Below are 44,873 nucleotides of genomic sequence, written 5' to 3'. Positions count from 1 at the left end.
TACCAACCCCGTGACGCCCCGTGCCGTCCCCGCGCGGCCGTGCCCGCCCCCTGTCGTTCCGCCTCAGCGGCGGCGGGCGCCCGCCTGCGGGCCACGAGTGTCCACGCCAGGAGCACGAGAACCAACAGAGTCCCCGTGCCGATGCCGCCCGCCGCGACGACGGTCATGGCCAGCCGCCGGTCTCCGCTGCCCGAGGAGTTTCCAGAGCCCTCCCCGTCGCCGGAACTCCCCACGCCCTCACCGTCGCCGCCGCCACCCGAGCCACCCTCCAGCGTGTCCCCCGTGATGCCGGTCTCAGCGGCCTCCCGGTCCCCCTCGGTGACCTCGAAGACCCCACGCGGCTCGGAGGCCCCCAGGTATCCCGGCCCGGCCCCGGCCTCGCCCTCCAGCCGCACCCGCAGCGTCAACCCGACCGGCTCGTCACCGAACCGGTCGGCGACGGATGTCCCGAGGTGCAGTGCCAGGTAGTACCAGCCGGCGAACCGCATCCCGCCCACCTCGTCGTCGGGGGAGAAACGGTTCTCATACGCGACGGGCGGGAGGGGGTCCAGGGCGACGGAACGTTGGTCGCCCCCGTAGTTGGCTGTCCTGTCGTCCACCGAGCCGCGTACGGGGTTGTAGAGCGACATGACGAACGCGTTGCCGACATAGCCGTCGCCCTTGGTCGTGCTGCTCAGTTCGGCGGTGGTCTGGAGTTGTTGCCCCCAGCCGACGGGGACCTTGTAGAAAAGGGTCTCCCCGGCTCTGATGCCGACCTGTTCCTGCCAGACGCCCTGTGTCACGGGGCTTGCCGTGGCGAAGCCGCTCCCGCCACGACGGGGCTCGGGGTCACCGGACACGGCGTCGGGGGAGGCGGAGTTCCAGTTCTGGGGGGCGCTCGTCGGACCGCCCTTCACCACAGCGGGCTCCGAAACGAAACCGAGCTCCAGCCCCCACTTCTCCGACCCGCCCTTCGAAGGTGAGCCCGTCACCGAGCCGGAAGCCGAGCCGGAAGCCGAATCGGAGGCCGAATCGGAGGCCGAGCCCGCAGTCGCCCCCGGACCGGTTCCGGTGGCCGAACCGACCCGTTCGACGACGACGTAGTACACCCCGGCCCCCTGGCACATGTACTCGTCGCTGCCGACCTCCCGCGAGGCCGAGGCGGTGACGGGGTGCGCGCTGCGAGTCGGTCCGAAGCGGGCGGTCTCGTAGGAGCAGCGATGTGCGTCGGCGTCCTGAACGGACACCCTGACACCGTCCGCGGAGCCGACCGCCGATCCCGCCTCGGGTACGGCCGTGGCCGAGACGTACGCGTTGGCGGCGGCACCTAGATCGAGTCGGTAGTACAGCTTGCCGCCCGGCCCGAGAGAGCTCCGGTAGGTCTTGCCGGCCTCCAGTCGTACGGCTCCCGCGCTGCTCGTGGCCCCTTCGACCGTCCTCGCGTCCTCGGCGTAGGAGTACGGGGTGGGTGGTGCGTCGGCCGCCACGGCGGGGCCGGGCTGCGCCGTCGTCACGCACAGAGCCGCCCCCACGGCAGCCGCGGCTCGCCACCAGACCGTGCGCCGCCCCAACACGTGCCACCCCTCGTCGTAGACCGTGATGCCGAGGCCCCAGCCCCGTGGCGCGGCCCCGAACGCGCCCATCCTGCCGGGCCGTGCGCGCCGATGCTCGTGTTCCTGGCGAGGAGCGGCTGAAAACGGCCCCTACCCGGACCAGCTCCTTGCTACTGCAAGCACATCGTTCACCAAGGCGAATCCAGACCCGCCAAAATGTCGGCAGATGTCCGTGAAGCGTGGGGGGAAGTAGCGAGCGCGCCCTTGAACAACACAAAACCCCGACCGCCAGGGCGGCCGGGGTCTGCTCCGAGACTGGTGTCGACGTTCACGAACCCGTGGGCACGGAGTCAGTCGCCTCCGTCCACAGATCCTGCTCGGCGCGATCCGCCTGGATCTGGCGGTACACGAGGAGCCCGCCGATGGCGGCCAGTGCGACCAGGAGAAGCTTCTTCACCGCGCGACCTCGTCTTTCCTTGACGTAGGGGACCTCTGGCGCCCGACTATACACACCGACCGATACCGATCGGTGACCTGCGTCGGCTCCTCAACTCCCGCAGGGAAGACCGCAGTAGAACCGGACGCCACTGTTCCGATCGCAGGCTCATCACACAGGTCCATCACATCTCGCACACTTCGGCGGATCCCATGGACCTCGGCTTCCTGCAACTCCTCAGGCGCCTTCCTGCGCCCATCCGAGTGGTGTTCATCCGAAGATCGACGCGCCATGGACGTCGGTCCGTGCTTTCGAAGCCCACATACACATCATGAGGAAAGTACGCAAATCGCCCAACCCGAAAGTGAGGGGCCATGGCCCAGAACAAGGTCATGAAGCTTTGGACCGCCATCGTCACCGCCTTCCTCGCGCTGTGCACGGCGCTCGGACTCGTCACCACCACGGCCACGGCCTCGGCCGCGGTACCGCAGACCGAGACCACCCGCAACTGCGCGGTCCCCGCGACGATCCCGGCGATGTCCCTCCCGGCCCGGCCCCACGACCGCGCCCTGCCCCCCACGATGAAGCAGCGCATCCGCGCCGAGGCCCACGGCTCCTCGCCCTCCTGCCGCCGCCGCACGGCCCTGCACACGATCTCGGACACCGCCGCGAACGCTACGGGCCAGGTCGCCGCCCCGGAGGCGCCTCTCCCACTGGTCGAGCATCCCAGCGCACGTCTCCAGCGCTGATCTCCAGCAGGACGACACGAAGCCAGCGGCGATCCTGCGTACGACGCCCGGTGAAAACCATGAACGAACGAAGACCCTCAGCCAGAAACGGCTGAGGGTCTTTTCCGTGCGTGGAGCCCGTTCGAGCACGGCCCACAGGATGTGTCAGGGCAGTTTACGGAGGGAGCAGTCGTCCGCCGACCCTATGTCGGCGGGTCAGAGTGGGGACCCCTCCCTCCTGCCGCCCGTGGTCGAGGTCCCGGACGCCCCACGCGTCCCCCACCGACGGCAAAGACCCCCAACCAGAATCGGTTGGGGGTCTTCTGTCTGGTGGGGCTAACAGGATTTGAACCTGTGGCCTCATCCTTATCAGGGATGCGCTCTAACCAACTGAGCTATAGCCCCGCCGCGCTCTGCGGTGTGTGTCCCGCGCGCTGACTCCTGAAGATTAGCGCACGACGTGGGCAGTCCCAAAATCGATAGCCGCAGGGCGGCCGTGACGCGGTGAGCCGTCCTACTCGTCCTCGGCGAGCGTCAGCTCGATGCCGCCCACGAAGCCGGCGGAGAGGTTGTAGATGAAGGCACCGAGGGTGGCCAGGGCGGTGGCGAGGACGACGTCGATGACCGCGATGATCGTGGTGAAGATCAGCACGTTGGGCAGCGACAGGAACGACTGCAGATCGAATCCGTTGGACTCGTTCGAGCCGGTCGCCTCGGAGATGGTGGCGCCGACCGTCGAGAACACGCCCATCGCGTTCATGACCATCCACAGCACCGCCGCCGCGACGACCGTGCAGATACCGAGGGCGATGGAGAGCAGGAAACTGACCTTCATCACGGACCACGGGTCGGCCTTGGACACCCGCAGCCGCGCCTTGCGCGTGCGCGGCGTCGTGCGTGCCCCCGTACGAGGCTTGCGGGACGAAGCCTCCGGAGCCGGCGCATAGGCCTGCGGCGGGTGGTAGGGGCCCGCCTGCTGCTGCGACTGCCGGTCACCCGGCAGCGCGGAGCCAGCGGCCTGCGCCGGGGCCTGGGGCTGCGGCTGGGGCTGTGCCTGGGCGGCCGGCGCACCGCTCTGACGGCCGGGCCCGCCTGCCGCGGCCGGGCTTCCGGACGCGGGCTTCCGCGTCTGCGGACCACGGGTGTCCGTCACGGTTGCCCCCTGGGAACCCGGCTTCTCCGGCGCGGGCGCGGACGCACCCGACGCGTCGGACGCGTCCGGCTTGATGGCCTTCAACTGGGTCGTGTGCGTGTCCGTCGCACGCGCGGCGGAGCCACGGCCGCCGCCGTCCGCCTCCGACCCGGTCGAAGTGCCGGCCGAAGTACCGGACGATCCGGCGCCCGTGGCTCCGCTCACGCTGACTCACTCCTCGTGCTACTCGGACGAGGGCGCCTCACCCTCGTCCGTACCGGTCGATGGGGCAGCCTCGACGGTCTCGTCCACGGCATCGTCGCCGTCGACCTCCTCCGCCTCCCGCCCCGCCTCGGCGTTGCGAGCGATGCCGACCACGGCATCGCGCTTGCCCAGGTTGATCAGTTGGACGCCCATGGTGTCACGGCCGGTTTCCCTGATCTCGTTGACTCGCGTACGAATCACGCCGCCCGACAGCGTGATGGCGAGGATCTCGTCGGTCTCCTCGACCACCAGCGCGCCGACGAGGGAACCGCGGTCCTCGACGATCTTGGCGGCCTTGATGCCGAGGCCGCCGCGACCCTGGACGCGGTACTCGTCGACGGCGGTCCGCTTCGCGTACCCGCCGTCTGTGGCAGTGAACACGAACGTACCGGGTCGAACAACATTCATCGAGAGCAGCTCGTCCCCCTCGCGGAAACTCATGCCCTTGACACCCGAGGTCGCACGGCCCATGGGTCGCAGCGCGTCGTCGGTCGCCGTGAAGCGGATCGACTGTGCCTTCTTGCTGATCAGAAGGATGTCATCCTCTGCCGATACGAGTTCGGCACCGATCAGTTCGTCATCGGAACCGTCCTCCTTCTCACGGAGGTTGATCGCGATGACGCCGCCGGAACGGGGCGAATCGTAATCCTTCAGAGGCGTCTTCTTCACAAGACCGCCCTTGGTCGCGAGCACCAGATAGGGCGTGGCCTCGTAGTCGCGGATCGCGAGGATCTCGGCGATCGCCTCGTCCGGCTGGAAGGCCAGCAGGTTGGCAACGTGCTGTCCACGCGCGTCACGCCCGGCGTCGGGCAGCTCGTAGGCCTTGGCCCGGTAGACACGGCCCTTGTTGGTGAAGAACAGCAGCCAGTGGTGGGTCGTGGACACGAAGAAGTGGTCGACGATGTCGTCTTCCTTGAGCTTCGTGCCGCGTACGCCCTTGCCGCCGCGCTTCTGCGCCCGGTAGTCGACCGTCTTGGTGCGCTTGACGTAGCCGCCGCGCGAGACGGTGACGACGATGTCCTCCTCGGCGATGAGGTCCTCGATGGACATGTCACCGTCGTAGGGGACGAGCATCGTCTTGCGGTCGTCGCCGTACTTCTCGACGATCGCGGCGAGTTCCGCGCTGACGATCCCGCGCTGACGCACGGGGGAGGCGAGGATCGCGTTGTACTCGCGGATCTTGGCCTGAAGTTCGTCGTGCTCCTGGATGATCTTCTGGCGTTCCAGGGCGGCCAGGCGGCGCAGCTGCATCTCGAGGATGGCGTTGGCCTGGATCTCGTCGATCTCCAGGAGGTCCATCAGGCCCGTGCGCGCGATGTCGACGGTGTCGCTGCGCCGGATCAGCGCGATGACCTCGTCGATGGCGTCCAGGGCCTTCAGCAGGCCGCGCAGGATATGCGCCCGCTCCTCGGCCTTGCGCAGGCGGAACTTCGTACGGCGGACGATGACCTCGATCTGGTGCGTCACCCAGTGGCGGATGAACGCGTCCAGGGAGAGGGTGCGCGGCACACCGTCGACCAGAGCCAGCATGTTGGCGCCGAAGTTGGTCTGCAGGTCGGTGTGCTTGTACAGGTTGTTCAGCACGACCTTGGCGACCGCGTCGCGCTTCAGCACGATGACCAGGCGCTGGCCCGTACGGGACGACGTCTCGTCGCGGACGTCCGCGATGCCGCCGATCTTGCCGTCCTTCACGAGGTCGGCGATCTTCTGCGCGAGGTTGTCCGGGTTGACCTGGTACGGCAGCTCCGTGACCACCAGGCACTGCCGGTTCTGGATCTCCTCGACCTCGACGACCGCGCGCATCGTGATGGAACCGCGGCCCGTGCGGTACGCCTCCTCGATGCCCTTGCGGCCGACCACCAGGGCGCCGGTCGGGAAGTCGGGGCCCTTGATCCGCTCGATCAGCGCGTCCAGGAGGTCCTCGTGGGAGGCCTCGGGGTTCTCCAGGTACCACTGGGCGCCGGCCGCGACCTCGCGGAGGTTGTGCGGCGGGATGTTGGTCGCCATGCCGACCGCGATGCCCGCCGAGCCGTTGATCAGCAGGTTCGGGAAGCGGGCCGGGAGGACGGTCGGCTCCTGGGAGCGGCCGTCGTAGTTGTCCGTGAAGTCGACGGTGTCCTCGTCGATGTCACGGACCATCTCCATCGACAGCGGCGCCATCTTGCACTCGGTGTAGCGCATGGCCGCCGCCGGGTCGTTGCCCGGCGAACCGAAGTTGCCGTTGGAGTCCACCAGCGGCATCCGCATCGACCACGGCTGCGCGAGGCGGACCAGCGCGTCGTAGATCGAGGAGTCACCGTGCGGGTGGTAGTTGCCCATGACGTCGCCGACGACGCGGGCGCACTTGTAGAAGCCCTTCTCGGGCCGGTAGCCGCCGTCGTACATGGCGTACAGGACACGGCGGTGGACGGGCTTGAGACCGTCGCGTACGTCGGGCAGCGCGCGGGACACGATGACGGACATCGCGTAGTCCAGGTACGAGCGCTGCATCTCCGTCTCGAGCCCGACGGGCTCGATGCGTACGGTCTCGCCGGCGTCGTCAGGCGTGACGGGGGGGTTCTCGTCGGCCATTGCTGGTGGGGATCCTTCCTGGTGCGGTCAGCTGAGACCGACTCAGATGTCGAGGAAGCGAACGTCCTTGGCGTTGCGCTGGATGAACTGGCGCCGGGCCTCGACGTCTTCACCCATGAGCACCGAGAACAGCTCGTCGGCCTGGGCGGCGTCGTCCAGCGTGACCTGGCCGAGGACGCGGTGGTCCTGGTCCATGGTCGTGATGCGCAGTTCCTCAGCGTTCATCTCGCCGAGACCCTTGAAGCGCTGGATCGAGTCCTCCCGGACGCGCTTGCCGTTCTGCCGGCCGAGCTCGATCAGGGCGTCGCGCTCACGGTCCGAGTACGCGTACTCGAAGTCGTCCCGGCCCCACTTGATCTTGTAGAGCGGGGGACGCGACAGGAACACGTGCCCGGCCTCGACCAGCGGCCGCATGAAGCGGAACAGGAAGGTCAGCAGCAGCGTGTTGATGTGCTGGCCGTCGACGTCGGCGTCCGCCATGAGGATGATCTTGTGATAGCGGAGCTTCTCGATGTCGAAGTCCTCGTGGACCCCGGTGCCGAAGGCGGAGATCAGCGCCTGGATCTCCTGGTTCTGCAGGATCTTGTCGATCCGCGCCTTCTCGACGTTGAGGATCTTGCCGCGGATCGGGAGGATCGCCTGGTACTGCGGGTTGCGGCCGGACTTGGCCGAGCCACCGGCGGAGTCACCCTCGACGATGAAGATCTCGCACTTGGTGGGGTCGTTCGACTGGCAGTCGCTCAGCTTGCCCGGCAGGGACGCCGTCTCCAGCAGGCCCTTGCGGCGGGTCAGGTCACGCGCCTTGCGGGCCGCCACGCGCGCGGTGGCCGCCTGGATGGACTTGCGGATGATGTCCGCGGCCTCGACCGGGTTGCGGTCGAGCCAGTCCGTCAGGTGCTCGTGGACGACCTTCTGCACGAAGGTCTTCGCCTCCGTGTTGCCCAGCTTGGTCTTGGTCTGGCCCTCGAACTGCGGCTCGCTCAGCTTGATCGAGATGATCGCGGTCAGACCCTCGCGGATGTCGTCACCCGTGAGGTTGTCGTCCTTCTCGCGGAGCAGCTTCTTGTCACGCGCGTAGCGGTTGATCAGACCGGTCATCGCGGCGCGGAAGCCCTCTTCGTGCGTTCCGCCCTCGTGCGTGTGGATGATGTTGGCGAAGGAGTACACACCCTCGCTGTAACCGCTGTTCCACTGCATCGCGACCTCGACGGACAGGGCCTTCTCCCTGTCCTCGGCCTCGAAGTCGATGACGGACGGGTGCACCACGTCCCCCTTGCGGGAGTTGAGGTGCTTCACGAAGTCGACGATGCCGCCCTCGTAGTGGTACGAGACCGTCTTGACCTCGTGCTTCTCGTCCTCACCGGCCTCGTCCGCCCCGGCGGTGGCCTTCGCGGACTCACGCTCGTCCGTGAGGTTGATCCGCAGACCCTTGTTGAGGAACGCCATCTCCTGGAAGCGCCGCGACAGCGTCTCGAAGGAGTAGTGCGTGGTCTCGAAGATGTCCGGGTCGGCCCAGAAGGTGACCGAGGTGCCGTGCTCCTCCGTGGCCTCGTGCTGGGCGAGCGGGGCGGTCGGGACGCCCAGCTTGTAGTCCTGCGTCCAGCGGTGGCCGTCGGTCTTGACCTCGACGGCGACCCTCGTCGACAGGGCGTTCACCACGGAGACGCCGACGCCGTGCAGACCGCCGGAGACCGCGTAACCGCCGCCGCCGAACTTGCCGCCCGCGTGCAGGACAGTCAGCACGACCTCGACGGCCGGCTTGCCCTCGGACGGCACGATGCCCACCGGGATGCCGCGGCCGTTGTCGATGACCCGGACACCGCCGTCGGGAAGGATCGTCACGTCGATGGTGTCCGCGTGGCCGGCCAGGGCCTCGTCGACGGAGTTGTCCACGACCTCCTGCACGAGGTGGTGCAGGCCGCGCTCACCGGTCGAGCCGATGTACATGCCGGGCCGCTTGCGGACCGCGTCCAGCCCTTCGAGGACGGTGATGGCACTGGCGTCGTACGCCGTGGGCGAGGCCTCGGCCGTTCCGGCCAGGGCCTCGGTGGACGGGATGTTCTCGTTGGGGTTGCCGGAATCGGCCACGAAGCGCCCTTTCTGGCACAGCACAAGCCAGGCTCTTGGCGGGTTTGCCGGAGCGGCTGCGGCATGTTGCGGTGGAAGCCTTTGTCAGCGATGCACAGTGTTTCCGAAGCGGTCCCCACGAATGGGGCGGGATTAGCTTCCAGTCTACCGGTAGCGCCGACAGTGATGGGGGTTTGCCGGTACCTGAGTCCGCATGTGCCGCCCTGAACCGGTCCCTCCCGACTCCCCATATGTCGAGCGGGGCTCCAAGAGGCTCACAGCGGCACTCAGCGCTTCCGGGTGTCAACCCTTTGCTACTCCCGGGTCAGGTCGACGTTCGCATCCGCATGCGAACGTCCGCGCCGGAGCACACGGGCGCGCGCCGACGCTCGGAGGACCGCCGGTCATGGGCGCGGAAGCACCTGGAAATGTGACTACGGTCACCCGTAGGTATCGCCGGGACCGGTGCTCCCCGGGGCTCGCAGGGGGCCGTAGCGGCGGGCGGAGCCGGCGGGACCGTGGACCTTGAGGAGGCGCACGGTGCCATGGCCGAGGTCCTCGTTGAGCCGGGCGACGAGCTGCGGGGCGAGGAGGCGTACGTTCGTCGCCCAGGCCGTGGAGTCGCACCGCACATGCAGCACTCGCTCGTCCTCGTCGTACCGCTCCGGCACGCACCGGCGGGCCAGGTCGTCGCCGACGATCTGGGGCCAGCGGCCCATGACCCCGCCGACGGCGGCCGGCGTCTCCCAGCCGCGCTCGGTGATCAGCCGGTTGATGGCGGGGCCGAGCGGCATGGGGTCACGGCCGTCGGCACGCGCGCCCGAGCGCAGTCCGCCGCCCCGCCGCGCCTGCTTCTGCTGCTGGGTGGCTTCGCCACGCGCGCGTGCGGCCTCCTTGGCGGCGCGCAGCGCCACGCGCGCGAGATCCACACCGGAGGGCTCGGGCGGCTCGGGGGGTCCCTCGGATCCGCTCATACGCGCTCCACCGTCCCGTCGGACACGGTGTACCGCGTCCCCGTCAGTACGTCCGGTACGTCGTCGTCGACCGCGGCGGTCACCAGGACCTGCTCGCCCGGCGCGACCAGCTCCGCCAGGCGCTCGCGCCGACGGGTGTCCAGCTCGGCGAAGACGTCGTCGAGGACCAGCACCGGCTCGTTGCCCTCGGCCCGCAGCAGGTCGTAGGAGGCGAGCCGCAACGCCAGGGCGTACGACCAGGACTCGCCGTGGGAGGCGTAGCCCTTGGCCGGCAGCTGACCGAGCTTGAGGGTCACATCGTCCCGATGCGGTCCCACAAGCGTGACGCCCCGCTCGATCTCCTGCTTACGGCTCTCGGCGAGGGCCGCCGTCAGCTGCTCGTACAGCTCCTCGCGCGCGTGCCCTACGAGGCCGGGCGAGGAGGGTCTGTACTCCAGACCGACCGGGCCACCGCCGGGTGCCAGCTGCTCGTACGCCTTGTCGGCGAGCGGCTGGATCGCGGCGACCAGATCGAGACGCTGGGCGAGCAGCTCGGCGCCCACGCGCGCGAGGTGCTGGTCCCATACGTCGAGTGTGGACAGGTCCATGGAGCGACCGCCGTGCCGACGGGCCAACGCGGCTGTCTTGAGCAGGGTGTTGCGCTGTTTGAGGACCCGCTCGTAGTCGGAGCGCACGCCCGCCATGCGCGGGGACCGCGCGGTGATCAGTTCGTCGAGGAAGCGGCGCCTCTCACCGGGGTCGCCCTTGACCAGCGCGAGATCCTCCGGCGCGAACAGCACCGTTCGTACGATGCCGAGCACATCACGCGGCCTGACCTGCGAGGACCTGTTGACGCGGGCACGGTTGGCCTTGCCGGGGTTCAGCTCCAGTTCGACCAGCTGCTGCCGTTCACCCTGCCGCACCTGTGCCCGGATCACCGCGCGGTCGGCGCCCATGCGGACCAGGGGCGCGTCCGACGAGACCCGGTGACTGCCGAGGGTCGCGAGATAGCCGACCGCCTCGACCAGGTTGGTCTTCCCCTGCCCGTTGGGGCCCACGAACGCGGTGACGCCCGGGTCGAGCGGGACCTCGACCTGGGCGTACGAGCGGAAGTCGGCCAGTGACAGGTGCGTGACGTGCATGGTCGGGTGCCGACCTCCCCCAGCGTTGTGGACCGCCTTGCGGCCCTGTGGACGACTTCTCGTCGACCGTGGTGTGTTCGTTGTCGTCTTCTGTGCCGTGCGTTGCTTCGTGAACGTGGGCTATTTCTTCTCGACCGCGTGGCCGCCGAACTGGTTCCGCAGCGCCGCGATCATCTTCATCTGTGGTGAGTCCTCCTGGCGCGACGCGAACCGCGCGAAGAGGGAAGCCGTGATGGCGGGCAGCGGCACGGCGTGGTCGATGGCGGCCTCCACGGTCCACCGGCCCTCGCCGGAGTCCTGCGCGAAGCCCTTCAGCCCGTCCAGGTGTTCGTCCTCGTCGAGGGCGTTCACCGCCAGGTCGAGGAGCCAGGAGCGGATGACCGTGCCCTCCTGCCAGGACCGGAAGACCTCGCGGACGTCGGTCACCGAGTCGACCTTCTCCAGGAGCTCCCAGCCCTCGGCGTAGGCCTGCATCATCGCGTACTCGATGCCGTTGTGGACCATCTTCGCGAAGTGGCCGGCGCCGACCTTGCCGGCGTGCACCGCGCCGAGGTCGCCCTCGGGCTTCAGCGCGTCGAAGACCGGTCGTACCTTGGCGACGTTCTCCGCGTCGCCGCCGTACATCAGCGCGTAGCCGTTCTCCAGGCCCCAGACGCCGCCGGAGACACCGCAGTCGACGAAGCCGATCCCCTTGGCCGCCAGCTCCTCAGCGTGCTTCTCGTCGTCGGTCCAGCGGGAGTTGCCGCCGTCCACGACGACGTCACCGGGCTCCAGCAGCTCGGCCAGCTCGTCGACGGTCGACTGGGTGGCGGCCCCGGCCGGGACCATCACCCACACGACCCGCGGGGCCGCGAGCTTGCCCACAAGCTCTTCGAGGCTGTGGACATCGGCGAGATCCGGGTTCCGGTCGTATCCGATGACGGTGTGGCCCGCGCGGCGTATCCGCTCGCGCATGTTGCCGCCCATCTTGCCGAGGCCGACGAGACCGAGCTCCATCAGTTGTTCCTTAGGTTGCGACGTGGCAGGGGGGCACCTGAACTGCGTACCCACGCACGAGCCTAAACCCGGACGCTCACGCACACCTGTGGGCATACCCGCTCATAAGTACACCCCTACCTGCGGCTTCGCGGCCGAGGGCCCGGTGGATCCACCGGGCCCCACAGCGCTGTGGACAACCTCAGCGGCTCGGCCGCGGCGGCGGCCTGCCGGTCAGCCGCTGAGCCGCACCGGCATGATCAGGTACTTGTAGGCCTCGTCCGCCTCGGCGTCCACGGCCGGCTTGCCGCTGAGCAGCGCGGGCTTGGTGGACGTCGTGAACGACAGCTGGGCCACCGGGGAGTCGATGGCGCTCAGGCCGTCCAGCAGGAACGTCGGGTTGAAGGCGATAGAGATGTCGTCGCCGTCCAGCTGGGCGTCGACCCTCTCCACAGCCTGTGCGTCGTCGCTGGAGCCGGCCTCCAGGATCAGCACGCCCTGCTCGAAGCTCAGCCGCACCGGGGTGTTCCGCTCGGCGACCAGGGCCACACGCTTGACGGCCTCGACGAAGGGGGCGGTCTCGATGACGGCCACGCTGTTGAACTCCGTCGGGAACAGCGTGCGGTACTTCGGGAGGTCGCCCTCCAGCAGCCGCGTGGTCGTACGGCGACCCGCGCCCTCGAAGCCGATCAGGCCTTCGCCGGAGCCCGAGCCGGAGAGCGCCAGGATGACGCTGTCGCCGCTCGTGAGGGCCTTGGCGGTGTCCAGGAGCGTCTTGGCGGGCACCAGCGCGACCGCGGACGCCTCGGGGTTCTCCGGCTTCCACAGGAACTCGCGGACCGCGAAGCGGTAGCGGTCGGTGGACGCCAGCGTGACGGTGTCGCCCTCGATCTCGATGCGCACACCGGTGAGGACCGGCAGCGTGTCGTCTCGCCCTGCGGCGATGGCCACCTGGGCGGCGGCGGAGGCGAAGACCTCGCCCGGGACGGTGCCCGTGGCGTTCGGCATCTGCGGCAGCGACGGGTACTCCTCCACAGGCAGTGTGTGGAGGGTGAACCGGGAGGAGCCGCACACCACGGTCGCCCGTACACCGTCTGTGGAAATCTCCACCGGGCGGTTGGGGAGGGCGCGGCAGATGTCGGCGAGCAGGCGGCCGGAGACGAGCACCGTGCCCTCCTCGTCGACCTCGGCCTCGACGGACACGCGTGCGGAGACCTCGTAGTCGAAGCTGGAGAGGCTCAGCTGGCCTTCCTCGGCCTTCAGAAGGAGGCCGGCGAGGACCGGCGCCGGCGGACGGGCCGGGAGGCTGCGCGCCGCCCAGGCAACTGCCTCCGCGAGTACGTCGCGTTCCACCCGGATCTTCACTGTTGCCGCCTCCTGCTGTTGCCGGCGCTTCTCGCCCTGCCTGGCTTCGTCGTCTGTCTCGGTGTCGCTGGCTCCTGTGACGGGAAGGACACCGGGGAACAGTCTGACGCACACCACTGACACTCGGAGCCTCTCGGGGTCAAGTCGTGACGAGGCGCGGTCAGGCAGCTGAGAGCGAGTTGTGCACAGGACCCACTTCGAAACGGATTCCCAGCTCTCTCTAGTTGGGAGTAGTAGTAGGGCCTGTGGAAACCGTGGATAACCCCGTTTTCGCAGCTCAGGCGGCAAATTTTGTCCACCGTGCCTGTGGGCGGAGGCGGTGGACAACCAGGGGTTTCTGTGGAGAACAGAAAGTTCTGCACACACCGTGCACAGCCCCGGGGGACTTCTCCCCAACGGCGTCCCCAGGTTTACCCGCCTTTCCCACAGCCCAACCGGGCAACTTCGTGTGACGCCTTTCACTCGACACGGTGAGAAGGCACGTGAGCTTGCCGAACAGTGGACAGCCATGTGGAGAAGCCGACGATCACTGGGGACAACCGGCCACAGCCTGTGGGTCGTCGGTGGACAACTTCGTCCACAGTCTGTGGATCCTCGTTTCGTCCACAACCTGTGGAGATCTTTCGTCCACGGATCCACAGGGGTGTGACCTGGCCCGATGATCTCTCAACAGCCCGTCCTGTGGACACGATCTGTATAACTTCCCGGTCCCCAGGGTGTGGACGGGAGAAAGTCCCCGAATCTGTGGAGGAAGGCCGTGACGCCGCAGGTAATCGAACACTTGAAGACGGCACGGTGACGGACCTGGCCGTCTCGGATCCGTCCAGAGCCTTCGCGCAGGCGGGTCGAAACCGCCCAGGAACGCCGAGGGCGCCCTCGGGACCTCGTCCCGGGGCGCCCTCAGCGACGTACGACGGCGTCTGACAGCCGTCCGGCAGCCGTGCCGTCGGCGGGTGTCGCCGGCTGTCTCGTCAGCCGTTCTTGATGCGGTTCGTCAGCTCCGTCACCTGGTTGTAGATCGACCGGCGCTCGGCCATGAGCGCACGGATCTTGCGGTCGGCGTGCATGACGGTGGTGTGGTCGCGGTTGCCGAACTGCGCGCCGATCTTGGGCAGCGACAGGTCGGTCAGCTCACGGCACAGATACATCGCGATCTGGCGGGCCGTGACGAGTGCGCGGCCGCGCGAGGTACCGCACAGGTCCTCGACCGTGAGCCCGAAGTAGTCGGCCGTCGCGCCCATGATGGCGGTGGCGGTGATCTCCGGGGAGGCGTTCTCGCCGCCCGGGATCAGGTCCTTGAGGACGATCTCGGTCAGACCCAGATCCACCGGCTGCCGGTTGAGCGATGCGAACGCCGTCACCCGGATGAGCGCGCCCTCCAGTTCGCGGATGTTGCGCGAGATACGGGACGCGATGAACTCCAGTACCTCCGGCGGGGCGTTGAGCTGCTCCTGCACCGCCTTCTTCCGGAGGATCGCGATCCGCGTCTCCAGTTCGGGCGGCTGGACGTCGGTGATCAGCCCCCATTCGAAACGGTTCCGCAGCCGGTCCTCCAGGGTCACCAACTGCTTGGGCGGCCGGTCGCTGGAGAGCACGATCTGCTTGTTCGCGTTGTGCAGCGTGTTGAAGGTGTGGAAGAACTCCTCCTGCGTCGACTCCTTGTCCGCCAGGAACTGGATGTCGTCGACGAGCAGGATGTCCATCTCCCGGTACCGCTTGCGGAAGCTGTCGCCCTTGCCGTCGCGGATGGAGTTGATGAACTCGTTGGTGAACTCCTCCGAACTCACGTACCGCACGCGCGTGCCCGGGTAGAGGCTGCGCGCGTAGTGCCCGATCGCGTGCAGCAGGTGCGTCTTGCCGAGGCCCGACTCCCCATAGATGAAGAGGGGGTTGTACGCCTTGGCCGGCGCCTCGGCCACGGCCACCGCGGCCGCGTGCGCGAAGCGGTTCGAGGCGCCGATGACGAAGGTGTCGAAGAGGTACTTAGGGTTCAGGCGTGCCGTCGGCTCACCCGGGCCGGGGGCCGGTGCGGGCTGTGCCGCCAGCGGGCCGGGCGCACTGCTGGCCGGCCCGCCCCGGTGCACGTGTCCCGAGCCCGGCGGGGGGTCGGGGAGCTCGCGCCGGTCCGGTCGCGGGTAGTCGGAGTCGGCACCAGGCCGGTCGTAGTCCGTACCGGGCCGGTCATAGTCGCCGCGGGGTTGGTCGTAGTCGGGGCGTCCGGAGTCGTATTCGGGTCGCTGGGCGTACGGTGACCTGTCCATCGACTGCGAGCGGTAGTCCGACGACGGCGAAGCGTAGGGGTCCCGCTCGGGGAAGCCGAGTCTCTGCTGCTGCCAGCCGTAGTCGTCCTGCGACGGCCGCGGCCAGGCGCCCGGCTCGGGCCGCTGGTACTCGGACGGATACGCGGGACGGGCGGTCGGAAGCTGATCCGAGCGGCCGGGGGGCTGCTGGTCCGTGCGCGGGGGCGGCAGCAGATCGCCGGCCCCGCCGCCCGGCTGTTCGCCCCGTCCCTGGCCACGGTCGGCGGGCCTGCGGCGGCCGTACCCCTCGTAAGGGCCGCGTCCCTGGCTGTCGTAGCCGTTCGGATTCTCGTACGTGTTCTGCGTCTCGTACCCGCCGCGCGCCTCGCGTTCCTGGCCGTCGTACGAGTCCCTGTTGTCGTAGGACTCGCGGTTCTGGGCCGGAACGGAGGGGTGCTCGGGCTCATCGAAGCGGTGCTGGACCGGCGGGGGCGGCTGCTCGCCGACGGAGCTGTCGACGGTGATCGCGATCCGGATCGGGCGGCCGCACTCCCGGCTCAGGGTCTCGCTGACGATCGGTGCGAGACGGCCCTCGAGTACGCCCTTCGCGAACTCGTTCGGGACGGCGAGAAGTGCTGTGTCCGCGACCAGGGCGAGCGGCTGGCAGCGCTTGATCCAGCGCTCGTCCTTCACCTCGACGCCTTGGCCCTGGCCCTCACCCAGGAGCTTTTCCAGTACGCGTGGCCACACTGCGGCAAGATCGGCAGGTACGTCAGCCACAGGGCACGCTCTCTCACAGGTCCCACGAACGTGTGGTTCTGGGACAGGTCGGTTTGAAACTCGGGTGGGGCCTCGGAACGAGGTGCTGGTGGGCGGGTCGGGTCCCAACAGCCAAAGGAAAGGGAACGAATCGGAGTTCAGTCACGGTAGTCACGGCGACCGGTACGGTTCAAGTTGTTGTCCCCAGCCTGTGGATAGTGTCTCTCCGTGATCTCTGGTTTGACCGGATGGCGTAGCCGCGCGTACCGTAACCAGGTCGAGTTGTCGATGGCTGCTGCCGCCTGCCTCCGATGGGCACAGGTCACGTCAGGTGATCGGACAGCGGTGCACTCGGGCGTTGAGCGAGCTACTCGTGGGCGCACGGTGACAGCCAGGACGGCACCCGCAAACACCGATTTCTTTCTGGAGCCCCCGAGTGAGCAAGCGCACCTTCCAGCCGAACAACCGTCGTCGCGCGAAGACCCACGGCTTCCGCCTGCGGATGCGTACCCGTGCCGGCCGCGCGATTCTCGCGAACCGCCGCAGCAAGGGTCGCGCGAGCCTGTCCGCCTGATCCTGATCAGGTCATGACGTCGTGCTGCCTACCGAGCATCGGCTGAGGCGGCGCGAGGACTTCGCGACCGCGGTACGACGAGGACGCCGGGCCGGACGCCCTCTCCTCGTCGTTCACCTACGTAGCGGTGCCACGGACCCGCACGCGCCTGGGGAGAGCGCTCCCCCGACGCGTGCGGGTTTCGTCGTGAGCAAGGCCGTCGGCGGTTCGGTTGTGCGCAACAAGGTGAAGCGCAGGCTTCGCCATCTGATGCGCGATCGAGTCGCCCTGTTTCCCCCCGGTAGCCTGGTAGTCGTACGAGCGCTGCCCGGATCGGGTGACGCCGACCACGTACAACTGGCCCAAGACCTGGATGCCGCCATAGGGCGGCTGCTGGGAGGGGGCGCACGATGAAGTACCCGCTGCTGGCGCTGATCAAGCTGTACCAGTGGACGATCAGTCCGCTGCTGGGGCCGGTGTGCAAGTACTACCCGTCGTGCTCCCACTACGGCTTCACGGCCATCGACCGGCACGGTGCGATCAAGGGAACGGCACTCACCGCCTGGCGCATCCTGCGGTGCAATCCGTGGTCGCTCGGTGGTGTGGACCATGTCCCGCCGCGCAAGCGCCCACGGTGGCACGAGATGTTGCGTGGCGCCTGGCGTGCACGCAAGGGCGGGACCTCCGCCGCCGAACCGGCCACCGAGGGGCATGTCTCCTCGGGCCCGGCCGCAGAGACCCCGTCCCATGCCCAAGGAGCATGATTAGTGGACACGATTGCCAGCCTCTTCAGCTTCATCACGACACCTGTCTCCTGGGTCATCGTCCAGTTCCACAAGGTGTACGGCGCCCTCTTCGGCGCTGACACCGGGTGGGCCTGGGGCCTGTCCATCGTGTCCTTGGTGATCCTGATCCGTATCTGCCTGATCCCGCTCTTCGTGAAGCAGATCAAGGCGACCCGGGCCATGCAGACGCTGCAGCCCGAGATGAAGAAGATCCAGGAGCGCTACAAGAACGACAAGCAGCGTCAGTCCGAAGAGATGATGAAGCTGTACAAGGAAACGGGTACCAACCCGCTCTCCTCGTGCCTTCCCATCCTGGCGCAGTCACCGTTCTTCTTCGCCCTCTACCACGTGCTCAACAGCATCGCGAACAACGACACCATCGGTGTCATCAACGAGAGCCTGCTGGAGAGCGCGCAGAAGGCACACATCTTCGGCGCCCCGCTGGCCGCGACCTTCACGGACACCGCCGCCGAGGCGCAGGCGCTCGACGCTTCGATCACCACGGTCCGGATCGTCACGGCCATCATGATCGTCCTGATGTCGGCGTCGCAGTTCTACACGCAGCGTCAGCTGATGACGAAGAACGTCGACACCACGGTGAAGACGCCGTTCATGCAGCAGCAGAAGATGCTGATGTACATCTTCCCGATCATGTTCGCCGTCTTCGGCATCAACTTCCCGGTCGGTGTCCTCGTCTACTGGCTGACCACCAACGTGTGGACCATGGGCCAGCAGATGTACGTCATCCACAACAACCCGACCCCGGGTTCCAAGGCCCAGGCGGCCTACCTGGAGCGCCTCGTCAAGCGCGTCACGCACCACGGCAAGACCCGCGGCCGCGGTGAGCGTGCCATCGTCAAGGCGATCGTTGCCAAGGGCCGTGACCGCAACGAGTACGAGCGCAAGTTCATCACCGGTCTGAGCAAGGAGGGCCTCGCGGCCCAGGCCGACGGCTCCGTCGTCAAGAGCGAGGCCTCGGCCGTCGCCACGGTCGAGGACGGTACGTCGGCGGCTCCCAAGCGGCAGCAGCCCAAGCGCCAGACAAAGGCCCAGCGTCAGTCCGGTGGTGCGAAGTCCGCCGACGACGTCGAGCCGGAGGCAGAGCCCACGTCCCTGAGCAAGTCCGACGAGCCGGAGGACGCCAAGCCGGCGGCCGTAGCCAAGAAAGCCGCGGCCAAGCCCGGCACCGGTGGCCGCAGCAAGGCTCAGTCCGGCCAGCGCAAGGGTCAGCAGCGCCCCAAGTCCCCGTCCAAGAAGTAAGAAGGAGTCCATCCCGTGACGGAAGGCACCACCTCCGCCGCCTCCGAGGGTGGCGACACCCTGACCCGCCTGGAGCAGGAGGGTGAGATCGCTGCGGACTACCTGGAAGGTCTGCTGGACATCGCCGACCTCGACGGCGACATCGACATGGACGTCGAGGCCGACCGTGCCTCTGTCTCGATCATCAGCGACTCCGGTAGCCGCGATCTGAGCAAGCTCGTCGGCCGTGAGGGCGAGGTGCTCGAGGCCCTCCAGGAACTCACGCGCCTGGCCGTGCACCGCGAGACCGGTGACCGCAGCCGTCTGATGCTGGACATCGCCGGTTATCGGGCCCAGAAGCGCGCCGAGCTCTCCGAGCTGGGTGCCAAGGCGGCGGCCGAGGCCAAGAGCACGGGCGAGCCCGTGAAGCTGCAGCCGATGACGCCCTTTGAGCGCAAGGTCGTGCACGACGCGGTCAAGTCCGCCGGTCTGCGCAGCGAGTCTGAGGGCGAGGAGCCGCAGCGCTTCGTCGTCGTCCTGCCTGCCTGATCGGTACAACGCTTCTCCGGCCCCGTCTGCCTGCAGGCGGGGCCGAACTTTGTCAGCCTGTTGTTCTGGTGTCAGCGCCCAGTGCGCTCTTGCGGTACGGAAGGACGGTCCCCGTGACGGAGGCAGCGGAGCTCCCCCCTGCGCCCGAGCAGGCGCGCGACGTATTCGGTGATCGCTACGCGGACGCGGTCCGATACGCCGAGCTCCTGGCTGAGGCGGGAGTACAGCGCGGGCTCATCGGCCCGCGGGAGGTACCCCGGCTGTGGGAGAGGCATCTGCTGAACTGCGCAGTGCTCTCCGAGGTCGTACCCGAGGGGGTGACGGTGTGCGATGTCGGCTCCGGAGCCGGACTGCCCGGTATCCCGCTGGCCCTCGTCCGGAACGACTTGAAGATCACGCTGCTGGAGCCCCTGCTGCGGCGCACGAACTTCCTGACCGAGGTGGTCGAACTCCTTGGCCTCGACCATGTGACCGTCGTCCGCGGCCGAGCCGAGGAAGTCCTCGGGACGCTGCAGCCCGTCCATGTGGTGACGGCACGAGCGGTCGCACCACTGGACCGGCTGGCCGGCTGGGGTATCCCGCTGCTGCGCCCGTACGGGGAGATGCTGGCGCTCAAGGGAGACACCGCGGAGGAGGAGCTGAAGAGCGCAGCCACCGCCCTGAGCAAGCTCGGCGCGGTGGAGACCTCGATCCACCATGTGGGCGAGGGCGTGGTCGATCCGTTGTCCACGGTTGTCCGCGTGGAGGTCGGGGAGAGCCCGGGTGGTGTGCGCTTCGCTGCCAAGCGGGCGAAGGCGGCTCGGGCGGGACGGGTACGGCGTCGCCGCTAGGCATTGATCTGGACGTTCGCTGATCCGTCCTGACGACGAGTCGTACTCCACACAAGCTTCCAAACCTACGCATCTCGGAGTGTCGCGCGAGCGTGGCCTGTGCTGCTGGGCATCGTGTTTCACGTGAAACGTCGCTCATTGCTGCACGGCATCATCAGCCGTGGCCGCGCCGCGGCCGAACCGCGTGACCGGAAGCCTCTCGGGTCACTCGGAGAGGTAACGGAGTTTTCCACAGAGGTGGAATTCTCCACAGAACACCAGGCCTCACTGGTTCACGACCCCGAAGGCATGGGAGGCTCTGTTCATTGCGAGCCTGAAGTCGAGGAGAGTGAATCCTTGCGGTCCGACGCCAACATCGCGGGACCGATGACCGATCCGGTCCCCGGTCCCCGCACCGAGTCGATGGGGGAGGATGTTTCACGTGAAACACCGCCCCCGATGGACGACACTCCCATCGGTCGTGCTGCCCAACTGGCAGTAGAGGCTCTGGGCCGGGCCGGTGAGGGATTGCCTAGGCCCGAGCAGACCCGAGTCATGGTCGTCGCCAACCAGAAGGGCGGCGTCGGAAAGACCACGACGACGGTCAATCTCGCCGCTTCGCTGGCTCTGCACGGCGCCCGTGTCCTCGTGGTCGACCTCGACCCTCAGGGCAACGCGTCCACCGCGCTGGGAATCGACCATCACGCCGAGGTGCCGTCCATCTACGACGTGCTGATCGACAGCAAGCCGCTGTCAGAAGTCGTTCAGCCCGTGCCCGATGTAGAAGGCCTCTTCTGCGCCCCCGCCACGATCGATCTCGCCGGTGCGGAGATCGAGCTGGTATCACTGGTGGCACGAGAGAGCCGACTGCAGCGAGCGATCCAGGCGTACGAGCAGCCCCTGGATTACATCCTCATCGACTGCCCGCCCTCGCTGGGTCTCCTGACGGTGAACGCATTGGTCGCCGGCCAGGAGGTCCTCATCCCGATCCAGTGCGAGTACTACGCGCTGGAGGGTCTTGGGCAGCTGCTCCGCAACGTCGACCTGGTACGGGGGCACCTCAACCCCGTCCTCCATGTGTCGACCATCCTGCTCACCATGTACGACGGCCGGACGCGTCTGGCGTCCCAGGTCGCCGACGAGGTGCGCACCCACTTCGGCGAGGAGGTCCTGCGGACGAGCATTCCCCGCTCCGTCCGGATCTCTGAGGCGCCGAGCTATGGGCAGACGGTGCTGACATACGATCCAGGATCGAGCGGTGCCCTCTCCTACCTTGAGGCGGCACGGGAAATCGCACTGAAGGGCGTGGGCGTCGGGTACGACCCGGCGCACGCCCACATCGGTGCTCAGAACAATCCGAGTGTGGTGGAGGGGATCCAGTGAGTGATCGACGGAGGGGGCTGGGCCGTGGTCTCGCCGCACTGATCCCAGCGGCCGCGACGGGGGAGAAGGAGGCTCCGGCAGCTGCCGCGCCCGCCGCCACCCCAGCAGCGGCATCTGTTTTCACTCCGGAGCGTGGGGTGGCGGCTTCGAAGCTGGCCACACTCTCGCCTGTTTCACGTGAAACAGAGGAGTTGTCGCCGCGCACCGCAGCCGAATTGCCCGCAGCACCGGTCGGCGCTTACTTCGCGGAGCTGCCTCTCGACTCCATCACCCCGAACCCGCGCCAGCCCCGCGAGGTGTTCGACGAGGATCTTCTCCAGGAACTCGTCACCTCCATCAAGGAGGTCGGCCTTCTCCAGCCCATCGTCGTACGGCAGGTGGGCCCGGCCCGCTACGAGCTCATCATGGGTGAGCGGCGCTGGCGAGCCTGCCATGAGGCCGAGCTCGACGCTATTCCGGCGATCGTGCGGGCGACGGACGACGAGAAGCTGCTGCTGGACGCGCTTCTCGAGAATCTGCACCGCGCCCAGCTGAACCCGCTGGAAGAAGCCTTCGCGTACGACCAGTTGCTCAAAGACTTCAACTGCACGCATGACCAGTTGGCCGACCGCATCGGTCGCTCGCGCCCTCAGGTCTCCAACACGCTGCGTCTGCTGAAGCTTTCGGCGGCGGTCCAGCGCCGTGTGGCAGCTGGTGTTCTCTCCGCCGGGCACGCCCGGGCGTTGCTCTCCGTCGAGGACTCAGAAGAGCAGGACAAGCTGGCGCACCGGATCGTGGCTGAAGGACTCTCGGTGCGAGCGGTCGAAGAGATCGTCACCCTCATGGGATCGCGTCCGAAGAGCACGGCACGGTCCAAGGGCCCTCGGGCCGGCTCCGTGCCCTCCCCGGCGCTGGGCGAGCTCGCAACCCGACTGTCGGATCGCTTCGAGACGCGCGTGAAGATCGATCTGGGGCAGAAGAAGGGCAAGATCACCGTGGAGTTCGCCTCCACCGAGGACCTTGAGCGGATCCTGAGCACCCTCGCTCCTGGCGAGAAGCTCGCTCTCCAGAAGAGTCTCCTGGACGATCCCTCGGAGGAGTCGGAGGCCTGACCCTCCGATTCGCAGGACGGCCCTCGGCTGGTCGACCGCATGAGCGGGCTGTGTCCGATGTATACCGGACACAGCCCGCTCTTTGCTTTGAGGCGGTATCTAGGAAATCGCATCGTGGATACGATGCGTTCGGGTATGGCGCATCGACCTGGCGGATCTTTGTGGAGAGGCGGGCCATGCGAACCGTGAACCGTTCCGGACTGGTGACCGCAGGCCTGGGGCTGGGGGCCGTCGGCGGGTTCGTCGGCAGTCTGCTCAGGGAGCGGAGCGCTCTGACAGCCGCTCGCGACGCTGCGGGCGAGGGAAGCGAGGAACAGCCTTCATGGGGCGTCGGCTCGTACCGCTCACGCTGGACAACCTTCAGGACCTTCCCAAGCGCTGTCGCGCGTGCGTCTTCTGGGAGTTGGACCCCGTCAGCGGCGAAGCCGCGGTAGAGGCGGGCACTTCGGCTCTCGAGAAGGAAGCGTGGATCTCAGCAGTCCTGTTGGACTGGGGGTCGTGCGGTCGGGTCGTCTACGTGGACGAAGTGCCAGTCGGCTTCGTACTGTATGCGCCTCCAGCCTATGTGCCCCGCTCCACGGCGTTTCCCACGAGTCCCGTCTCCCCGGACGCCGTCCAGTTGATGACCGCCTTCATCAGCCAGGATTACCAGGGCCAGGGGCTGGGCCGTGTCATGGTCCAGACGGTTGCCAAGGATCTACTGAGACGGGGCTTCAAAGCGATCGAGGCCTTCGGGGACGCTCGCTGGAAGGAACCGGCGTGCGTGCTCCCCGCCGACCATCTGACGGCCGTGGGCTTCAAGACGGTGCGGCCCCACCCCACCTATCCTCGGCTGCGCCTGGAGCTGAGGACGACGCTCTCCTGGAAGGAAGACGTCGAGCTGGCGTTGGACCGGCTTCTGGGAGCCGTGCAGAAGGAGCCGGCGCTGCGACCGCTCTAAAGCGAAGGGGCCGACCCTCTCAGGTCGGCCCCTTCGTGTTTCACGTGAAACATCACTCGGCGATGAAGTCCCCGAGGTCGCGCACGATCGCCGCCTTGGGCTTGGCGCCGACGATGGTCTTGGCCACCTCGCCACCCTGGTAGACGTTCAGCGTCGGGATGGACATGACGCCGTACTTGGCAGCCGTGGCAGGGTTCTCGTCGATGTTGAGCTTGACGATCTCGATCTTGTCGCCGTACTCCTGGGCGATCGCTTCGAGGGACGGCGCGATCTGGCGGCACGGACCGCACCATGCGGCCCAGAAGTCCACCAGGACGGGCTTGTCGTTCTTGAGGACATCCTGCTCGAAGGAGTCGTCGGTCACGTTCTTCAGAGTGCCGGCCACTGAGGGCTCCTAACTGGTTGGTGCGGTGGGGCGGACGGGGGTCAGACGGTCGTCTTCTCAGGCTCGGCGGCCTGGTCGCCGTCGGCGAGAGCGGCAAGGAAGCGCTCGGCGTCGAGGGCGGCGGCGCAGCCGGTGCCGGCGGCGGTGATCGCCTGGCGGTACGTGTGGTCGACGACGTCGCCGGCGCCGAAGACACCGGTCAGGTTCGTACGGGTCGACGGGGAGGCCACCTTCAGGTAGCCCTCGTCGTCCAGGTCGAGCTGTCCCTTGAAGAGTTCCGTGCGCGGGTCGTGTCCGATCGCGATGAACAGGCCCGTCACCGGCAGCCCGGCCGTCTCGCCCGTCTTGAGGTTGCGCAGCTTCAGACCGGCGAGCTTCTGGTCGCCCTGGATCTCGGCGACCTCGCTGTCCCACACGAAGGAGATCTTCGGGTCGGCGAACGCCCGCTCCTGCATCGCCTTGGAGGCCCGCAAGGTGTCCCGGCGGTGGACGATGGTCACGGACTTGGCGAACCGCGAGAGGAAGGTGGCCTCCTCCATGGCGGTGTCGCCGCCGCCGATCACTGCGATGTCCTGATCCTTGAAGAAGAACCCGTCACAGGTGGCGCACCAGGAGACTCCACGGCCGGAGAGCGCGTCCTCATTGGGGAGCCCGAGCTTGCGGTGCTGGGAGCCCGTGGTGACGATGACAGCCTTGGCGCGATGCACCGTGCCCGCAGTGTCCGTGACGGTCTTGATCTCGCTGCTCAGGTCGACGTCGACGATGTCGTCCGGAACGAGCTCGGCACCGAAGCGCTCGGCCTGGGCACGCATGTTGTCCATGAGGTCGGGGCCCATGATGCCGTCCCGGAAGCCGGGGAAGTTCTCCACATCGGTGGTGTTCATCAGCGCGCCACCTGCGGTGACGGCGCCCTCGAACACCAGCGGCTTCAGCGACGCGCGCGCGGTGTAGAGCGCCGCCGTGTAGCCGGCGGGCCCGGACCCGATGATGATCACGTTACGGACGTCGCTCACGGCTTGGTTCCTCGTCTCTGGAGACTGCTGCGTACTGCCGGTGGGAGCTGCTCTCGAAACTCTCACCCCACCCAACGGATCCTAAGGGGCGCGCATTCCCGGTGTGTCCGGGCACACGGAGGCGCGACCCCGCCCACGGGTTTGCCCGAGGTGGCACAGCGCTGAAGCCCGTCCTCAGGGACGGGCGTAGGAGTGCTTCACGAGAACGTCGCCGACAGGTTCCGAAGCGTCCTTCAGGCACGAGGCGTCGACGACGTAAGCGGTGACGCGTGCGTCGTCGGAGCGGTCGGGCAGCAGAACCAGGTAAGCGTCAGCTCCGCGGTAGGTGCCCGGCTCGGAAGCGATCGCACCTGTGGTGTCTCCGATGCCCTTCGCGATGCAGTCGGGCACGTCGGCGGTGAAGAACGTCTTCGTGCTCTTGTCCGGTGAGGTGGCAGTCCCGAAGGGATCCCGTTCGGGGGAGCTGCCGCTCTCGGTCTTGCCCAGAATGGCCTCGACCCGCTTCTCCAGCTTGACGCCGGAGAAGGTGTCGGAAGCCGTGCCGGAAGGACTGTCGTTCTCACCGATCGACTGGACGAGAACGGCGCCGAAGCCCAGGGCCGCGATCGCGAAGACGGCACCGATAGCCGCCCTACGACGGCTGCGCGGTTTCCGACTCGTCCGGCCCGGCCCGGTGGACGCGCGTGGATGACCGGCAGGGCGATCCCCGGCAGGCGATGTTTCACGTGAAACATGCGAGCCGTTCTCGCTCGCAGCGGTGCGAGAGACAGCGGCGGGCTCTTCGGTCGTCTCGTTCTCGGGTGCCGCGGCGCTCAGCAGAGCCTCGGCAGCCAGGGCGGCGTCGATCCTTCCCGCTACGTCGTCGGGCATGCGGGGAGGCCCTGGCAGGGTGCCGAGCAGACCGCGGATCTCCTCCAGCGAGTCGAAGACGTCGGAGCAGAGAGGGCACTCGTCCAGGTGCTGACGGACATCCGCAGTGCGGGCAGGAGGCAGAAGACCCTCGCTGAGGTCGGAGATCTCCGTGACTTCCGGGTGCCCGGCCGCGTCGGTCGTGGATGTCACGCTCGCCCACCTCCGCCCTTCACAGCAGCTGAATCGCTTGGCCCTGCATCATGTGCTCCCGCTGCGGGTGGGACGGATGTCCCCTGCGCCCGGTTCCTTCCGCGCCCCGACTTTTTGCCGCCTTCCCCCTCGCCGTCCGCTCGGAGATGAGTCAGGAGCGGCAGAAGTCTGGCTCTGCCACGGGCGCAGCGGCTCTTCACTGTGCCGGTCGGCACATCGAGGATGCGCGCGGCCTCCGCCACCGGATAGCCCTGCATGTCCACCAGGACGAGCGCCGCCCGCTGATCCTTCGGCAGGGTGCCCAGAGCCTCCAGCAGCTGGCGGTGCAGATCATTGCGCTCGGCCGGAGCGGACGCCGATTCGTGCGGCTCCAGAAGCTGCTCCAGGCGCTCGGTGTCGTCGACGGGCGACGTCTTCCGGGACGCGGCCTTGCGGGCGCGGTCCAGGCAGGCATTCACCGTGATGCGGTGCAGCCAGGTCGTGACGGCCGACTGGCCACGGAAGGTGTGGGCGGCCCGGTAGGCGGACACGAGGGCATCCTGGACGGCGTCGGCGGCCTCCTCGCGGTCCCCCAGTGTGCGCAGTGCCACCGCCCAGAGCCGGTCCCGGTGCCGCCGAACGAGTTCCGTGAAGGCGTCCGAATCCCCCTCCACGTGCCAGGCCAGGAGATCCTGATCGCTCGCCCCGCTGTGATCAGCGCTGTGCGCCATCGGACCCCCTCCCGTCTGTGACTCTCAGCCCATGAACTTCACGTCGGTGATCGCCTGCTTGTAGCCAGGGTCGCTGTACTGGTCACCGGCCGCATTGGGCACATCGGTGAGCCAGACGAGAACGTACCGGGTCTTCACCGACTTCTTGGCGGAGATCTTGAGTTCTGTCCCTGTGGTCCGGTTGGAAGCGATCTTCGTCATGGAGCTGAGGGGAGCGGACGACGACAGGGAGTCGGCCGCGTAGAGCGTGGCCGTGGTGTGGTCGCCGGAGTAGTACAGCCCTATCGAGGCCGCCGACACCTCCTGTGCCGAGCCGAGGTCGTAGACGATGCCGACGCCCTGCTTGTACGGAGCCAGCGTGGGACCGCCCCTGAAGGAGTAGGTCCGCCAGTACGTCGACCCGCTGCTGTCGTACGTCAGGCCCACATCGCTGGGATGCTGGGCCTTCCCGTCCGGGTAGTACTCCGCTGCGCTCTTGATGCTGAGTGTCGTGACGGGCTTGGCTTTGTCGGTGCCCTTGCCATTGCCGTCGGTCGGCTGGCTCGTGTCCGGCTCGCTGGACTGGCTGCCCTGGTTCATGAGCGCGTCGGCCAGCTGCCAGCTGCCGAGACCGAGTGCGGCGATCAGCAGGGCCGAGACGGCCCACTTGAGGGCCTTGCCGGTCCGGCTCTGGAGCGGGGCAGGCGGAGCCTGCAGGGGCTGTGTGACACCGGAGTGGGGGGCCGGACGGCCGTACGTGCCCTGCTGGTACGTGGTGTGCTGGTAATCGGGCGGCGCGGTGAACGCGGGCTCCGGCGGGCGGATGCGGGGCATCTCGCCGATCGCCTTGACCAACTCCTCTGGCGTCGTGCACGGAGACTCATGGCGGGAGGCGGTGGCGCCGTCGTTGACGAGCGCCCGCATGGACAGCTCCGACAGCCCTCGGTGGACGCCCGCCCGGACCTGGTCGGGCGCGATGAGGCCGACGCCCTTGGGAAGCCCGGAGAGGCCGTGCGCGTCGATCTCGTACGGCCAGCGCTGGGTGAGCGCCGCGTACAGCAGTGCACCGATCGCCTCGGTGTCCGTGCGCTGGGGGGTGTCCGAGCCGATGCCGCGCAGCGCGGCGTTCACCGCGAGACCACGAATGCGCCACTGGCCGGCGGCGGAACGCAGCACCGCACTCGGGTTGAGCCGCAGATGCGAGAGGCCCTCCCGGTGCGCGGCGGCCATGGCGTGGGAGAGCTGCGTGACCATCTGGTACGCGTCATGCGGTTCCAGCGGACCCGACGCCAGCAGAGTCGTCAGTTCCGTGGCGTCGGGCAGCCATTCGTGCACCACGTACACGAGGTCGTTCTCCTCGACCGCGTCCAGCACCTGGACGAAGCGGGGATCACCCAGCAACGCTGAGGAGCGGGCCGCCGCCAGCACGGACCGAGCACGTGTGTGATCGGCGGGCAGTACATGCACTCCGACCGCGCGACGCAGTTTCTCGTCCACGGCACGCCAACTACTGAAACCGTCCAGACGGGTGACGCACTCTTCGAGGCGGTAGCGCCTGGCGAGCTTGTGCCCGCTGTGCAGTTCGGGCGGTGTCGTCTTGGAAGGGCCCTCGGAACCGCCGCTCCCCTGTGCCTCTTCGCTCGCCGAGCTTTCCGTGTCCCGCTCCCGGTTCTGGGCCTCCCCGTCGGCCGTGGACTGGTCCGCTTGTGCGGTCAGCGGCTCGTCCCCGCTGTTGTCTGCCACGTCGACGGCAGCTGTGCTCCGTTCCGCCACCGTCGTCCCTGCCTCCCCATCCGTTGAGCGTTCCAAGACGCCAAAGCCAATTGTGCCCACAGTCCGCCGCTATGAGCGACACGCGTCGGCGGACGATGGTTGTGCGCGTACCCCAGCCTCAGCGCCCCAGCCGTCCGCGGACCATACCGACCATCGAGTTGAGCTCTTCGATGCGCATGCGTCGAGCGGCGACGTAGAAGACACCGAGCAGAACGATTCCTCCCCCGAAGAGCGCGAGCAGCGAGCCGCCGACGCCCTGTCCCAGGGCCCGGCTGATGCCGTAGCAGGCGGCACCACTGAGCAGCGCCGCGGGCAGCGAGGCGATGGACAGTCGCGCGTACGTCCGCATGACCCTGGAACCGTCCAGATCCCCGCCCAGCCGCTTCTTGAGACGACGCCAGGCCACGCCGACACCGATCATGTAGGCCAGACCGTACGAGGCCGCCATGCCGACCACCGCCCAGCGGGCCGGGATCACGAAGAAGCAGACCGCCGAGGCACTCGCGTTGACCGCCGCCACGATGACCGTGTTGTAGAAGGGCGTCCGGGTGTCCTCGTACGCGTAGAAGGCGCGGAGGACGACGTACTGCACGGAGTACGGGATCAGGCCGAGCCCGAAGGCCATCAGCATGAAGCCCATGTTCGTCGCCGCGCCGGTGCCGGACGAACCGAAGATCAGCGTGCACATCGGGATGCCGAGCGAGACGAAGCCGAAGGCGATCGGCACGATGGCGACCGCCGTGGTGCGCAGGCCCTGTGAGATGTCGTCACGCACGGCGCCGGCGTCGTCCTCGGCGGCCGAGCGCGAGATGCGGGGCAGGAGGGCGGCCATGAGCGAGACGGTGATGATGGCCTGCGGCAGGCCCCAGATGAGCTGGGCGTTGGCGTAGGCGCTGAATCCGGTACCGGCGATCCTCGTCTCTGTGACCGCTGCGGTCGCCAGCTGAGTCACCACGAGGGCGCCCGCTTGGTTGGCTAGGACGAACAGGATCGTCCACTTGGCGAGCATCGCGGCCTTGCCCAGACCGTGTCCCTTCCAGTCGAAGCGCAGCCGCAGCCGGAAGCCGGTTTCCCGCAGGTACGGGATCATCGCCAGGGCTTGGACCACGAGGCCCAGGAGAATGCCGATGCCGAGCAGCCGCTCCCCCTCTGGGGGAATGTTCTCGACCGTCATGTGGGAGTTGGCGGCGCTGCCGTAGACCCAGAGGAACGCGCCGAGAGTGACGATGATGACGATGTTGTTGAGGACCGGAGTCCACATCATCGCGCCGAAGCGCCCACGGGCGTTGAGGATCTGCCCCATCACCACGTGAATGCCCATGAAGAAGATCGAGGGCAGGAAGTACCGGGTGAAGGTGACGGCGACGTCGTTGGCTTCGGCGTTCGTGGCGAGGGGGGTCGACAATGCCCGAACCAGTAGTGGCGCGGCGAACATGGCTAGCGCTGTGAGGAGACCGAGGATCATCATGACCAGGGTCAGCAGCCTGTTGGCGTACGCCTCTCCACCGTCATCGTCCTCTTTCATGGCCCGTACGAGCTGAGGCACGAAGACTGAGTTGAGACCACCGCCGACGGTGAGGATGTAGATCATCGTCGGCAACTGATAGGCGACTTGGAAGGACTCACCGAGAAGGGCGAGACCGAGCGCCGAAACGATCATCGCCGAGCGGATGAACCCCGTGAGGCGCGACACCATGGTGCCCGCCGCCATGACGGCGCTCGACTTCAGCAGGCCCGAGGCCCGCCCGCCCTTCTTCGCGGCCGGCGCGGGCGTGGGAACAGGGGCGGGCTCCTCGCGGACCGCACGGTCGGGACCCGGGCCCGGGGACGGGGGCGGGGTCGGACCCGGAACGGACGGCTGCCCCACCGGGGAGCCGCCCTGCTGCTGGTCGCGGAAGAGATAGGCGAAGGCGTCCGGCTCGTGGCGCTCCTCACCGGCCTGCGTCACCAGGTCGTCCACGCCGACGAACTGGGTGGTCCGGGCGTCGTCCCCGTACGGCAGATGCCGTGTCGGCCCCTCGGGCTCGGGCGCCGGGGTCTGGGCCCACACGCGAGGGTCGGGCGCGTACTGCGGCGCCGACGGCTGTGCGTAGAGCGGTTGCTGCGGCTGGTAGGTGCCCGGAGCCGGTGGCGGGTGGGCGGCGCGGTCGTAGAGCGCCTCGGCGACCGGGTCCTGGGCGGCGAGATCCCGAGCGCGGTAGGGGTCCTGGTCGTAGGCGTCCTGGAGGTACATGTCCGCGGGGGGCTGCGGCGGCACCTGGCCCGGCCCGGGCAGCGGGCCGTCGGGGTACCCCGAGTCGGCCGCGCCCTGGCCGCGGTCACCGTCGTACGGCGCGTTCATGGTTACCCCACCTCATCGTCCCCGGGCCAACCGGCCACGACAATCGCTCAACGGTCCACTCTCTCACCCGTGCCGGACGGGTCGGCGCTTTCCGGAGCGGTGTCCGGTGCCGGGTCACTCCGGTGCTCCGGCTCGTCCGGCACGGACTTCACCGGGCGCTCCTCCTCGGCAGTGTGTACGACTGAAGCCGCCTCGGTGTTCGCGTCGTCGTCCTTCGAGGCGCTGTCCGACGCCTCGTCGTCCGTCGGGGCTCCCTCCGCCTCCACTCGGGCGGCGGCGCGCTTGCGTTGGGTGTACATCCGGAAACCGGCGAGGACGAGGAGCAGGACGCCACCGGCGATGACCAGCATCACCGTAGGGGTGACCTCGGTGACGTCCACCGTGAAGCTGACCTCGTCACCATACTTCTCGCCGTCCATGGTGTAGAGCTGGGCGACGACGGTGACCGGCCCGTTGGCCTCGGCGTTGGTGGTGAACTTCACCGACTCGCTGTGCCCACCGGAGATGTCGACGGACTGCTCGTCGAAGGAATCGTCACCGATCTTCAGACGCTTCGGTGCATTGGACGAGAGGCGCAGCTTCAGGTTGTCGACACCCTGCACGAGGTTGTTCTGCACGGTCACGGGGATCGTCGCGCTGCGGCCCGAGAGCTTCGTCTCGGACTTCTCGATCAACCGCACCTGCTCGGTGAGCGAGTTGAGGTACGACTGGACGCCGTTGCGGTAGATCGCAGCGTCCATGGAACGGCCTCGCCAGGAGGTGGACATCTCCCGGTCCATGGTCCTGCCGAACGGCGTGACCACTCGGGACTGGTCGGAGAGGATCACCTTGAAGCGATCCAGGTCGGCCTGCGTGGTCCGGATCTCCTCGAAGGCGGACTTCGCCAGTGCCTGCTTCCGCAGTTTCGAGGGGTACGCGGTGGCCGGCGGAATCCTGGTGGTCGCGCTCGGATCGGGCTTCGCGGCGGCGGCAGCCGAGAGTTCCTGGGGCTGCGACCAGTTTCCGCCCTGAAGGGCGGTGAGAGCCTGCGCCATCGTCTGCGCCTGGCTGGCCGACGGCATGCGCTGCGGAGCGATCACGATGCTGCGCTGCTTGCCGTTCTGGAGGTCCGTCGTCAGGCTCTGGGCGAGGAACCGCTGAACCGCCAGCGTGGAACTCTCGGCCTTCGTCATGTCGCCCTGGAAGGCCGTCGACAGTCGGGCGTCCGCGACCACCGCCGTGGTGCCGCCGCCGACGGGCCGAGCCGCGTTGGGTGTGTAGGACAGGCTGCTGCTCTCCTGCAGGCTGTCGCTGCGGGCGATCACCTTGTCCGCGCCCGCGGAGATGGCGACCTTCACGATGGACGGGTCGACGGCGCCGTTCACGGGCCAGGCGAAGTCCGTCTCCGGCTCCACCCGGAGGATGTTCTCGACTGTGTCGGCGGCCACGTCGGTGGCGTCTTTCAGGCGGCTGAGCGAACCGGTGATCGTCTTGCCGTTGTGGGCCAGCGCCGCGAGGTCGGGGTCGGCGAAGGGGAGGGCGATCACCTCCTCGCCCTGGACCGCTGTCTCCAGCTCCGCCAGCCATTCCTTGGCGACGGCCTGATTCCTGCCGGCGACGGTGGTGTCCCCGCTGCGGACCTGGTAGCCGCCCGTCATCGCGACGACGGATGCCAGCAGGTCCGGATCGATCACCCAGGTGACGTCCAGGTCCTTGCCCAGCGTCAGTAGCTGCTCCAGGCGTCCGCCCGCGGAGATCTCCTTGGCCAGGTCGTCGTTGAGGAAGACGGGCGTCTGCTGCTCCCCGGGACCGGTCTCGGCCGTCAGGTGGGTGCTGGAGATCAGCGGCCAGAGAAACGTGCTCTTCGTCTTGGTGCCCGCCTCGTCGGGCTGCCAGGGCAAGAACGTGCGCTGGATGCCGAGGACCTGGTCGTACTGAGCTGCGGCGGTCCTGCCCGAGAGGGAGACCCCCAGCTGATAGACACCGTCCGAGTCGAGGTCCAGTTCCTTGACGGGCACGGAGATGGTGAAGGGCTGCGCCACTCCCGAGGCGAGCGCGGAGAACTTCTGCGTGTACTTTCCGCCGACCTCGGGCCCGTCGGTGTACTGGTCGAAGCCGGTCCGTTTGGCCGCGTCGTCGATGGACGAGCGGCCCTTCACGGCAGCCGGGGCCACCCGCAGGCCCACATGGGCGTCCGTGACGGTCTGCTTGCCCTTGTTCGTGACCGTGCCCGAGACGGTGACGGTGTCGCCTTCGGTGGGCACGCTGGGACTGAGTGAGTCGAGGGAGACCTCGACGGTGTTCGACCCCGTGGCCTCGGCCAGAGAGACCTTCGGGGCCGCCTGCGCGGCAGGGGCCGCGGGCAGCTGGAACAGGCCGGCCAGCAGGGGGGCCCCAGCGAGGAGAGCCCCGGTGCGCAGCAGCCACCGGCGGGCAGGTGAGGGACTCGTCCCCTGGAAGTCTGCCGCCTCGGCCACGCGCTCGCCCGTCTCTCGTCGTCGTCAGTGGTCGTCGGAATGTGCGTCCACGCATGGTAACGATGTGCGCTGAGAGGAAGTGCCGCGGTCCGCTCCACAAGATCGGGGAACGAGGTCGGGCTGTCCCCGTATGTGCACGTATCAAAGGGCTGGGGTCGGGGTTCACCTGCGCGAATCCCTTGTGCACGTTCAATGGAGGCGACCGCGGCCACCGGCGCCCCGTACCCTTTTCAGTTGTGCCGAACGCCAACGAAGACAACAGTGCCCTGAGCCAGGTGCAGCGCCGTGCAGTGAGCGAACTGCTGAGGGTGTCCCCTGTCGCCGACGACCTCGCTCGCCGTTTCCAGGAGGCCGGGTTCTCGCTCGCCCTGGTCGGCGGTTCGGTCAGGGACGCGTTGCTCGGCCGGCTCGGCAACGACCTGGACTTCACGACGGACGCCCGCCCCGAAGACGTGTTGAGGATCGTGCGGCCCTGGGCGGACGCCATCTGGGAGGTCGGGATCGCGTTCGGCACGGTGGGCGCTCAGAAGGACGGCTACCAGATCGAGGTCACGACCTACCGGTCAGAGGCGTACGACCGGACCTCGCGCAAGCCCGAGGTGTCGTACGGCGACTCGATCGAGGATGATCTCGTGCGCCGTGACTTCACCGTGAACGCGATGGCGGTGGCCTTGCCCGAGAAGGAGTTCATCGACCCGCACGGCGGGCTGGAGGACCTCTCGGCGCGCGTCCTGCGCACCCCCGGCACACCTGAGGCGTCCTTCTCCGATGATCCGCTGCGCATGATGAGGGCCGCGCGCTTCGCTGCCCAGCTGGGCTTCGAGGTGGCTCCGGAGGTCGTCTCGGCGATGGGCGACATGGCCGGCCGTCTTGACATCGTCTCGGCTGAGCGGGTGCGGGACGAGCTGAACAAGTTGATCCTGTCCGCCCACCCCCGTGAGGGCCTGACCCTCCTGGTCGACACCGGTCTCGCCGAGCACGTCCTGCCCGAGCTGCCGGCGCTGCGGCTGGAACGTGACGAGCATCATCGGCACAAGGACGTCTACGACCACACACTGATCGTTCTGGAGCAGGCGATCGCGCTGGAGGAGAGCGGGCCGGACCTCACGCTGCGGCTCGCCGCGCTGCTGCACGACATCGGCAAGCCCCGTACCCGTCGTTTCGAGAAGGACGGCCGGGTCTCCTTCCACCACCATGAGGTGGTGGGCGCCAAGATGACCAAGAAGCGCATGACCGCCCTCAAGTACTCCAACGACCAGGTCAAGGATGTCTCGCGGTTGGTGGAACTCCACCTGCGCTTCCACGGATACGGCACCGGCGAGTGGACGGACTCCGCTGTCCGCCGCTATGTGCGAGACGCCGGCCCGCTCCTGGACCGCCTCCACAAGCTGACCCGCTCCGACTGCACCACACGGAACAAGCGCAAGGCGAGCGCTCTCTCCCGGGCGTACGACGGCCTGGAGGAGCGCATCGCCCAGCTCCAGGAGCAGGAGGAACTGGACGCCATCCGCCCGGATCTCGACGGCAATCAGATCATGGAGATTTTGGGTGTCGGGCCCGGCCCCGTGATCGGGCAGGCGTACAAGTTCCTGCTGGAGCTGCGTCTGGAGAACGGGCCGATGGAGCACGACGAGGCCGTGACAGCACTCAAGGAGTGGTGGGCGGAGGCGTCGCAGGTTTCCTGACGGCGCCAGTCGGTTGTCTTCGGCCGGCATCGGCGCGACGGCGATGTTTCACGTGAAACCGAGCTCGATGTTTCACGTGAAACATCGCCGTCGCCGTATCAGCTCCGCCGGGCCACGCCGAGGCGGGCCATAGTCACAGCGATCACTCCGTAGATCACCGCCACGGTGACCACCAGGGCGGCCGAGCGGCCGTCCGGTGGGAGCATCAGGGCGGCCACGGCAGCGGCGCCGACGAAGGCGACGTTGAACAGGACGTCGTAGAGGGAGAAGATCCGTCCCCGGTAGCCGTCCTCGACGGAGGACTGGACGATCGTGTCCGTCGAGATCTTCGCTCCCTGTGTGACCAGACCCAGGACGAAGGCCGCGATCAGTATGGGCACCTCCGTGAAGGGCAGGCCGAGCGCCGGTTCCAGCACGGCGGCGGCCGCGGAGCAGGTGACGATCCAGAGGCCGGGGCCCAGCCGCCCCGCGGCCCAGGGGGTGATCACCGCCGCGGTGAAGAATCCCGCTCCCGAGATGCCGACGGCGAGACCGAGGAGTGCCAATCCCTCATCGGAGTCGGACACCCCCGAGCTGTCGGACGACCAGGCGTAGCGGCAGAGCATGAGCACCATGACGGTCAGGGCGCCGTAGCAGAATCGCATCAGCGTCATAGAGGCCAGCGCCCAGGCAGCCGCCCGCCGTCCCGGCTCGGCGAGATGCCGTACGCCCGCTGCCAGACCCCGCGCGGTGCCGGCGAGGGCGGCCCACAGCCGTGGCTGCACCAGCTCGGGATCCGGGCCGAGCAGCTCCCGGGCGATACGCAGGGAGGCCAGTGCGGCGCAGAGGTAGAGGCACGCGCCCAGGAGGACCACCGCGGCGTCGGAGTCCGACGCCACGAGCCGTACGGCGAAGGCGAGTCCGCCGCCTGCGGTCGCAGCCAGCGTCCCGGCTGTCGGCGAGAGCGAGTTGGCGATCACCAGGCGGTCGGCGTCCACTACACGGGGCAGTGAGGCGGAGAGGCCCGCCAGGACGAAGCGATTGACCGCCGTCACGCACAGCGCGGAGGCGTAGAAGAGCCAGTCGGGCACATGGCTCAGGACCAGGACGGCCGTCAGCGAAGCCAGGAGGGCGCGGAGCAGGTTGCCGTACAGCAGCACCTGGCGACGTCGCCAGCGGTCGAGCAGGACGCCGGCGAAGGGGCCGACGAGGGAATACGGAAGAAGGAGGACCGCCATCGCGGAGGCGATCGCGGCGGCCGACGTCTGTTTCTCGGGCGAGAAGACGACGTACGTGGCCAGCGCGACCTGGTAGACGCCGTCGGCGCCCTGGGACAGCAGCCGTACGGCGAGCAGATGCCGGAAGTCCCGGAAACGGAGCAGGACGCGCAGGTCGCGCACGACGGACATGGGGCACAGCCTCACACACAGGGAAGGCCCCCGGGCACCTGCTTGAGTTCTAGTGGTCGTCGCAACACCCCAGTTCAAGGGGTGCAATGGACTTCGAGATCCGCGAGAACAAGAGGCCGGGGGCCGGGAAACTGACCCGGGAGCGGGCCGCATACTTCCAGCTCATGGAGCAGGGCTACAGCACCCGGGAAGCGGCCCGCATCGTCGGGATCAACCTCCGCACGGGCAAGAGGTGGCGTAACGGCCGCCAGGCGTCCGGCGGCAGCAAGGCGGTTGCTCCGATCTATCAGGAGCCCAGGCAGGCACCCGTGCCACCGGAGCCGGAGGGACCGCCTCAGCCGTCGCGGTATCTCCAGGAGCACGACCGCATCCACATCGCCGACCGGCTGCGTGAGAAGGCATCCGTCCGGCAGATCGCCGCCGAGCTGGGCCGCAGCCCCTCCACCATCAGCCGCGAGATACGCCGCAACCGCCGAGCCATGCCCAAGGGAGGATGGACCTACCAGCCCTTCCATGCCCACCGCCGTGCCGAACGGCGCCGCCCCCGGCCCAAGGTGGGCAAGATCGGCCAGAACCCCGAGCTGCGGGACTTCGTCCAGGAACACCTGACGATGCGGTGGAGCCCCGAGCAGATCTGCCAGTCTCTGCGAGCACGCTTCCCCGACCGGCCGGAGATGCACGTGGTCCACGAGACGATCTACCAGGCCCTCTACGTCCAAGGCCGTGGTGAACTGCGCCGGGAGCCGGCCCGCGCTCTGCGCACCGGACGTGCCGTGCGCCGCCCGCACCGCCACGCAGCCAAGCGGATCTCCCGGCCGGTCAAGAACATGGTCATGATCAGTGACCGGCCGGCCGAAGCGGAGGACCGGGCCGCCCCCGGGCACTGGGAGGGCGACCTCATCATCGGCAAGGACGGCCGTTCCGCCATCGGCACCCTCGTCGAACGCTCCACCCGCTAAGTGATGCTCGTGCATCTGCCACACGGACACAGTGCCCTCGCGACCCGCAATGCGCTCACCACTACCGTTCAGACCCTCCCGCAGCACCTGTGGCGATCCCTGACCTGGGACCAGGGCTCGGAGATGGCCGCCCACAGCGCGTTCACCGTCGCCACCGACATCCCGGTCTACTTCTGCAACCCGGCCAGTCCCTGGCAACGCGGCTCGAACGAGAACACGAACGGCCTGCTGCGGCATTATTTCCCCAAGAGCACCGACCTCAGCGACCACACACCCGAGCACCTGGAGACGGTGGCCGCCGAACTCAACAGCCGCCCACGCAAAACGCTCGGCTGGGAAACCCCAGCCGAGCGCCTCGCTAAGCTACTGGACCTAGCCAGCTGACCAGCAGTGTTGCGACGACCCTTCGAATTCGCCCCTGACCCGGGGGCCTGCAAGGCCCACTACGAGCGCGTGATCAGCGCTCGACCTCGCCCTTGATGAACTTCTCGACGTTCTCACGGGCCTGGTCGTCGAAGTACTGCACCGGCGGGGACTTCATGAAGTACGACGACGCCGACAGGATCGGGCCGCCGATGCCCCGGTCCTTGGCGATCTTCGCGGCGCGCAGCGCGTCGATGATGACACCGGCGGAGTTCGGGGAGTCCCAGACCTCGAGCTTGTACTCCAGGTTCAACGGGACGTCACCGAAGGCACGGCCCTCCAGGCGGACGTACGCCCACTTGCGGTCGTCGAGCCAGGCGACGTAGTCCGACGGGCCGATGTGGACGTTCTTCTCGCCGAGCTCCCGGTCGGGGATCTGGGAAGTGACGGCCTGGGTCTTGGAGATCTTCTTGGACTCCAGGCGGTCGCGCTCCAGCATGTTCTTGAAGTCCATGTTGCCGCCGACGTTCAGCTGCATCGTGCGGTCCAGGATCACACCCCGGTCCTCGAACAGCTTCGCCATGACGCGGTGGGTGATGGTGGCACCCACCTGGGACTTGATGTCGTCACCGATGATCGGGACGCCGGCCTCGATGAACTTGTCCGCCCACTCCTTGGTGCCGGCGATGAAGACCGGAAGGGCGTTGACGAAGGCGACCTTGGCGTCGATGGCGCACTGGGCGTAGAACTTCGCCGCGTCCTCGGAACCGACGGGCAGGTAGCAGACGAGGACGTCGACCTGCTTGTCCTTGAGGATCTGGACCACGTCGACCGGGTCCTCGGCGGACTCCTCGATGGTCTCGCGGTAGTACTTGCCGAGGCCGTCCAGCGTGTGGCCGCGCTGCACGGTCACACCCGTGCTCGGCACGTCACAGATCTTGATCGTGTTGTTCTCGGAGGCGCCGATGGCGTCCGCGAGGTCCAGACCGACCTTCTTGGCGTCGACGTCGAAGGCGGCGACGAACTCCACGTCCCTGACGTGGTAGTCCCCGAACTGCACGTGCATGAGGCCCGGGACCTTGGACGCCGGGTCGGCGTCCTTGTAGTACTCGACTCCCTGCACCAGCGACGCGGCGCAGTTGCCCACACCGACGACGGCTACGCGAACCGAACCCATTCCGGTTGCTCCCTGTGTGTACGAGTGAGGTCCTGGCAGGGACCTCACGTGGTGGTGTCGCCGGGCGCATCCGGACCGGGGGCGTCCCCGGTCCGGGGCAGGGCGCCCGGCGCTCCCTCTGTGGTGTCGCGAGCGGGCTCTCGGTGGGCGGGGCCCTTCAGGTCCCGTCCCGCCCGCTCGCTCTCGATGAGCTCGTTCAGCCAGCGCACTTCGCGCTCCACGGACTCCATCCCGTGGCGCTGGAGCTCAAGCGTGTAGTCGTCGAGGCGCTCGCGGGTGCGTGTCAGAGAGACACGCATCTTCTCCAGCCGTTCCTCCAAACGGCTGCGACGGCCCTCCAGGACGCGCATCCGCACGTCCCGGGAGGTCTGCCCGAAGAACGCGAAGCGAGCGGCGAAGTGCTCGTCCTCGTAAGCGTCGGGACCCGTCTGCGAGAGCAGCTCCTCGAAGTGCTCCTTACCTTCCGCCGTCAACCGGTAGACGATCTTGGCGCGGCGACCCGTGAGCGGGACGGCGGCAGCATCCTCCGAGGTACCGCCGGACTCCTCGATCAACCAGCCGTTGGCGACCAGCGTCTTGAGGCAGGGGTAGAGCGTCCCGTAGCTGAAGGCCCGGAACACACCCAACGACGTGTTGAGTCGTTTGCGCAGCTCATAGCCGTGCATTGGGGCTTCGCGGAGCAGACCGAGGACGGCGAACTCGAGTATTCCGGAGCGCCGGCTCATCGTCGCCTCCCGTCTCCCGCTCGCCCTGTCGACACGATGTATGCCGAGCTGATGTATCGACTCGATACATCACGACGATAGAACGCCCCTACGGATGCGACAAGTGGGGATCCGGTGAACGGGGTCACATCACCGATTAGTAGGAAGCAAGTTGCCTGATTTGGGGTGAAGTTAAGTCCCCAGTGGGTTTGGGCGGTGCGTAGTCTGTGCGGCATGCACACCACTGGGAACCGAGTGACGTTTGAGCACGTCGTCGTCCTGGGTGCGGTACGGATGAATGCCAACACGACCGCATCCGTACTTCGGGGGGACCGGAAACCAGCCGCCGTTTCCAGGCGCGCACGGGTGCGCCTGCCCGAGGAGTAGTCGTTCGATGAGCGAGCACCGTCGCAAACCGCCGCAGCCGCAGGGAGGCGGACGTGCCGCGGCCCGACGCGGCCAGTCGGCGTCCTCCGGCCGCCGCGCTGCACCGCGGGGCGCCACCGGGTCACTTTCCGAAACCTATGGTGCGGGAGGTGAGGAGTCCCCGTACGAGGGCCGCGCCGCGACTCGACGTGCGGCGCAGAGAAGTACCGGCGTGGGTCCGGGCGGTGGTCGTCGTAGAGCGGCCGAGCCCGCGGGCCGTGGGCCGGGTCGTGGCCGAGGGCGCGCCGTTCCACCCGGAAAACAGCGCTTTATCGACTACCCGCGTGCCGGCAGGTACGGGGCGATGCGGTGGGTGCCCTCGTGGCGCCAGGTGACAGGGCTGTTCATCGGCTTCTTCGGCTGCCTCGTGGCGGCTGCGGGCATCGGGTACGCGGTGGTTGCGGTACCCGACCCGGCTCAGGCCGCGACGGCGCAGAACAACGTCTACTACTGGTCGGACGGCTCGCAGATGGTCGCGACGGGTGGCGAGGTCAACCGCCAGATCATCGCGTACGAGAAGATCCCCAAGGCGATGCGTCACGCTGTCATGTCGGCCGAGAACAAGACGTTCGAGACCGACAGCGGCGTCGACCCGATGGGTATCGCCCGCGCCGTCGTCAACATGGCCAAGGGCGGTCAGACGCAGGGTGGTTCCACCATCACCCAGCAGTACGTGAAGAACGCCATGCTCGAGGACCAGTCGCAGACGCTGTCCCGGAAGGTGAAGGAACTCTTCATCTCGGTGAAGGTGGGCGCCTCCGTCGACAAGGACGAGATCATGCGCGGCTACCTGAACACGGCCTACTTCGGCCGTGGCGCCTATGGTCTCCAGGCGGCTGCCCGCACCTACTTCGGCAAGGACGCGGAGAAGCTCAACCCGAGCCAGTGCGCCTTCCTCGCGGCGGTTCTCAAGGGCGCCACGTACTACGACCCGGCAGGTGCGACGTCGATCGACCCGGCCGCCTCGTCGGAGGCGAACACCAAGCGGGCCACGGAACGCTGGGGCTGGATCCTCAACGAGATGGTCAAGGACAAGCATCTGTCCGCGGCCGAGAAGGCCAAGTACCCCAACTTCCCCAAGATCCAGCCCCCCCGCTCGAACGCACAGCTCGGCGGCCAGATCGGTTACCTGGTCGACACGGCCAAGGGCTACATCCTCAACAACACCGACATCACGCAGAAGCAGCTCGAGCAGGGCGGCTACGAGATCCACACGACCTTTGACAGGAAGAAGGTCAAGGAACTCGAGAAGGCCGTGACGAAGGTCCGCAAGGAGAACATCGATCCGGACCTGCGTCCGAAGACCGACACCCATGTGCAGTTCGGTGGCGCGTCGGTGAACCCGAAGTCGGGTGCCATCGAGGCGATCTACGGTGGCGTGGACGCGACCAAGCACTTCACCAACAACGCCGACGTCACCGGAGCGCAGGTCGGCTCGGTGTTCAAGCCCTACGTCCTGGCGGCGGCCATGACCTGGGGCAAGCGCGACCCTGGCCTCGATCCCGACCAGGCGCAGGACGAGCGGACCATCGTCTCGCCGAAGAGCCTCTACAGCGGGAAGAACAACCTCAAGATCAGGGACTACAACGGCGACATCTGGACCAACGAAGAGGGCAAGGAGTGGCTGCAGGCCAACGACGGCGACGAGTCGTACGGCAGCCCGCCGAAGTACCAGATCGATCTCCGTGAGGCGATGAGGGTCTCGGCGAACTCCCCCTACGTCCAGCTGGGCATGGACGTCGGTCTGGACCGGGTGAAGGAGGCGGCCATGGAGGCAGGCCTCAAGGAAGGCAGCCTGACCGGCACGGGCTTCCCGTCCTTCTCGATCGGTATCTCGGACCCGAGCGCGATCCGCATGGCGGGTTCGTACGCGACCTTCGCCGCCAGCGGCAAGCAGAACGAACCGTTCTCGGTCAAGAGCGTCGAGTACGAGGGGCTGACCAGGTTCAAGCACGACGACATCGCCGATACCAAGCGGGCCTTCACGACGGAGGTCGCCGACAACGTGACCGACGTCCTCAAGACCGTCGTCGAGGAGGGAACCGGTACGTCGGCTCAGCTGACCGGCCGCGAGGTGGCGGGCAAGACCGGCACCACCGACGGCAACAAGTCGGCCTGGTTCGTCGGGTACACCCCCCAGTTGTCGACGGCGATCAGCATGTACCGCATGGACGACGACGAGTCGAACAAGAACCGCAAGTTCCTGGAGATGTACGGCACGGGCGGCCAGAAGACGATCCACGGTGCCTCGTTCCCGGCCGAGATCTGGCACGACTACATGGAGGACGCGCTCAAGGGCCAGCCGGCGGAGGACTTCCCGGAGCCGGACCCGATCGGCGTGATCATCAACGATGATCCGGACCCGACGCCGACCCCGACGGTGACCGAGTCGGAGGAGGAGTCGCCCGAGCCGAGTCCGACGCCGTCCGAGAGCGAGCCTCTGCCCTCGCCGACACCCAGTGAGCCCTGCCGCAACCCGTTCAATCCCACCTGTGAGGAGACCGGTGGCACCGACACGGGTGGCACGGATACCGGTGGAATCGACGGCGGGGTGACCGCGTCACCTTCAGAGTCAGAGGATGATTCGAGAGGCAATCAGAACGGGGGGCTCTTCGGAGGCAACGACGGGTAGCTCCCCGCCCGGCAGCATCTGTTTCACGTGAAACATGGGCCACCGCACCGATCGGGTGCGGTGGCCCTCGCCGTGTCCCTAGTAGAACCCGATGCGGTGGCGGCCTATGTTTCACGTGAAACATAGGCCGCCGGATACGACGGGATGCTGTGCTCCTCGGCGTATCCCTAGGTGCGTACGGCAGGATGTGCGGCATGCCCAGTGCAGAGACGACGCGAGTGAGCACGGACGAGCCGGAGCCGGTGCGGCCCACCAAGGAGGACGAGGTCGCTTCGACCGGCAGTGAGCTGATCGGCGGACCGATCGGGCGCCGGGCGCTGCTCGGCACGTCCTGGTGGACGCCGGTACGGGTCGTCGCACTGGTGGCCATCGGCATGTTCGCGCTCGGCATGGTGCAGAAGCTGCCCTGCTACGACGGCGCCTGGTTCTTCGGAGCCAGCTCCCAGTACACGCACGCCTGCTACTCGGACATTCCGCATCTCTACCAGGGGCGTGGGTTCGCGGACGGCCTCGTGCCGTACTTCGACAAGATCCCTGGCGACATGGAGTACCTGGAGTACCCGGTACTGACCGGCGTGTTCATGGAGGTCGCCGCCTGGCTCACCCCGGGCAGCGGCACCATCCAGGACCAGGAGCAGTGGTACTGGATGGTCAACGCCGGGATGCTGATGGCGTGTGCGGCGGTCATCGCGGTCTGCTGCGCGCGCATTCACCGCCGACGCCCGTGGGACGGCCTTCTGGTGGCGCTGGCGCCCGCTTTCGCGCTGACTGCCACCATCAACTGGGACCTCCTCGCGGTCGCCCTGCTGGCCGCCGCGATGCTGATGTGGTCGCGTCGGCGGCCGCTCGCCTTCGGCGTGCTGATCGGGCTCGCGACGGCCGCCAAGTTCTACCCGTTTCTCGTGCTCGGACCCCTCTTCGTGCTGTGTTGGCGAGCGGGCAAGTGGCGCGCGTTCGCGACCGCGCTGCTCGGTGCCGTCGGGGCATGGCTCGCGGTGAACCTTCCGGTGATGCTGCTGGCACCCGACGGATGGTCGAAGTTCTACCGCTTCAGCCAGGAGCGTGGTGTGGACTTCGGTTCCTTCTTCCTTGTCGTCTCGCAGCGGCTCAACATCCAGATCACCGCCGAGACGGCAAACGCGTACGCGATGGTCTCGATGGTGATCGTCTGTACAGGCATCGTCGCGCTCACGCTCACCGCCCCGCGCCGCCCGCGCTTCGCGCAGCTCGCCTTCCTGATCGTCGCGGCCTTCATCCTCACCAACAAGGTCTACTCGCCGCAGTACGTGCTCTGGCTGGTTCCGCTCGCCGCCCTGGCCCGGCCCCGCTGGCGGGACTTCCTGATCTGGCAGGCCTGCGAGGTGGCCTACTTCCTGGGGATCTGGATGTACCTCGCGTACACGACCAGCGGCGACGCTCACAAGGGCCTGCCTGCCGAGGGGTACCAACTCGCCATCATGGCGCACCTGTTGGGCACGCTCTACCTGTGCGTCGTCGTCGTGTGCGACATCTTCATGCCCGAGCGCGACGTGGTGCGCAGGGCCGGTGACGACGATCCCTCCGGAGGAGTGCTCGACGGCGCGGAGGATCTCCACGTGTTCGGCGCGGCCGCTCATCCCCCGAGGCACGCGATGCCCTTCGAAGGGCCTCAGGTGGAATGGGGCAGTCGTGGCCCAGGGGGTGGTTCGCTCTGAGCGAACAGGCCGGAGGGCGCCCCAGGAACAACGCGAAGGCCGTACACGAAATCTCGTGTACGGCCTTCCGCGTGTCCTCGCGGGCTGACGCGTTCGGTGTTCCCGTCCTTCGGGACAGGGGCTCAGCGGTCGACGATCCGGTCGAACTGCGTGGTGGTGTGTCGCAGATGGGCCACCAGTTCCTCGCCGACCTTGGGCTCCGGGGCGTCCGACGGCACGAAAAGGATCGACACCTGCATGTGGGGCGGCTCGGCGAACCAGCGCTGCTTGCCGCCCCAGACGAACGGAGAAAGGTTCCGGTTGACCGTGGCGAGACCCGCGCGGGCGACGCCCTTGGCGCGCGGCATGACACCGTGCAGTGCCTTCGGGGCCTCCAAGCCCACTCCGTGCGACGTACCGCCGGCCACGACCACCAGGAAGCCGTCGGAGGCCGCCTTCTGCTGCCGGTAGCCGAAACGGTCGCCCTTGGCGACGCGCGTGACGTCCAGCACGGCACCGCGGTACTCGGTCGCCTCGTGGTCGCCCAGCCACAGCCGGGTGCCGATGCGGGCCCGGAAGCGGGTCTGCGGGAACTGCTGTTGGAGGCGGATGAGGTCCTCGGACTTGAGGTGGC

Annotated in this window: 34 protein-coding genes, 1 tRNA gene and 1 pseudogene (1 of these 36 only partly in view); 14 read left to right on the top strand and 22 right to left on the bottom strand. The window is 67.8% G+C overall.

Translation table 11 applies throughout. The annotated features are described in order from the left end of the window. Both P1P70_RS00945 and P1P70_RS00940 read right to left on the bottom strand, forming a co-directional pair. On the bottom strand, positions 1-1,622 hold a 1,622-nt coding region (locus P1P70_RS00945), incomplete at its 3' end, for a hypothetical protein (RefSeq protein ID WP_319233681.1). Between the two features lie 238 nt (positions 1,623-1,860). Beyond that, entirely contained in the window at positions 1,861-1,989 is a 129-nt protein-coding gene (locus tag P1P70_RS00940; RefSeq protein WP_003999697.1) for a DLW-39 family protein, read from the bottom strand. A gap of 353 nt (positions 1,990-2,342) precedes the next feature. Between P1P70_RS00940 and P1P70_RS00935 the strand changes: the two genes are divergently transcribed. Further along, on the top strand, positions 2,343-2,717 hold the full coding sequence (locus P1P70_RS00935; RefSeq protein WP_319233679.1) for a DUF6344 domain-containing protein: 375 nt from the start codon (positions 2,343-2,345) through the stop codon (positions 2,715-2,717). A gap of 307 nt (positions 2,718-3,024) precedes the next feature. On the opposite strand, the gene P1P70_RS00930 is transcribed toward P1P70_RS00935, so the two are convergent. The 9 genes from P1P70_RS00930 to dnaA form a co-directional block, all read right to left on the bottom strand. Beyond that, positions 3,025-3,101 (bottom strand) — tRNA-Ile (locus P1P70_RS00930). 109 nt (positions 3,102-3,210) lie between these two features. Next, the gene (locus P1P70_RS00925) at positions 3,211-4,053 is read right to left on the bottom strand and encodes a DUF3566 domain-containing protein (protein ID WP_319233678.1); all 843 of its coding nucleotides are present in this window, start codon (positions 4,051-4,053) and stop codon (positions 3,211-3,213) included. Between the two features lie 18 nt (positions 4,054-4,071). Further along, a complete protein-coding gene (gene gyrA, locus P1P70_RS00920) occupies positions 4,072-6,663 on the bottom strand; it encodes a DNA gyrase subunit A (protein ID WP_319233677.1) in 2,592 nt (863 codons plus the stop codon). Between the two features lie 42 nt (positions 6,664-6,705). Continuing rightward, complete coding sequence (gyrB, locus tag P1P70_RS00915; protein WP_319233675.1) at positions 6,706-8,775, bottom strand: DNA topoisomerase (ATP-hydrolyzing) subunit B; 2,070 nt, start codon at positions 8,773-8,775, stop codon at positions 6,706-6,708. Between the two features lie 395 nt (positions 8,776-9,170). Beyond that, positions 9,171-9,704, bottom strand: a complete 534-nt coding sequence (locus P1P70_RS00910; protein WP_319233674.1) for a DUF721 domain-containing protein — start codon at positions 9,702-9,704, stop codon at positions 9,171-9,173. Further along, positions 9,701-10,825: a DNA replication/repair protein RecF gene (recF, locus tag P1P70_RS00905; protein ID WP_319233672.1), complete on the bottom strand. Its 1,125-nt coding sequence runs from the start codon at positions 10,823-10,825 to the stop codon at positions 9,701-9,703. Before recF ends, P1P70_RS00910 begins: the two co-directional genes overlap by 4 nt. Before the next feature lie 120 nt (positions 10,826-10,945). After that, entirely contained in the window at positions 10,946-11,821 is an 876-nt protein-coding gene (gnd, locus tag P1P70_RS00900) for a phosphogluconate dehydrogenase (NAD(+)-dependent, decarboxylating) (protein WP_060884009.1), read from the bottom strand. Positions 11,822-12,034: 213 nt separating this feature from the next. Continuing rightward, complete coding sequence (dnaN, locus tag P1P70_RS00895; RefSeq protein WP_045558515.1) at positions 12,035-13,165, bottom strand: DNA polymerase III subunit beta; 1,131 nt, start codon at positions 13,163-13,165, stop codon at positions 12,035-12,037. A gap of 971 nt (positions 13,166-14,136) precedes the next feature. Then, positions 14,137-16,185: a chromosomal replication initiator protein DnaA gene (dnaA, locus tag P1P70_RS00890; RefSeq protein ID WP_319233671.1), complete on the bottom strand. Its 2,049-nt coding sequence runs from the start codon at positions 16,183-16,185 to the stop codon at positions 14,137-14,139. 415 nt (positions 16,186-16,600) lie between these two features. On the opposite strand from dnaA, the gene rpmH reads away from it, so the two are divergent. From rpmH to P1P70_RS00845, 9 genes are all read left to right on the top strand, one after another. Then, a complete protein-coding gene (gene rpmH, locus P1P70_RS00885) occupies positions 16,601-16,738 on the top strand; it encodes a 50S ribosomal protein L34 (RefSeq protein ID WP_005482975.1) in 138 nt (45 codons plus the stop codon). A 21-nt stretch (positions 16,739-16,759) separates the two neighbouring features. After that, a complete protein-coding gene (rnpA, locus tag P1P70_RS00880; RefSeq protein ID WP_220647687.1) occupies positions 16,760-17,131 on the top strand; it encodes a ribonuclease P protein component in 372 nt (123 codons plus the stop codon). Next, positions 17,128-17,481 (top strand): membrane protein insertion efficiency factor YidD, encoded by a 354-nt coding sequence (gene yidD / locus P1P70_RS00875; RefSeq protein ID WP_184906350.1) that lies wholly within the window; start codon positions 17,128-17,130, stop codon positions 17,479-17,481. Before rnpA ends, yidD begins: the two co-directional genes overlap by 4 nt. 3 nt (positions 17,482-17,484) lie before the next feature. Beyond that, positions 17,485-18,762 carry a membrane protein insertase YidC gene (gene yidC, locus P1P70_RS00870; RefSeq protein ID WP_319233668.1) on the top strand — a complete coding sequence of 426 codons (1,278 nt, stop codon included), beginning with the start codon at positions 17,485-17,487 and terminating at the stop codon, positions 18,760-18,762. Between the two features lie 15 nt (positions 18,763-18,777). Beyond that, positions 18,778-19,290 (top strand): protein jag, encoded by a 513-nt coding sequence (locus P1P70_RS00865; protein WP_319233666.1) that lies wholly within the window; start codon positions 18,778-18,780, stop codon positions 19,288-19,290. A gap of 113 nt (positions 19,291-19,403) precedes the next feature. Next, positions 19,404-20,120 (top strand): 16S rRNA (guanine(527)-N(7))-methyltransferase RsmG, encoded by a 717-nt coding sequence (rsmG, locus tag P1P70_RS00860; RefSeq protein WP_319233664.1) that lies wholly within the window; start codon positions 19,404-19,406, stop codon positions 20,118-20,120. A gap of 288 nt (positions 20,121-20,408) precedes the next feature. After that, complete coding sequence (locus P1P70_RS00855) at positions 20,409-21,482, top strand: ParA family protein (RefSeq protein WP_319233690.1); 1,074 nt, start codon at positions 20,409-20,411, stop codon at positions 21,480-21,482. Beyond that, on the top strand, positions 21,479-22,573 hold the full coding sequence (locus P1P70_RS00850) for a ParB/RepB/Spo0J family partition protein (protein ID WP_319233663.1): 1,095 nt from the start codon (positions 21,479-21,481) through the stop codon (positions 22,571-22,573). Before P1P70_RS00855 ends, P1P70_RS00850 begins: the two co-directional genes overlap by 4 nt. A 322-nt stretch (positions 22,574-22,895) precedes the next feature. Continuing rightward, positions 22,896-23,513 (top strand): GNAT family N-acetyltransferase, encoded by a 618-nt coding sequence (locus tag P1P70_RS00845; protein ID WP_319233662.1) that lies wholly within the window; start codon positions 22,896-22,898, stop codon positions 23,511-23,513. Between the two features lie 52 nt (positions 23,514-23,565). On the opposite strand, the gene trxA is transcribed toward P1P70_RS00845, so the two are convergent. The 7 genes from trxA to P1P70_RS00810 form a co-directional block, all read right to left on the bottom strand. Next, the gene (trxA, locus tag P1P70_RS00840; protein ID WP_086754133.1) at positions 23,566-23,898 is read right to left on the bottom strand and encodes a thioredoxin; all 333 of its coding nucleotides are present in this window, start codon (positions 23,896-23,898) and stop codon (positions 23,566-23,568) included. Positions 23,899-23,939: 41 nt separating this feature from the next. Then, the gene (gene trxB, locus P1P70_RS00835; RefSeq protein WP_319233661.1) at positions 23,940-24,911 is read right to left on the bottom strand and encodes a thioredoxin-disulfide reductase; all 972 of its coding nucleotides are present in this window, start codon (positions 24,909-24,911) and stop codon (positions 23,940-23,942) included. Positions 24,912-25,085: 174 nt separating this feature from the next. Further along, complete coding sequence (locus P1P70_RS00830; protein WP_319233659.1) at positions 25,086-25,973, bottom strand: hypothetical protein; 888 nt, start codon at positions 25,971-25,973, stop codon at positions 25,086-25,088. Beyond that, positions 25,970-26,683, bottom strand: a complete 714-nt coding sequence (sigM, locus tag P1P70_RS00825; RefSeq protein WP_319233658.1) for an RNA polymerase sigma factor SigM — start codon at positions 26,681-26,683, stop codon at positions 25,970-25,972. The genes P1P70_RS00830 and sigM overlap by 4 nt, the downstream gene beginning before the upstream one ends. A gap of 24 nt (positions 26,684-26,707) precedes the next feature. Next, positions 26,708-28,435 (bottom strand): serine/threonine protein kinase, encoded by a 1,728-nt coding sequence (locus tag P1P70_RS00820; RefSeq protein ID WP_319233656.1) that lies wholly within the window; start codon positions 28,433-28,435, stop codon positions 26,708-26,710. A 118-nt stretch (positions 28,436-28,553) separates the two neighbouring features. Next, positions 28,554-30,776, bottom strand: coding sequence for a murein biosynthesis integral membrane protein MurJ (gene murJ / locus P1P70_RS00815; RefSeq protein WP_319233655.1), 2,223 nt, complete (start codon positions 30,774-30,776; stop codon positions 28,554-28,556). A gap of 47 nt (positions 30,777-30,823) precedes the next feature. Beyond that, positions 30,824-33,232 (bottom strand): DUF6049 family protein, encoded by a 2,409-nt coding sequence (locus P1P70_RS00810; protein WP_319233654.1) that lies wholly within the window; start codon positions 33,230-33,232, stop codon positions 30,824-30,826. Between the two features lie 236 nt (positions 33,233-33,468). Here P1P70_RS00810 and P1P70_RS00805 point away from each other — a divergent pair, with 236 nt between their 5' ends. Continuing rightward, positions 33,469-34,917 carry a CCA tRNA nucleotidyltransferase gene (locus P1P70_RS00805; protein ID WP_319233652.1) on the top strand — a complete coding sequence of 483 codons (1,449 nt, stop codon included), beginning with the start codon at positions 33,469-33,471 and terminating at the stop codon, positions 34,915-34,917. A gap of 98 nt (positions 34,918-35,015) precedes the next feature. On the opposite strand, the gene P1P70_RS00800 is transcribed toward P1P70_RS00805, so the two are convergent. Next, entirely contained in the window at positions 35,016-36,305 is a 1,290-nt protein-coding gene (locus P1P70_RS00800; RefSeq protein ID WP_319233651.1) for an MFS transporter, read from the bottom strand. Between the two features lie 164 nt (positions 36,306-36,469). On the opposite strand from P1P70_RS00800, the pseudogene P1P70_RS00795 reads away from it, so the two are divergent. Further along, positions 36,470-37,648, top strand: a pseudogene (locus P1P70_RS00795) (IS30 family transposase). 73 nt (positions 37,649-37,721) lie between these two features. On the opposite strand, the gene P1P70_RS00790 reads toward P1P70_RS00795, so the two are convergent. Both P1P70_RS00790 and P1P70_RS00785 read right to left on the bottom strand, forming a co-directional pair. Continuing rightward, entirely contained in the window at positions 37,722-38,804 is a 1,083-nt protein-coding gene (locus P1P70_RS00790; protein ID WP_319233649.1) for an inositol-3-phosphate synthase, read from the bottom strand. Positions 38,805-38,848: 44 nt separating this feature from the next. Then, the gene (locus tag P1P70_RS00785) at positions 38,849-39,529 is read right to left on the bottom strand and encodes a PadR family transcriptional regulator (RefSeq protein ID WP_319233648.1); all 681 of its coding nucleotides are present in this window, start codon (positions 39,527-39,529) and stop codon (positions 38,849-38,851) included. Positions 39,530-39,902: 373 nt separating this feature from the next. On the opposite strand from P1P70_RS00785, the gene P1P70_RS00780 reads away from it, so the two are divergent. Together P1P70_RS00780 and P1P70_RS00775 are read left to right on the top strand one after the other, a co-directional pair. After that, positions 39,903-42,566 carry a transglycosylase domain-containing protein gene (locus P1P70_RS00780; RefSeq protein WP_319233646.1) on the top strand — a complete coding sequence of 888 codons (2,664 nt, stop codon included), beginning with the start codon at positions 39,903-39,905 and terminating at the stop codon, positions 42,564-42,566. Positions 42,567-42,760: 194 nt separating this feature from the next. Continuing rightward, positions 42,761-44,260, top strand: coding sequence for a glycosyltransferase family 87 protein (locus tag P1P70_RS00775; RefSeq protein WP_319233645.1), 1,500 nt, complete (start codon positions 42,761-42,763; stop codon positions 44,258-44,260). 122 nt (positions 44,261-44,382) lie between these two features. On the opposite strand, the gene P1P70_RS00770 is transcribed toward P1P70_RS00775, so the two are convergent. Continuing rightward, positions 44,383-44,873: the final stretch of an alanine racemase gene (locus tag P1P70_RS00770; RefSeq protein ID WP_033530670.1), read on the bottom strand. 541 nt of this gene lie beyond the right edge of the window; only the last 491 of its 1,032 coding nucleotides appear in the window; its start codon lies beyond the right edge, outside the window; it ends in the stop codon at positions 44,383-44,385.

It is taken from the genome of Streptomyces sp. MB09-02B (assembly GCF_033794485.1).
Taxonomy (GTDB): Bacteria; Actinomycetota; Actinomycetes; order Streptomycetales; family Streptomycetaceae; genus Streptomyces.
This window is presented reverse-complemented; position numbering and strand designations above follow the sequence as displayed.

Bases quoted from the DNA above. Each gene is read 5' to 3' on its own strand.
- yidD (WP_184906350.1), top strand. From the start codon at position 17,128: ATGAAGTACCCGCTGCTGGCGCTGATCAAGCTGTACCAGTGGACGATC.
- murJ (WP_319233655.1), bottom strand. From the start codon at position 30,776: ATGAACGCGCCGTACGACGGTGACCGCGGCCAGGGCGCGGCCGACTCG.
- P1P70_RS00800 (WP_319233651.1), bottom strand. From the start codon at position 36,305: ATGTCCGTCGTGCGCGACCTGCGCGTCCTGCTCCGTTTCCGGGACTTC.
- recF (WP_319233672.1), bottom strand. From the start codon at position 10,825: ATGCACGTCACGCACCTGTCACTGGCCGACTTCCGCTCGTACGCCCAG.
- P1P70_RS00910 (WP_319233674.1), bottom strand. From the start codon at position 9,704: ATGAGCGGATCCGAGGGACCCCCCGAGCCGCCCGAGCCCTCCGGTGTG.
- P1P70_RS00855 (WP_319233690.1), top strand. From the start codon at position 20,409: ATGGGAGGCTCTGTTCATTGCGAGCCTGAAGTCGAGGAGAGTGAATCC.
- P1P70_RS00935 (WP_319233679.1), top strand. From the start codon at position 2,343: ATGGCCCAGAACAAGGTCATGAAGCTTTGGACCGCCATCGTCACCGCC.
- P1P70_RS00780 (WP_319233646.1), top strand. From the start codon at position 39,903: ATGAGCGAGCACCGTCGCAAACCGCCGCAGCCGCAGGGAGGCGGACGT.
- gnd (WP_060884009.1), bottom strand. From the start codon at position 11,821: ATGGAGCTCGGTCTCGTCGGCCTCGGCAAGATGGGCGGCAACATGCGC.
- P1P70_RS00790 (WP_319233649.1), bottom strand. From the start codon at position 38,804: ATGGGTTCGGTTCGCGTAGCCGTCGTCGGTGTGGGCAACTGCGCCGCG.
- P1P70_RS00775 (WP_319233645.1), top strand. From the start codon at position 42,761: ATGCCCAGTGCAGAGACGACGCGAGTGAGCACGGACGAGCCGGAGCCG.
- sigM (WP_319233658.1), bottom strand. From the start codon at position 26,683: ATGGCGCACAGCGCTGATCACAGCGGGGCGAGCGATCAGGATCTCCTG.
- gyrA (WP_319233677.1), bottom strand. From the start codon at position 6,663: ATGGCCGACGAGAACCCCCCCGTCACGCCTGACGACGCCGGCGAGACC.
- P1P70_RS00785 (WP_319233648.1), bottom strand. From the start codon at position 39,529: ATGAGCCGGCGCTCCGGAATACTCGAGTTCGCCGTCCTCGGTCTGCTC.
- P1P70_RS00845 (WP_319233662.1), top strand. From the start codon at position 22,896: ATGGGGCGTCGGCTCGTACCGCTCACGCTGGACAACCTTCAGGACCTT.